Genomic DNA, 55,562 nt, shown 5'->3' on the forward strand with positions numbered 1-55,562 from the left:
CGAGGCGGGCTGAGTGGAACTGGAGCACAGGTGGCCGACGACGAACTTCACCCCGTCGTTGACGACCTTGTTGGCGACTGCCACGGCCTGCTTCGGATCGCAGGCATCATCGTAGACCACACCTTCGAGCTGCTTGCCGTCGACGCCACCCGCTTTGTTGATCTGCTCGATGGCCATCTTGGCACCGATGAATTCCATATCGCCGTACTGGGCAACGGGACCGGTGACCGGACCGGCCAGGCCGATCTTGATGGTATCGGCGGCTAGCGCCTGGCCGGCCAGGCCAGCCAGGGCCATGGCGGCGAACAGACGCGAAATCTTCATTGCGCTCATAGTGCTCCACTCTCGATTATTCGTTGTAGGTCCGTCTGGCGGCAGTGGTCGCCGAGCCATCGCGGTATGCGCGAAAATTCGTACGACAACTGTAACGGTACAGTTTAGAAGCGCTACCGGCAGGCTGGGAAGGCAACGCAGGCCAGGTGCCAGCCGAGTGTCGCCAAAACGCAACAAGTGTATAGAAAAACGCCACGCTCCCCCGGGGTCAGGCTGACGCAGGCGTTGCCCGGCCGCGGCGGGGCGCTATCATGACGCCCCTTTTTCACCCGCCGAGAGTTTTCCGATGAACGAGACCAGCCCGCTCTACGCCAAACTGCTCGGCGAAACCGCGCGCATCGACTGGAAGGAACTGGAGCCCTTCTTCGCCCGGGGCGCGCTGCTCTGGGTGGCCGAAGAAGAGGACCTGGTAGCGCTGGCCGAAGCGGTTGCCAGCGACGATCGCGCCGGGGTCGCTGTGGCGATGGAGCGCGGCGCATTGCAGCGCCTGGAGGTCGAACGTGCGCAGGATCTGCTGGCACGTGATCCGCAGTTGTGGGCGGTGGTGGTGGCCCCCTGGGTGCTGGTGCAGGAGCGGAGCTAGACCACCCAGCGCTGACGCATCCAGCCGGAGAGGGCGTCGACCAGCAGGACCAGCAGGAGCATCGCCAGGATCACCGTCGCCGCCTGTGCCTGCTGGAACAGCGAGAGAGTCTGGTAGAGCAACTGGCCGAGGCCGCCTGCGCCGACGAAGCCCAGGATGCTGGCCATGCGGATGTTGTTTTCCCAGCGGTACAGGCTGTACGCCAACAACTGCGGCCAGACGCCGGGCAGGGTGCCGTAGCAGAACGCGGCGATCCGTCCGCCGCCGCCCAGGCGAATCGCCTCGGCTGGCTCGGCGGGGGTGTTCTGCAGGGCCTCGGCGAACAGCCTGCCGAGCACGCCCGCGGTATGCAGCGCCAACGCCAGCGCTCCGGCGTTCGGCCCCAGGCCCGCGGCGAGCACCATCAATGCGGCCCACACCAGTTCCGGTACCGCGCGTAGTGCATTGAGCAGCAGGCGTGCGGCCTGCTCGGCGAGCAGCCCGAAGCGGCCGGACGCCGGCAGTGCCAGGAGCATGCCGAGTAGTGCGGCGAGCAAGGTGCCGAGCGCCGACATCGCGAGGGTTTCCAGGGTCGCCTGCCCGGTGCTGCGCAGGTGACCGGCGGAAAGGTCGGGGTGGGCGAAGCCGGCGGCGTAGCTGCCCATCTGCGCCAGTGCATCGTCCTGCAGCAGGCCGGGCAGGTCGACGTGCAGATAGGCGAATGAGCCGGCGACCGCCAGCACCAGCAGCAAGAGCAAGGTGTAGTTGCCCAGGCGCTTCATGCGAGCCTCCCGCGTAGCACGCGGCTGAGGCTGTCGGCGGCGAGCACCAGCAGCAGGAAGGTCAGCAGCATGCTCGCCACCTCACCGCCAGCGAACATGCGGATCGACAGGTCCAATTGCTGGCCCAGGCCGCCAGCGCCGACGAAGCCCATCACCACCGAGGCGCGTACCGCGCATTCCCAGCGATAGACGCTGTAGGACACCAGCTCGGCCGCCGCGTTGGGCAGCAGGCCGTAGACGAACGCGGCCATTCGCGAGCTGCCGGCCCCCATCAGCGCGCGTGCCGGGCGGCTGTCGACGGATTCGAGAATCTCCGCGTAGACCTTGCCGAGCATGCCGCCATAGGTGATGGCGATGGCCAGCACCCCGGCGGTCGGGCCCAGGCCGACGGCGCGCACGAAGAGCAATGCCCAGACGATCTCAGGCACGCTGCGCAGGAAGATCAGCAGGGCGCGCACCGGCCAGCGTAGTGCCGCGCTCCACCACAGCGGACGGCCACCACGGTGGACCGCCGAGAGCGACAGCGCGCGGCTGGCGAGCAAGGCGCTGGGGACCGCGATGAGCATCGCCAGCGCCATGCCTGCAGTGGCGATGGCCAGGGTTTCCAGGGTGGCGCGTGCGAGCAGGGCAAGGAACTCGCCCTCGTGCGCCGGCGGCCAGAAGCCCGAGAGGAAGTTGCCCATGCTGCGGGCATTTTCGCCATCGAACAGCACGCCCAGATCGAGTTCGGACAGGCGTACCCCGGGCCACAGCAGAAGCAGGGCGGCCAGCGTCAGCAATAGACGCGGTAGCGCGGCGGGGTCGTGGCGTCTCAGCATCGTGGGGCGTTGGCCAGGGGGGCTGGCGCGAGCGGTGCGTTGCGCTCGGCCAGTTGCTGGTTGGCGTAGAGCGCTTCCAGTTGCGCCGGGGTGACGGCGCTGGCTGGCGCGTCGAAGGCGATGCGTCCGTCGCGTACGCCGATCACCCGCGGGAAATGCTCCAGCGCCAGCTCGACCGCATGCAGGCTGGCGACCAGCGTCACGCTGCGCAGGCGCGCTTCGTCGTTGAGCAGTTTCAAGGTGTGGCTGGCGAGCACCGGGTCCATCGCCGAGACGGGCTCGTCGGCAAGGATCAGCTGAGGTTGCTGGTAGAGCACGCGGGCGATGCCGACACGTTGCAATTGGCCGCCGGAGAGGCGATCGCTGCGCTCGAACAGGCGTTCGCCGAGATCCAGTCGCTCCAGGGCCGAGCGGGCGCCCGGAATATCGCTGGGATAGAGCAGGCTGGCCAGCGCGCGGGGCAGCGACCATTGCCCGAGGCGCCCGGCGAGCACGGCGGTCACCACCCGTTGCCGTGGGGGGATGGGCGGTGCCTGGTGAACCAGCCCGAGTTTCGTGCGCAAGCGCTGGCGAGCGCTGGCGGAGAGCCTCCAGGGGGCCGTGCCGAGCAGCTCCAGCCGGCCTTCGCTGGGACGCAGGGCGGTGGCGAGCAGGCGCAACAGGGTGGTCTTGCCGGCGCCGGAGGGGCCGATGATGGCCACCCGTTCGCCGGCGTCGATCGCCAGGTTCACATCCTGCAGGGCACGCTGGCCGTTGGCGTGGACCAGGCCCACGCCAGCGAGGCGCAGCGTCACTTCAGCAGGCCGGCGGCGCGTGCGGCCTGCTCGATACCCTCGTAGTTTTCCGGCTTGGTTTCGATGAAGCGGCTGGCGGCCTGCAGGTCGAGGATCGCCTTGTCTTCCGGTTTGGCCGGATCGAGGTCGAGGAAGGCCTGCTTGATCTTCTCGGCCAGCGCCGGGTCCAGGGTGCCGCGCACCGTCCAGTTGTAGTCGTAGTAGGGCGGCGTGGTGGAGAGCACCCGGACCTTGTCGGTATCCACCTTGCCGGCGTCGACCAGCTTCTTCCAGACCGAGGCGTTGAGCACGCCACCGTCGGCCTTGCCTGCCGCGACCCAGGCCACGGTGGCGTCATGGGCACCGGAGTAGGCGACGCGGCTGAAGAACTCCTCGGGCTGGATGCCTTCCTTGAGCATGAAGTAGCGCGGCATCAGGCTGCCGGAGGTCGAGGAGATCGAGCCAAAGGCGAAGGTCTTGCCTTTGAGGTCCTGCAGGCTCTTCACGTCCGGGTCGGCGGTGATGAACTTGCTGGTGAATTGCTCGTCCTCGGCGCGCTGCACCAGGGGAATGGCGTTGCCGGTCTTCAGGCGCGCCTGTACGAAGGTGAAGCCGCCCAGCCAGGCCATGTCCAGGCGGTCGGCGGCGAGTGCTTCGACCACGCCGGCGTAGTCGGAAACCGGCACGAACTGCACCGGCATGCCCAGCTTCTGTTCCAGGTATTCGCCCAGCGGCTTGAATTTGCGTTGCAGCTCGGTCGGGGCTTCGTCGGGGATGGCCGAGACGCGCAGGGCATCGGCGGCGTGGCTGAGCAGGGAGGCGGCGCTCAGGGCGACGCCGGCGGCGAGCGCCAGAAAGCGTTTGGACATCGGGTTCTCCGGTTCAATGGCGGAAAAAGCGTGGAGAGTATAGGGTCGCGCGCCTGGCCTGGCCATGTGCTAGGGTCTCTTGCCGTTTCACGTGAGGCGCTCTGCTGGAAGCCTTGGCGGGGCCCAACCCTAAAATCAATCCAGACCACGTGCGGCATCGCCGCTACCGGAGCCCCGATGCAGATCGCTGCCAATCTTTCCTTGCTGTTCACCGAGCTGCCGCTCCCCGAGCGTATCGCTGCCGCCGCCGCGGCGGGTTTCGACGGCGTCGAGATCCAGTTTCCCTACGAGGTTCCAGCCCCGGTGCTGAGCGAGGCGCTGGCGGCGTCGAATCTTCCCTTGTTGTTGATCAACCTGCCGGCGGGCGATTTCCAACAGGGCGGCGCGGGGCTGGCCGCAGTGCCGCAGCGGCAGGCGCAGTTCGACGAGGCACTGGCCACCGCCTTGGCCTATGCCGAGCAGGTGCGCCCCTGCTGGGTCAACGTGCTGCCTGGGCGTCTTGCCGAGGGCGTCGAGCGCGAGGCGGCGCTGGAATGCCTGGCGGGGAACCTGCGACGCACTGCCGAGGCTTTCGCCGAACGAGGCATCGCGGTGCTGTGCGAGGCGCTCAACCCCCTGGATGTACCGGGTTGCCTGGTCTGCACTCCGGCTGAACTGCGTGAGGTGATCGAGCGCGTCGGGCATCCGGCGCTCGCCGCACAACTGGATCTGTACCACATGGCTCGCCAGGGCATCGAGCCCGCTGCGGCGGTGCTGGAGCTGGCAGGCCACATCGGCCATGTGCAATTCGCCGACTGCCCCGGACGCGGCGAGCCGGGTACCGGGACGGTGGATTTCGCTGCTGCGCTGACCGCGCTCGAAGCCGTGCGCTATCCCGGTTGGCTGGCGGCGGAATATCGTCCGCAGGGCGCCGGTTCGGCTTCGCTGAACTGGCTTGCGCGCTGGCGCGAGGGGCTCACTGGCTGAGCAGGCGTTCCAATGCCGCCGGTGCCAGGGGCGGGGAGAACAGGTAGCCCTGGGCGCGCTCACAGCCGTGGGCGACGAGGAAGCTCAATTGCTCCTCGCTCTCCACGCCTTCGGCGACCACCTGTAGATGCAGTGCGCGCGCCATGGCGAGGATCGCCTCGGCGATCTGCCGGTCGCTTTCGCTGCTGGCCAGTTCCTGTATGAAGGAGCGGTCGATCTTCAGGGTGTCCAGTGGCAGGCGCTTGAGATAGGCGAGCGAGGAATAGCCGGTGCCAAAGTCGTCCACGCCCACGGTGACGCCCAGTCCGCGGATTTCCTGAAGAATGCCCACGGCGCGGTTGATGTTGCCCATCAGGCTGTTCTCGGTGACTTCCAGTTGTAGCCAGCGCGCCTGCAGGTCGGTGGCGATGAGTGCCTGCTCGATGCGCTCGGGCAGGCGCTCGTCGGAGAGGCTCAGCGCCGAGCAATTCACCGTGACGCCGAGCATGTGGCCTTGACGATGCAGCTTGGCAAGCTGCCAGCACGCCATGTTCAGCACCCAGTCGTCGAGCTCGTTGATGAAGCCGTTGGCCTCGGCGATGCCGATGAAGCGATCCGGCGTCAGCAGGCCATGTTGCGGGTGATCCCAGCGCAGCAGTGCTTCGATTCGCACCATTTTACGGTTCGGTAGCTCGTAGATCGGCTGGTAATGAAGCTGCAGGCCTTCGCCGGAGCGCAGGGCCTTGCGCAGGCCTTCCTCGAGCTCCAGGTCCATGCTCGCCTTGCTGCGCAGATGGTCGCTGAAGAAGGCGAAGTGATTGCGGCCGCTGGCCTTGGATTGATACAGCGCCATGTCGGCGTGCTTGAGCAGCGTCTCGGTGTCCTCGCCATCGCGGGGAAACAGTGCGATGCCGATGCTGGTGGTGATCGCCAGGCTGCGACCGGCCAGGCCGATCGGTTTCTTCATCGTTTGCATGATGCGCAGGGCCAGCAGGCGCGCCTGGTCGACATTCTGTGCGTTGCTGATGATGCAGAACTCGTCGCCGCCGAAGCGGGCGATCACGTCGCCGTCGCGCAGCGCGCAGGCCAGGCGTTGCGAGGTGATCTTCAGCAGTTCGTCGCCGGCGTCATGACCGAGGGTGTCGTTGATCCGTTTGAAGTGGTCGATGTCGAGGAACATCACCGCCAGTGCCCGGCCGACGCTGGCATGCTCCTGCAGCCAGGTGGCGAACAGTTCGTTGAAGCCACGGCGGTTGAACAGTCCGGTGAGCGGGTCGCGCACGGCTGCCCTCTGCAGCGAGCTGCGCGCGCTATCCAACTGCTCGACCAGCGCGCTGACCCGGCGCAGGTCGCTTTCGCGTCGCTCGATCTGGCGGTTGGACCAGGCGGCACCCAGGCTCATCAGGGCGATCACTACATTGATCGTGCCGATGGCCGCACCCAGTTGGATGGCATTGCTGGGCGGTTGTGCGCTTACGGAGGTGTGGCCGGGGATGGACAGGGTCAGTGCGGCCATGCCGCTGAAATGCATCGAGACGATGCCGGTGGCCAGCAACAGGCTGGCGGCGATACGCCAGCTAAGGTTATGGCGGGGCCGGGGATGAATGCCGATCAGTAGCGCCGCCAGCGCCGCAACCATGGCAATCACCAGGGACAGCGCGAAGATCCAGGGATCGTAGTGCTGGCTGGCGTCGGAGCGGATCGACATCATCCCGCTGTAGTGCATCGCGGCGATGCCCAGGCCGACGCAGAAGCCGGCGGTCACGTAGCGGCGTAGGGGCAGTTCCTTCTGTGCCAGGGTGTACATGGCGAGGCCGGCGGCGATCAATGCAATGAGCAGTGAACCCAGGGTGCTGATCAGGTCGTAGCTGATCCTGATGGGAACTTGCATGGCGAGCATGGCGATGAAATGCATCGACCAGATTCCGCCGGAAAGGCACAGCGCCCCGACACTTCCCCATAGCCAGCGCTCCTTGCTCAGCGTGGCGTTGGACAGGCGCTCGGTCATCCCGAGTACGGTGACGCTGGCGATCAATGCCACCAGGAACGACAGCAGCACCAGCCAGTGATTATGGGCGAAAGGCAGGGCTTGATAGTCGCCTTGAGGCAGCGTGAAGAGGGTGCTGATGCTGGACCAATCCACGGTGCCGGCTCCTACATCGAGGTGGCTTGGAGGCGAATCGCTTCTTTGCCTGCAGCAGGTGCTTGCAGCAAACGGCCTGGCAATCCCGCCAGGCCGCTGATTTCCTTAGTAGTTAAGTCAATGCCGGGGCAGAATGCCAGTACCGCCCGGCTGCGTGGTACTAACCCGAAATCGCGGTTGCCATGGACGGGGCCGGGGCGCCCAGGGGGGCGTGCATGGCTTCTGCCGGTTGCGGATGTTCTGCGAGCCATTCATCACGCACCGCCGCGTCGCTCCACAGTCGCGCATGGGCACGGCTGAGCAGTTGCGGGTCGTCGAGCAGGGCCAAGCGCTCACTGGCCGGCAGTTTCGCTGCGCCCTTGTCGAGGTTCTCCAGGCGCCGTTGGCGAGCCCGCTCGAGCAATTCCGACGCGCCGTGCCGCGCAGGCGCCATGGCGCAGGCCAAGGCGTTGAGGAACGGATCGAACAGGGCGGCGAGAAAGCCGTCTTCCAGCTCGCGACGACGATGCATCCGCGTGTACGCGTACGTGTCGGTCAGCTCGCGGGGTGGATTGGACTCCTCGGGAATGAGGAACAGCCCGGCGTTGCGGCTGCGCTCGCCGAGCCTCGGACGGCTGGAGAGCACCGAGACGGGAATGGCTACCATCAAAGAGCCGACGATGGGCGTCAGCCACCAGAGGAACGCCGGGTCGAGCCAGGCTACCAATGCCGTCCAGGCTACCGCCAGCAGCGTATGCGGCAGGTGCTTGGCCACGGCGTCACGCCAGGGCGTGCTGCCATCGTCGCGTTGCGGCGAGTCCCACTTCACGGCCCAGCCGAGAAACGCCGAGGTCACGAACTGGGTATGGAAGAGCATGCGTACCGGCGCCAGCAGCACCGAGAACAGCATCTCCATGAGCATGCTCGCTGCGACCTTGAACTTGCCACCGAAGGAACCGGCGCCCTTGGCCCAGATGAGGATCACGCTGAGCAGCTTGGGCAGGAACAGCAGGGTCATGGTGGTGGAGAACAAGGTCACCGCCAGGTCCGGGTTCCAGCGCGGCCATACCGGGAACAACTGGCCGGGTGCGAGGAAGTAGCGCGGCTCGGTCAGGGTATGGATCGCCAGCAGTGCCGTGGACAGCACCAGGAAGAGGAACCACAGCGGTGCCGACAGGTAGGACATCACCCCGGTGAGGAACACCGCGCGGTGCACCGGGTGCATGCCCTTGACCAGAAACAGGCGGAAGTTCATCAGGTTGCCGTGGCACCAGCGACGGTCGCGCTTGAGCTCGTCGAGCAGGTTGGGCGGCAGCTCCTCGTAGCTGCCCGGCAGATCGTAGGCAATCCACACGCCCCAGCCGGCGCGGCGCATCAGTGCCGCCTCGACGAAGTCGTGGGAGAGAATCGCGCCAGCGAAGCTGCCCTTTCCGGGCAGGGGGGCGAGCGCGCAGTGGTCGACGAAGGGCTTGATGCGGATGATCGCGTTGTGCCCCCAGTAGTGCGATTCGCCCAACTGCCAGTAGTGCAGGCCCGCGGTGAACAACGGACCGTAGGCCGCCGTGGCGAACTGCTGCAGACGGGCGTAGAGCGTGCCCATGCCGGCGGCGCGGGGGGCGCTCTGGATGATGCCGGCATCCGGGTGCTTCTCCATCAGGCGCACCAGACTCGACAGGCAGTCACCGCTCATCACGCTGTCGGCATCCAGTACGACCATGTAGCGGTAGGCACCGCCCCAGCGACGGCAAAAGTCGTCGATGTTGCCGCTCTTGCGCTTCACCCGACGCCGACGGCGGCGGTAGAAGATGCGTCCGAAACCGCCGGTTGCCTGGCACAGTTCGAGCCAGGCGCGCTGCTCGGCGACGGCGATGTCGGGGTTGCCGGTGTCGCTGAGCACGAAGAAGTCGAAATGCTCCAGTTCGCCGGAGCGTTGCAGTGACTCGTAGGTCGCGCGCAGGCCGGCGAAGACGCGCGACACGTCCTCGTTGCAGATCGGCATCACCAGCGCGGTACGGGCGTCCTTGGCAATCGGCTCGCTACCGGCATGGCGGCCGCTGACGCTGTAACGATCATGCCCGCGCAGCAGCGCCCAGAAGCCCATCAGCGCCGTCCAGAAGCCCGCCGATACCCAGCAGAAGAGGATCGAGAAGAGCGCCAGGATGGCGGTTTGCACCAGGTAGGGCAGGACCTGCAGGAAGCTGTCCCAGGCGCTCTGCTGGCGCAATTGGGCGAGTTCGATCATTGACCAGCCCTGGTAGGGCAGGATGTTGGTCATGTACCAGGTCGCGACCACCGTCTGGAACAGCATCAAGAAGCTCATGACCATGCGGCGGCGCTGGCCGACCCGCTGCCAGGGCGCGATGGGGTTTTCCCGCTGCGGTGCGCGCGGCGGATTGCGGCGCCCGGTGAGGCGACGCCAGAGGCGTTTCACCGGATTGATGCGCCAGGGTTCGGGAATCATGCTGGCGCGTTGTAGCGGCGGGCCCGCGAGCAGCCTGGGTTGGCCGTCGCGGTCCTGTTGCAGCAGGCCGCGCTCCTGCAACGCTTCCCCGCTGGCCAACTGCAGGCGCGCCGCCGCGGAGCCACGCACCGCGTCGTCGAGGTCTGCGTCCGGGGCGTCGGCCAATTGCCGATGCAGGGCGAGCAAGTCCTCGCTGTGCATCAGCTGCTGGCGTTGCTCCGCAGGAAGCGGTAGTGCGTCCAGGTAGGCCTGGACGCCGGCATCAGCGGATTTCATCGGCGGGTACCTGATAATCCCAGGTTTCGCTCAGCGCCTGGCCGTCCTTGAGCAGGTAGGCGCTCATATTGGTCGGCTTGGTGTGGTCTTTCACCTTGAAGCGCAAGGTCAGACGCCAGCCCTTGGTCACCGAGTTGTAGCGCAGGTTGTTTTCCATCAGCTCTGTGTTCTCGTCGGTGCTCACCTGAGTGGTGACCGGTGCATCCGCCGGGAGTTCTCCAAGGGCGGGTCCGACGAAGTCGACGACCAGCGCGGTGCTGCCGTCCAGCTCGCGTATCAGGTTGGGCTGCTTGACCTCGCCTTCGGAACGGCGGGTCTGCATGACCCAGGCGTTGGCATCGTCATGCAGCGCCGGTTCATTGAGGGTCCAGTGCATGCGGTAGGCGAAGTCCAGGGGCTCGCCGGGCGCGGGCAGCTTCTCAGGCGTCCAGAAGGCGACGATGTTGTCGTTGGTTTCGTCCGGAGTGGGTATTTCAACCAGCTCGACATGCCCCTTGCCCCAGTCGCCCTTGGGCTCGATCCAGGCGGAGGGGCGCAGGTCGTAGCGGTCGTCCAGGTCCTCATAGCGCGCGAAGTCGCGGGTTCGCTGCAGCAGGCCGAAGCCTTTGGGGTTGTTCAGGTTCCAGGTGTTCACCGCCAGGCGGCGCGGGTTGACCAGCGGGCGCCAGGTCCAGTGGCCGTCGCCATCCTGCATCGAGATGCCGTTGGAGTCGTGGATCGCCGGCCGGTAGTTGTGCACCTTCGAGGGCTGGTTGGGGCCGTAGAGGTACATGCTGGTGAGCGGCGCGATGCCGAGCTTGGCCACGGCCTCGCGAAGGAACACGCGGCCCTGAACGTCGACCACCGCGTCACCGCGCAATTCGGGGCGCAGCACGAAACGGTAGGCGCCGGTGGCGCTGGGCGAGTCGAGCAGCGCGTAGATCACCAGGTGCTTGTCTTCGGGCTTGGGTCGTTCGATCCAGAACTCCTTGAAGTAGGGGAACTCTTCGCCACTGGGCAGCGCGGTGTCGATGGCCAGGCCGCGGGCCGACAGGCCCCACCATTGCCCTTTGCCCACTACGCGGAAGTAGCTGGCGCCGAGCATGCTCATGATCTCGTCCTGCTTGCCTTCCTCGTTGATCGGGTACATGACACGGAAGCCGGCGTAGCCGAGCTTGCTGGTAGCGTTCTTGTCGAACGTGAGGTCGCCGAAGTCGAAGCGCTCAGGGTCGTATTTGATCTCGTGCACGCTGGTCGAGGTGACTTCGTTGATCTTCACCGGCGTGTTGAAGTGCATGCCCTGGTGGTAGAAGCTCAGCTTGAAGCGCGAGTCCAGATCGTTCCACTCGAACTTGTCGCTCTTGTAGCGAATGCGCTGGTAGTCAGCGAACTGCATGTCGCGAAATTGCGAGGGCAGGTTGCTGGTGGGCGCGACGTAGCCGGTGTCGGCGAGTTCTTTCGCCTCCTTGGCGACATCGTCGATGGAGAACGCATGAGCTTGCAGAGCAAGCAGCGAAGCGGCCGCGAACAGTACAGCAGTAGTCCGTCGCAGCGGACGGCGCATCATCGGGTTGGAAAACACAGGTCCCCCAAAAGGTCTGTCAAAAACGTGCGCTCCCCGCGCACTAGCGAAGCATTCCGACCACTAGATTGCCGGATGATTCAGTCGCCGTCATCAGCGGCCTTTGCCGTTTCGCTCGCGGAGTGCATCGCGGCCGAAAATAGCCCGGTGGCAAAGGCCCTGACGCGTGCGAAATGACCAAGGTCGCTAGGGTCTGTTCCCGTTTCATTCACGGCCGCGCCGGTACCTGTTTTGCCGCAAGACAAGGCGCGAGTCGCAACCTTTACCGGGGTAAAGGTAAGAGGAACAACGCCGTATTGCGGCAAAACAGGCACCGGCCCTACGGGTTGTGCCAGAAATGGTCTGCGCTGTCGTTGCAGGACTTGCCAAGGGAGTGACCATTGGCGGCGTCCTGCGCCTAACCGCAGACCATTTCTGGCGACAACGCGGTTCGCGAATGAAACGGGAACAGACCCTAGCTGCTAGTGCGCGCGGGAAGGTGTCTAAGGAGCCGTTTTCGCAAAGGCACCACGGCATGCTCCTGGGTCCACACGCAGAACGCGCAGAGCACCACGAGGAACAGCGGGTAGAGCCAGAGCGATAGCGGTTGTCCACCCGCCGCGGCGATGCAGGCCGACCAGCCTGAGCTGCAACCTTCGAGCAGCGTCGCGGAGAGTTTTTCCAGTCGTGAAAACAGCACGAAGAGCGGTACGTGCAGGGCGAACAGCGGTAGCGAGGCGGCACCCAGGCGCCGCGCCCAGTGCTCGATGTCCTGTCGTTGTGGCTTGGACGGCAGCGCCGCGAGGTAGATCAGCGCCAGTTGGGACGGCAACAGCAGGCCATTGTGCAGCAGGTAGTACCAGTACTTTTCGCCCGCCACCAGGCGACAGGCGAGCAGGAAGCAGGCAGCGATGCCCAGCGCCATCAGTACGCGGCCGAACGCACCGGGCTCGCGACCGCCGTCGCGATGGCGGCGAAACAGTCCGTAGAGCGTCACGCCGGCGAGGAATTCGGGAAGGCGCAGGACCGGCATGCGATGCAGGATGCCGGTCCAGGGCATGTCGTAGAGCCCATTGGCGATGACCACCAGAGGGGGCACGAGGTAGAGCCCCATCAAGGCGGCGAGCCAGCACCATTTGTGCTTCACAGCGACCAGTCTTGGCGCCAGCAGCGGGAAGGCCAGATAGAAGAAGAACAGCGTGGACAGCGACCAAAGCGGCGCGTTGAACGTCAGGTAGTAGGGATTCCAGGCCTGCAGCATGAGCAGTTGCAGAACGATGTTCAGCGCCATCTCGCCGTTGCTCATCCAGTGTTCGAGCGAACCGCGGTCGTTGAGCAGGGATTCGGCGTTGGTGTCGTAGATGACGAAGCGCAGGCTGGCCTTGGTGTCGTCCGGAGGAATGCCCAGGTTGGCGATGCAGAAGATCACCAGACCTGTGAGCAGCAGGGAAAAGATGTGCAGAGGGTAAAGGTTGGCGAAGCGCTTGCTCCAGAAGCTGGGAGCCGGCTCGCGCAAGATGCCTTCACGGCAGTAGACGTGGGCCAGCAGAAACCCCGAAAGCACGAAGAAGCTGCTGGTGGCGAAGAAGCCGAGGCCGGCAAGGCTGCGTAGCCAGGCCAGGTGTTCCTCGCCAGTGTAGTTGTGCAGGGTGTGATAGATGACGACGTAGAGGCCGAGCAGGAAGCGCAGCCATTCCAAGCCGATGAAGTGTTCCTTTCCCGGTGCGGCGGGGGATATTCGATTCAAGCGGCCTTCCTCGTGCCCTTGTGATGCTGCCTGGGTTTGGGACCGCGTTACAGGACCGGGGTTCGCTGCCGGGCTATGAGGCGCGGTACATGCGTGATTCCCGTTGCGCTGATGCGTTCCCTGCTGCGGGCACGCGCAAGCTGCTGCCGCACCCCCGCGCCCAGCGAAGGGCGCGAGGATAGGGCTGGCTTGGGCGTGTCAGCCGGCGACCAGGATCCGGATGGCTTCGAGCCTCAGTGCCGCCTTGTGCAGGTGCGCCAAGCCATCGTCGCGCTGCTTGCGCAGGACTTCGATTTCCGACTCGCGGACGCTCGGATTGACTTGCCGCAGGGCCTGCAGGCGCGTCAGCTCCTCGTCGAGTTCGGCGACCAGGCGTTCCTTGGCCTGCTCGACGCGCGCCTGGTGACGGGGTGCGACCAGACCCTCGGCGAGCTTGAACTGGCGGGCCAGCAGGTCACGCTGGGCTTGCACGAACTTGTTAGCCGAGGCGCGCGGGACACTTTCGAGCTGTTCGTCGAGGGTGTTGAAGGCGACCTTGGGCGCCAGGTCCTTGCCATTGCCATCGAGCAGGCAGCGCAGCGTCGCGGGCGGCAGGTAGCGCCCCAACAGCAGGGCGCGCGGTGCCACGGCTTCGGAGACGAACAGCAGCTCGAGGAGCAGGGTGCCCGGCTTGAGCGCCTTGTTCTTGATCAGCGCCACGGCGGTGTTGCCCATCGAGCCGGACAGCACCAGGTCCATGCCGCCCTGCACCATGGGGTGTTCCCAACTGAGGAACTGCATGTCTTCGCGGACCAGCGCCTGGGCACGGTCGTAGGTGACGGTCACTGCCTCGTCGTCACCCAGGGGGAAGCTGGCGTCGAGCATTTTTTCCGAGGGACGCAGGATCAGTGCGTTCTCCGAGTGATCCTCGCTGTCGATGCCATAGGCGTTGAACAACTGCTCCATGTAGATCGGCAGGGCGAACCGGTCGTCCTGCTCGGCAATCGCCTCCACCAGCTTGCGACCTTCGCTGGCGCCGGAGGAGTTGAGTTCCAGCAGGCGGTCACGGCCGCCATGCAATTCGACCTCCAGGCGCTGGCGTTCACCGGCCGCCTCGTCGAGCAACTGGCGCCAATCGTCCTCGTCGCCCCCCTCGAGCTGCGCCAGCAGGCGCTCGCCGAAGCGTTGCTGCAGCGCCCCGCCGGCCGGGCAGGTGGCGAGGAAGGCGTTAAGTCCCTCGTGATACCACTGGAACAGGCGCTCCTGAGCACTGTCCTGCAGGTGCGGGATGTGCAACTGGATGGCGTGGCGCTGGCCGATACGGTCCAGGCGTCCAATGCGCTGTTCGAGCAGGTCCGGGTGAGCCGGCAGGTCGAACATCACCAGGTGATGGGCGAACTGGAAGTTACGGCCCTCGCTGCCGATCTCGGAGCAGATCAACACCTGGGCGCCGAACTCCTCATCGGCGAAGTAGGCCGCCGCGCGATCGCGCTCGAGGATGCTCATGCCTTCGTGGAACACCGTGGCGGGAATCCCCGAGCGCACGCGCAGGGCGTCCTCAAGGTCCAGGGCGGTCTCCGCATGGGCGCAGATCACCAGCACCTTGAACTTCTTCAGCATCTTCAGGGTGTCGATGAGCCACTCGACCCGCGGGTCCAGGCGCCACCAGCGGCCGGCTTCGTCATCCGGTGCCTGCTGCGCCTGGTAGCGCAGTTCGGGGTAGAGATCGGTATGCTCGCCGGGCGGCAGCTCCATGTACTCGACCGGGCTGGGCAGCGGGTAGGGGTGCAACTGGCGTTCGGGGAAGCCCTGCACCGCGGCGCGAGTGTTACGGAACAGCACGCGGCCGGTGCCGTGGCGGTCGAGCAGTTCACGGACCAGGCGCTGACTGGCCTGGGCATCGCCATCGGCGGCGGCGGCGAGCAGCGCTTCGCTGGAGTCGCCGAGGAACTGGGCGATGCTGGTACGCGCATCGGCGGACAGGCGGCCTTCGTCGAGCAACTGCTGTACCGCGTCGGCGACCGGCCGGTAGTGGGCGCTCTCGGCACGGAAGGCGGCGAGATCGTGGAAACGATCCGGGTCGAGCAGGCGCAGGCGCGCGAAGTGGCTATCCTGGCCCAACTGTTCGGGCGTTGCGGTGAGCAGCAGCACGCCGGGTACCACTTCGGCCAACTGTTCGACCAGGGCGTACTCGGCGCTGGCCTTTTCCGGATGCCAGACCAGGTGGTGGGCTTCGTCCACCACCATCAGGTCCCAGCCGGCGGCGAACAGCGCGTCCTGGGCGCGCTCGTCGTGGACCAGCCACTCCAGCGCCACCAGCGCCAGTTGCGTGTCCTCGAACGGGTTGCTGGCATCGCTCTCGGCGAAGCGCTCGGCGTCGTAAAGCGCGACCTGCAGGTTGAAGCGCCGGCGCATCTCGACCAGCCACTGGTGCTGGAGGTTTTCCGGTACCAGGATCAGCACTCGCGAGGCACGGCCACTGAGCAGTTGGCGATGGATGACCAACCCCGCCTCGATGGTCTTGCCCAGGCCCACTTCGTCGGCCAGCAAGACGCGGGGGGCGATACGGTCGGCGACTTCGCGGGCGATGTGCAACTGGTGCGGAATGGGTTGCGCGCGAGCGCCAGCCAGGCCCCAGAGCGGCGACTGCAATTGCTCGGTGCGGTATTGCAGGGTGTGGTAGCGCAGGCTGAACCAGGACAGCGGGTCGATCTGTCCGGCGAACAGGCGGTCGCTGGCCAGGCGGAACTGGATGAAGTTCGACAGCTCCGTCTCCGGCAGGGTGCGCGGCGCATTGCGCTCATCGAGACCGTGGTAGGTGAGCAGTCCGTCGCGGTCCTCGACCTCGCGCACCGTCAGCTTCCAGCCCTCGAAGTGGGTGATCTCGTCACCCGGTGCGAAGCGCACGCGCGTCAACGGAGCGTTGCGCAGCGCATATTGGCGGGTATCTCCCGTGGCCGGATAGAGTACGGTGAGCAACCGTCCATCCTGTGCCAGGATGGTGCCCAGGCCGAGTTCGGCCTCGCTGTCGCTGATCCAGCGTTGGCCCGGTTGATACTGCTGTTCCGCCATGCCCGTCTCCCGTCTTGAAAAAGCCGGCTATCTTAACATCCTGTGACGAGCCGGCACCCGCGCTAATGCCGAAGGTCTCATATAGTGAGCGCTGCTTCAGGAGTAGAGCGATGTTGCCACCGATTCCCCAGAGCCTGGTGCCCGTTACCGTCCAGCAGGACCCGGTCAAGCCGCGCCCGGAAATCGCCCCGGTGGCGCCACCTCCGCAGATAGACAAAGAGGCCTCGTTGAGCCTGGACCAGCAGGAAATCAGCGAGGAGGCGGTACTGCTCGCCCGGGAGGAGCAGCGCCGTCGCCATCGTCGTGAGCGGTCGGAGGAGGGCGCGGAGGAAGCGGAAGAAGAATCCGAGGAGCTCGTCGACGCCGAGTCGCCGCGACAGGGCCGCTGGGTCGATGTGCAGGTGTGAGATCGATGTTCGATAGCTTGCCCCTGCAGTTGCCGGACGCCACGCTCGACTATCACCGCGACTGGATCGCCCCCGAACTCGCCGATGACTGGCTACGAGGCTTGCTGGCCGAGGTCGCCTGGCAGCAGCCGCAGGTGCAGGTACATGGACGGCTGCACCCGGTGCCGCGCCTGCTCGCCTGGTATGGCGAGGCGGGCTACCGTTATTCCGCCCTGGAGCACCGACCGCAGCCGCCGGGCCCCGTCCTGGAAGCGATTCGCCAACGCGTGCAAGCGTTCACGGGCGCCCGGTTCAATGGCGTGCTGCTCAACCTCTATCGCGATGGTAGCGACTCGATGGGCTGGCACAGCGACGACGAGGCGGTCCTCGGGCCGCAGCCGCTAGTGGTTTCGCTGAGCCTGGGGCAGGTGCGACGCTTCGATCTGCGGCGCAAGGGCGGCAGTCGCATCGAGCATTCCCTGCCGCTCGAACACGGTTCGCTGCTGGTCATGTCCGGGCAGACCCAGCATCATTGGCAGCACCAGGTGGCGAAGACCCGCAAGCCTTGCGCCCCTCGCCTGAATCTGACTTTTCGCCGGCTGTATCCACGATGAGTGATGACAAGGTAATCGACTTTGCCGCCGAGCGCGGCAAGCGCATCCACGATCTGAACGACAAGCGCCTGGATGACATGCGCCAAGCCTTCGAGCAGGTTCTGCCGCTGGGCAAGAAGAAAAAGCCGCGCAAACCGAAGAAGCGCTGACCGTAGTCGGATCGTTCCCCGCACTCTTGCCAGCCTTGCAGGGCGCTCGCCCCCGTTTTCGTTGACTTGCGTCATTTCTCCGGACGCCGCGCCGGCACGGGCGTAGCGAACTTGATGCAAATCAATTTCCCCTTTTCTGTGTGTGGGTATCGTCTCTTCCATCAGATCACGAGCCCACCACAGCAGAGGCTTCCTATGTTCATCGACGAAGTCGTACTAGCCGGCATTCTAATCATCGGACTGACGCTCGCGTTTGGCGCTGGGGTCGGAATATTTATCTGGAAGGACGCCAAGAAAACCAAGCACAACTGATCCTTCCATCCAGAGCACGCAAGGCACTTAGGGCGACTTCGGTCGCCCATTTTTTTGTCCGCTGTTTCCCCCCCCTGCCGCTGTTCCTCCCTCATGCATTCCGCTGTTCCTTTGCGTTGCCAGCTACGCTGAGCCATGTGCGCTGCCAGGCGATCTACCGTCTCCCTGGTGGAACTGGAAAGGGGGTTGATTATATTAGTTAGCTAACTAATAATCTTGGCCTTCCCGAGCCCATTACCGCTCTTCATCCGAGGTCGAGATTCCCTGTGCGTGACACATTGACGGCTTTATTCATGCCGTCCCCCCTGGCGCTGCGCTTTGCCGTGAAGACCCTGCTCGGTGCCTTGCTGGCGCTGTGGGCGGCCCTGCGCTTCGACCTGGAACAGCCACAGTGGGCCATGATGACCGCCTTCATCGTTGCTCAGCCGCTGGCTGGCATGGTGGTGCAAAAAGGCCTGGCGCGCCTGCTCGGCACCCTTTGCGGCGGCATCGCCGCCGTGGCGCTGATGAGCGTTGCGGCGCAAGCGCCCTGGCTGTTTCTGCTGGTGCTGGCCGCCTGGCTGGCGCTGTGCATCGCCATCTCCACCCAATTGCGCAGCGCCTGGGCCTATTCCTTCGTTCTCGCCGGCTACACGGTGGTCATCATCGGCTTGCCGGCGATCTCGTCTCCCCTGGAAATCTTCGACCAGGCGGTGGCGCGCTGCACCGAGATCAGCCTCGGGATCGTTTGTGCCACCCTGTGCAGTGCTCTGCTGTGGCCGCAGCGGGTCGAGCAGCAATTGGCCGGGCAGGCCAGTGGCGCACTGCAGTCCGCATTGCAGGGAGCGGGCAGGGCGCTGTTGCAGACTCAGGTCTCCGCAGAGGGGCTGCTGGCCGGGTTGGGACGCATCGTCGCGGTGGATACGCAACGCGAACATGCCTGGTTCGAAGGCCATCGCGGGCGTCATCGTGCCCGCGCTCTGCAGGCGCTGACGCTGTCCATGCTGGGGCTGTCGCGGGTCTCGAGGAGTATCGCGCGCCTGTATCGCAGTCTTCCGGCCGAGCAGGCCTGGCATGTGGAACCCTGGCTGCGGGAGACCGCCGAACTCTTCGAAAGCGTGCCGAGCCGCGAGGGTCTGGAGCGTTTGCGCGAGCGTCTGGGGGGCTATCGCCAAGGTTTGCCGGCCGATGAGGAGCGGGATTGCCTGACTCGCCTGAGCGTCTTGCTGCTGCACGCCCAGGCCGCGTTGCGGGCGCTGCGGGGCGTCGAGTGTGGCGAGTGGTCTGCCGAGGGGAGCATGGCGCCGTTGGCCGGGCATCGCGATGGCTCCCTGGCGTTGCTCTACGGCATTCGTGGTGCGGCCGCGTTGCTGGCGGTAGCGTTGTTCTGGCTGGCGACCGGGTGGACCTATGCGGTCGGCGCGATGATTCTTGCCAGCGTGATCTGTGCGCTGTTCGCCAGCCGCGAGAATGCCGTGCAGATCGGCTTCAGCTTCCTGCGCGGGATTCTTGGCGCGATTCCCGTGGCATTCGTCGTCAGCCAGATGCTGCTGCCGCAGATTTCCACGTTCGAGATGCTCTGTCTGGCGTTGGGTGTGCCACTGTTCCTGGGGGCCCTGGGCATGGCCAAACCGTCCACGGCGGGCACCGCGACGTCCTTCTGCCTGCACTTCATCATCCTCGTGGCTCCGCCCAATCGTCCCAGTTACGACGCCGAATTCTTTCTCAACGAGGCCCTGGGGATGATCGTCGGCGTGGGTTGCGCCGTCCTGGCGTTTCGCCTGATCCACCTGCGTAGCCCGCGCTGGCACACGCGGCGCCTGTTGCGTGCCACGCTGGAGGACCTGGCGAGACTCACCGAGCGCGGTTTGGTGGGCGCAGAGGGTTGGTTCGGCGGGCGGATGAGCGATCGGCTGTTGCGCCTTGCCCGTCATCGTCCCCATCTGCCTGCGCACCTGCGCGACCGCTGGGACGATGGTCTGCTTGGCCTGGACCTGGGGGATGAGCTCCTGCACCTGCGGCTGTGTCTTGCACGTCTGGGCATGGATGGCGACCTGCAGGTGAAAGCGGCGTTGAAGCGTCTGGCGGATGCCTTGCGGCAAGGCCCCGGGCCGGGGCGCGAGGCCCCGTTGGAGCGTCCCTTGGCTGCACTGGACAGCCTGCTGGAAACCACGCCGTCCGGTGACGACCGTCAACTGGCGCACACCGCAGTACGGCAATTGAAACAGAGTTGGCGCCAGTGGTGCGCCGAACCGGAGGTGGCCCATGGGCCTGCGTGAATTGACCCTCGGCGGCGTTCTGGTCAGCCCGATGTTGTTGTTCGCGGTGCTGGCCCTGCCCTTGACGCTGTTGCTGCGCCTGGCGTTGCAGCGGACGCCCATGGCGGGATGGATTTGGCATGAGGCGCTGTTCGACTGCGCCCTTTACGTGTGTGTACTGGCGGCGCTGGTGGCGCTGCTGGGGAGAGTCTGAAAATGATGCGAAAGATCCTGCGTGTACTGACGACCCTGGTGCTCGTGGCGGTGGCCATGCTCGCCGGCTACTGGTTATGGCAGCACTACATGCTGTCGCCCTGGACCCGCGACGCGCGGGTGCGTGCCGACGTGGTGACGATGGCGCCTGACGTGTCGGGCTGGGTCGCCGACCTCGAGGTGCGCGACAACCAGCAAGTGAAGGCAGGCGACCTGCTCTTCGAAGTGGATCGCGCACGCTACGAAGCGGCGCTGGAGCAGGCCAAGGCGCTTGCCGATACCCGACGCCAGCAACTGCAATTGCGTGAGCACGAGGCCGAGCGCCGCCAGCGCCTAGGGACTCAGGCGATCAGCGAAGAGCTGCGCGACAACGCGCGAATCAATGCCGCCATTGCCAAGGCCGAACTGCGCCAGGCCGAGGCCGAGGTCCAGGTGGCGGAGCTCAACCTCGCACGTAGCGAAGTTCGCGCGCCTCGCGATGGGCAGATCACCAACCTGCGTCTGGCCCAGGGCAACTACGTGAATGCCGGCCAGCCGGTGATGGCGCTGGTCGCGAAAGGATCGTTCTACGTACAGGCGTATTTCGAGGAGACCAAGCTGCCGCGAGTCCAGGTCGGCGCGCCGGCGGACGTCTGGCTGATGAGTGGCGGCGAGCCATTGCACGGACATGTGGAGAGCCTGGCTACGGGGATCACCGACCGCAATGCGTCACCTGATGGACAACTGCTTGCCGATGTCGAGCCGACCTTCAACTGGGTGCGTCTGGCACAGCGCATTCCGGTGCGCATTCGCATCGATGCCTGGCCCACCGACCTGCATGTGGCGGCTGGCATGACGGCCAGCGTCCAGGTGCTCGAGACTGAACGCTAGCTGCACGGATGTGCTGCGACATAGCCGCGCGGAGGCTGTCTGGCTGGGGCCTGCAATCGCGTTGAAAGCCTTGCGTGGCGCGGTCTTTAGCCGTTTTTAGGCGCTCGGGAAGGGCGCCGGAGAAAATGTAAAGGGGGGAGACATCTGAAATAAAAAGAATTATTTGTCTACTTGAAAACGAGTCGCTTTAACGTTTCGGATCGATTCCAAGTAGGTTTCCATGCTCGTCCCATTCCTGATCATGTTGCGCGAAGGCGTCGAGGCTGCGCTGATCGTCGGCATCATCGCCAGCTATCTCAAACAGACCGCCCGTGGCGAATGGATGCCGTTAATCTGGATCGGCGTCATGCTGGCGGCCGCGTTGTCGCTGTTCGTCGGCGCCGCTCTCGAATTGCTCAGCGCCGAGTTCCCGCAGCGCCAGCAGGAGGCCTTCGAAGCGGTCGTCGGATTGGTCGCCGTGGGGGTGCTGACTTCCATGGTGTTCTGGATGCGCAAGGTGGCCGGCTCGCTGCGCCGCGAAGTGGCCAGCTCCATCGAAAATGCCTTGCGTACCCCGCGCAGCGCCGCCATCGCCTTGCTCGGCATGGTCTTCTTCGCCGTTGCCCGGGAAGGGCTGGAAACGGTGTTCTTCCTGCTCGCGGTGTTCCAGCAGAGCAGCAGCGCGCTGGCGCCCTTGGGCGCCTTGCTCGGCCTGCTCGCGGCGGTGGCGATCGGCTACGGCATCTACAGCGGCGGCATGCGCCTGAATCTCGGCCGCTTCTTCCGCTGGACCGGTGTGTTCATCCTGCTGGTCGCGGCCGGGGTACTGGCCAACGCGGTGCAGGCGCTGCACGAGGCCGGGGCGTGGAATCACCTGCAGCAGGTGCTCTTCGACCTGGCGCCGGTGCTGCCGCTGGACAGCCCGGCCGGCGCCATGCTCAACGGCATGTTCGGCTACCAGGAGGCGCCGACGCTGAGCGTGGCGCTGGTCTATCTCGGCTACCTGCTGGTGGCGCTGTTCTTCTTCTTCCGGCCGCACGCGGGCAGCGCCACGCTGCCTGTGGCCAGCCAGGCCAACGGCTAAGGCGCCCGCACGATGTCGTCCGCTACTCCCTCCCGTGGCTGGGTTCGCCTGGCCCTGATCCTCTCCGCCGCCTTGCTGCTTTGCGCCCTGGGCACCTTCTACTACGCCTCGCGCTCGATGCAGGTGCGCAACCACGCTGAGGCCGGGCAGGTCAGCGTGACCATCCAGGCCCACGCCTGCGAGCCCAACGCGCTGAGCTTGCCGGCCGGCCAGGCCAGCTTCCGGATCGTCAATGCCTCCCGCCGCGCGGTGGAGTGGGAAATTCTCGATGGCGTGATGGTGGTCGCCGAGCGCGAGAACATCGCCCCCGGTCTGAGCGAGGTGATCAACGTCCAGCTCGATCCGGGCGACTACGTGATCACCTGTGGCCTGCTGAGCAATCCCCGCGGCAGCCTCACGGTGACGCCCACCGCCGCGTCCGAGCGTGCCGCTGCGGCACCGCCACAACTGCGTGAGTTTCTCGGCCCGCTGTCCGAGGTGCGCGTGGACCTCAGCCGCCAGTTGCGCAGCCTCGATCAGCAGTTGGATGCGCTACGCCAAGCGCTGGCGGCCCATGACCTGCCGCGTGCCCAGGCCGCCTACCGCGAGGCCCACGCCAGCTACCACCGCCTGCTGCCGCTGGCGCAATACGTGGCCGAGCTGGACAACCGCCTGAACGCGCCGGCCGCCTACTACGAGCAACGTGAGCAGGACCCCGCGTTCACCGGCTTTCATCGCATCGAGTACGGCCTCTTCGAGCAGCACAGCAGCGACGGTCTGGGGGCGGTGCTCGATGGGCTACAAGCCGATGCCAAGCGCCTGCGCCAGCAACTGCTGGCACTCAAGGTCTCTCCCGAGCAGTTGCTGAACGGCGCTGGGCGCCTGCTGCGGCAATTGGCCGAGCGTGCCGACGGCAGCACCGCACCCTATGCCCATGACGAGCTGCGCAGCTTCGACGCCGATCAGGCCGCGGTGGCACGCATCCTCGATCTGCTGCGTCCGGTGCTGGAGCACTCCTACGCGGCGGCCGTGCAGGCGGTGGACGGCGCGCGCAGCGTCTTCACCCAGGCGTTGCAGGCCGCGAGCGGCGGCGACCCCCAACGCAGCTACGCGCAGGTCTCGACCGAGCAGCGCGCGGCGCTGGCCCAGGCAGCACGGCGCTACGGCGCGGCGCTCACGGCGCTGGCCCAGGCGCTGCCCGGCGGCACGTCTCAGTAAACCCTCGACAGGGAAGGTATCCAATGAAACCAACCGACAGTGAACCCGCTTTCTCCGGCGACCGCCGACGCCTGCTCCTCGGCCTGGGCGCCGCTGGCGCAGCGGCGGCAGGGAGTGCCCTGTTCCCCGCGACGGCGTCCGCGCATAGCGCCAGCGGCGTCACCCAGGCGCCGCGCAGCGAACATACTGGCGAGTCGCATCCGTTCTACGGCCCGCACCAGCAGGGTATCGTCACCCCGCGACCGGCCGCCGGCATGCTGGTCGCTTTCGACGTGCTGGCCACTGACCAGGCCGGTCTGGAGCGTTTGTTCCGCACCCTAACGCAGCGCATCGCCTTTCTCACCCAGGGCGGCGCCATCGAACAGATCGATCCCAAGTTTCCGCCGCCGGATTCGGGCATTCTCGGCCCGCAGGTGACGCCGGACAACCTCACCGTGACCCTCGCCCTGGGCGATTCGCTGTTCGACGAGCGCTTCGGCCTCGCCACGCTCAAGCCCAGGCATTTGCAACGCATGGTGGGGTTTCCCAATGACGGCCTGAAGGCGGACTACTGCCATGGCGACCTGACCCTGCAGTTCTGCGCCAATACCCCGGACACCAATATCCACGCCCTGCGCGACATCGTGAAGAACCTGCCGGACCTGCTGCTGGTGCGCTGGAAGCAGGAAGGCTCGGTGCCGGTGATGCCGGTGCGCCCTGGCGAGCCGCCGGAGAGCGCGCGCAATTTCCTCGGCTTTCGCGACGGCTCGGGCAATCCGGATTCGGCCGATGCCGCCGAGATGCAGCGGGTGGTGTGGGTCAAACCGAGCGACGACGAGCCGCAATGGGCGCTCGGCGGCTCCTATCAGGCGGTACGCCTGATCCGCAACTACGTCGAGCGCTGGGACCGCACGCCGATGCAGGAGCAGGAGCGCACCTTCGGCCGCCGCAAGTACAGCGGCGCGCCCATGGATGGCACGCAGGAGGCCGACGTACCCGACTACGGCCGCGATCCCCACGGCAAGGTGACCCGCCTGGACTCGCACATCCGCCTGGCCAATCCGCGCACCGCCGAAGCACGCGAGCACCTGATCCTGCGGCGGCCGTTCAACTACTCCAATGGCGTGGCCAGTAACGGCCAACTGGACATGGGGCTGTTGTTCATCGCCTACCAGGCGAATCTGCAGAAGGGCTTCATCCACGTGCAGAACCAGCTCAACGGCGAGCCGCTGGAGGAGTACCTCAAGCCTTTCGGCGGTGGTTATTTCTTCGTTCTACCGGGTGCCAAGGGGCCCGAGGACTACCTGGGCCGCTCGTTGCTGGACGCGGCGCGCGCCGTCTGATCCCTCCCATTTCAAAGGAACCAACGCATGCAAAAGCTCCCCCTCGCCGTTGCCTTTGGGCTCCTCCTGGGTAACCAGGCCGCCCATGCCGCCAGTGCCTCCCTGGACCTGGTGACGCCGATCTCCGACTACAAGATCTACGTGCTCGACCACCTCGACCAGTTGAGCCGCGAGACCCGCGAATTCACCGAGGCGGTGAAGCAGGGCGACGTGGCTCGTGCCAAGGCACTCTACGCCCCGACCCGCGTGAACTACGAGTCGATCGAGCCGATCGCCGAGCTGTTCAGTGATCTGGACGCGTCCATCGACTCCCGCGAGGACGACCACGAGAAGGGCGTGAAATCCGAGGACTTCACCGGTTTCCACCGCATCGAGTACGGCCTCTTCGAGAAGAACTCCACCGTCGGCCTGGGCGACCTGGCGGACAAGCTGATGAGTGACGTCGAGGACCTACAGAGCCGCGTGGACGGCCTGACCTTCCCGCCGGAGACCGTCGTCGGCGGCGCCGCGGCGCTGATGGAAGAGGTGGCCGCGACCAAGGTCAGCGGCGAGGAGGATCGCTACAGCCACACCGACCTGTATGACTTCCAGGGCAACGTGGACGGCGCCAAGGAAATCGTCGAGCTGTTCCGTCCGCAGTTGCAGAAGAGCAACGCGGCCTTCGTCGCCAAGGTGGAGAAGAACTTCGCCACCGTCGACGGCATCCTGGCCAAGTACAAGACCCAGGACGGCGGCTTCGTCACCTACGACAAGGTCAGCGAGAATGACCGCAAGGCGCTGGTCGGCCCGGTCAATACCCTGGCCGAGGATCTGTCCGACATGCGCGGTATGCTCGGCCTGAACTAGTTCCAGCCGTACGGGAAGCGGGGCGCCTTGGCGCCCCGTTGTCGTTTTCCGCTCAGAAGCGCTCGATGCGTGCCGGCGTGCGGCGCATCAGCAGCTTGCCATGGCGGATCGAGGCGGTCGCGTGGCCCTGGCTGCGCAGCATCTCGTAGTCGCTGTCGGCGGAGAGGATCAGCAGATTCGCCGGGCGGCCGGCCTCGATGCCGTAGTTCTCACCCAGGCTCAACGTGCGCGCGCTGTTGTCGGTGATGAAGTCCAGGCAACGGCGCAGGTCCTCGTAGCCGAGCATGTGGCAGATGTGCAGACCAGCATCGAGGATGCGCAGGATGTTGCCGTTGCCCAGCGGATACCAGGGATCGACGATGGAATCCTGCGCCAGGCAGACGTTCATCCCGGCACGATCCAGCTCCGCCACGCGGGTCAGGCCGCGGCGTTTGGGGAAGGTATCGAAGCGACCCTGCAGATGGATGCTCTCGGTGGGGCAGGAGATGAAGTTGATCTTCGACGCCTTGAGCAGGCGGAACAGCTTGGAGCAGTAGGCATTGTCGTATGAGCCCATCGCCGTGGTGTGGCTGGCGGTGACGCGCTCGCCCATGCCGCGCACGCGGGCTTCCTCGGCGAGCACTTCGAGAAAGCGCGAGTGCGGGTCGTCGGTCTCGTCGCAATGCACGTCGACCAGCAGCTCGCGGCGTTCGGCCAGGTCCATGAGGAACTTGATCGAGGACACGCCCTGGTCACGGGTGTTTTCGAAGTGAGGAATGCCCCCGATCACGTCGGCGCCCAGCGCCGCGGCTTCCTCCATCAGTTGGCGGCCCTTGGGATAGGACTCGATGCCCTCCTGGGGAAAGGCGACGATCTGCAGGTCGATCAGATGGCGGGATTCCTCGCGCACCTCGACCATCGCCTTGAGCGCGGCCAGGGTCGGGTCGGTGACGTCGACGTGGGTGCGCACATGCTGCACGCCGTGGGCGACGAGCATGTCGATGGTCTTCTTCGCCCGCGTCTTGCTGTCCTCGTGGGTGACCAGCGCCTTGCGCTCGGCCCAGCGCTCGATGCCCTCGAACAGCGTGCCGCTCATGTTCCAGGCCGGCTCGCCGGCGGTCAGCGTGGCGTCCAGGTGGATGTGCGGCTCGATGAAAGGCGGCACCACCAGATTGCCGGCGGCGTTCAGGTCGCTGGCCTCGGCGACGACCTCGCCGGGTTGCTCCTGCACGGCGGCGATGCGCTCGCCGTCCAGTTCGATGCGGTAGAGGCCATCCTTCTTGCGCAGGCGGGCGTTGACGATGTTCATGGCAGATTCCTCGTGTTGCGCGGCGGCGAAAGCCGCCAGATCTGCAGCGCCACGGCGATGTTCAGGCGCTGATGCGGGTCGTCGAAGGCGCAACCGGTGAGCGCCTCGATACGTTGCAGTCGGTAACTCAGGGTATTTCTATGCACGCCCAGGCGCTGTGCGGCCAGGGCGAGGTTGGCGTTCTCGTGGAACCAGGCTTCCAGGGTCGGCATCAGCACCGGTTCATGGCGCGAGTCGTCGCCGATCAGTGGGCCGAGCACCTTGTCGACGAAGCGGTCGAGCAGGGTGCGGTCGCGGATCGCGCCGAGCAGTTCCAGCACGCCCAGTTCGTTGAAGCAGCACAGCCCCAGGCGCTCCGGGAAGGACTGCGCGGCGACCAATGCCTGGCGCGCCTCGCCCAGGCCCTGGGCATAGTGCGCCGGGGTGTGCCCGGCGGCGCTCAGACCCAGGTACAGGCGCAGTGGGCCGAGCGCGCCGTTGAGCTCGTCGAGCAAGGTGGCCATCAATTGACGGTTGGCCTGTTCGCCGGCGCTGGCCGGCAGCAGGGCGATCCAGTGCTCGCCCTGGCAGACCGGCGGCAGCGCGTCGCCGAGTTCGCCGAGCAACTGCTCCAGGCGCCGTTGCAGCAGCGTGCGGCAGGCCTGCAGGCGTTGTTCGGCGTCCTCGGCGGCACTGGCGAACAATTGCTCGCTGTCCTCCAGCTTGAACAGCGCCACCTGGCGCGGCACGGCCAGTGGCAGGCGCAGGCCCTGGGCGCGCTGCAGCAGCAGGTCCAGCGACTGGTAGTCACCGTCGAGCAACTGTTCCAGCACGTGCTGGCGCGAGCGGCCGAGCATCTGCTCCTGCACCAGCGCCGTACCGATGGCCTGGGTCACCACCACCATCTTCAATTGGTAGGGCTGCTCCAGCAGCGGCACGCCGAGGCGCTCGGCCTCGTCGACCACCGCCGGGGGGATGCGCTGGATGAATTCCTCGCCGGTGAGGATGACCATGCCGGCCACCACCCGCTCGTGACCTTCGCGCACCAGGCGCAGCAGGTTGGCCTCGTTGCGGGGGTGGTTGATGCCGGTGACGAAGATCAGCTCGCCGCCCATCACCCAATCGGCGATGCCCTCGTTCTCGGCGACATAGGGCCAGCGCACCGGGTTCTCCAGGCCCTGGGCGCCTGCGCGCAGAGCCATGCTCTGCAGGCCGGGTAGGGCGAGGACGTCGGCGACCGTGAGGCTCATCAGCGGCGATCCTGGCGCAGGTAGGCGATGCCGAGGGCGGCGGGCTCCGCGGCGCGGCGACTCGGCGAGCAGCTACAGGCGATCAGCACGCCGATGGTCAGCGCGTAGGGCAGCATGCCGACCAGGTAGACCGGAGCGTCCAGGCCGATGGCCTGCAGGCGCGGCAGCAGGGCGTCGATGGCGCCGAAGAGGAAGGCGCCGAGCAGTGCCCGCAGCGGGTCCCAGCGGGCGAAGATCACCAGGGCGAGGGCGATCCAGCCGCGTCCGGCCACCATGTTCTCCACCCAGACATTGCTCGCCACCAGCGACAGATAGGCGCCGCCCAGTCCCGCCAGGGCGCCGCAGAGCGTCACCCCGAGCATCTGCTGCCATTGCACGTGGATGCCGGCGACGTCGGCGGTGGCCGGGTCCTCGCCGACCGCACGCAGGCGCAGCCCGAAGCGACTGCGCGCCAACAGCCAGGCGCTGGCCAGCACCAGCAGCAGCGACAGGTAGCTCAGCGGGTCCTGGGTGAAGAGCATCTCGCCCAGCAGCGGCAGCTTCGCCAGGGCGCCCGCCGGTAGCGCATCGATGCCCTCGAAGGTGCGATGCACGTAGCCGCGCCCGACCACCCCGGCGATGCCGACGCCGATGGCCATGGTCGCAAGCCCGGCGAGTATCTGCTCGCTGCGCAGCAGCACCACCGCCACGCCGAAGCCCAGCGCGAGCAGCGCACCCGCCGCGATGCCGGCCAGTGCGCCCAACCAGGGCTCGCCGCTGACGAGGGTGACCGCCGCGGCAGACATCGCGCCCATCGCCAGGTAGCCCTCGACACCGAGGCTGACGACCCCGGCACGCTCACTGAAGATCAGTCCGACGCAGGCCAGCAGCAGCGGGATGGCGGAACTCGGTACGCTGCCCAGCCAATGGCCGAGGAAGTCGAGGCTCATGCGTGGGCCTCCCGGGCGCCGAGGTTGCGTACCTCGAGGCGGTATTCGGCGAAGAAGCGGGTAATCAGCAAGCTCATCAGCAGTACGCCCTGGAGCAGGACCACCACGGCATCGGACAGTCCATAGAAGAGTTTGAGGGTGCCGCCGGCGTTGTAGAGGCCGCCCAGGGCGATTGCCACCGGAATGCACCAGAGCGCGGAAAAACGCGCGATGAAGGCGACCACGATGGCGCTGAAGGTCATGTTCCAGCCGATATTCTGCGTCAGCCGGTACTCGGTGCCGCTGACGATCAGACCGCCGGCGAGTCCGGCCACCGCGCCGGAGAGCAGCACCATCGCGGCCAGCGTGGCGCCCACCGGAATCCCCAATGCACGCGCCGCCGTCGGGTTGGCGCCGATGGCGGCGGCGTTGAATCCCAGGCGGCTGCGCTCGCAGCCGATGGCGCCGAGCAGTGCGACCGCCAGCGCGATGAACAGGCCGCTGTGCAGATTGCCGAAGCCCAGCAGCGCCAGGCGGTCGCCCTGGGGGAATTGCACGGACACCGGGAAGCTGTTCGCCGGGTCTCGCCAGGCGCCGAACAGCAGGTGCTGCAGGAGCAGGTAGGCGATGTTCGACAGCAGCAGCGTGAGCACCAGCTCGCTGACCTGCAGGCGCAGACGCACCAGCAGTGGCAAGGCGATCCAGAGGGCGCCGAACAGTGCCGCGACCAGCAACATCAGCGGCAGGCGCAAGCCGTCCGGGCCGATGCCGTTGATGGAAATAAAGCCGGCACCGATCGCGCCGAGCCAGATCTGGCCCTCGATGCCGATGTTCCAGAAACGCACGCGCATCGCCAGGGCCGAGGCCAGTCCGGCGAGGATCAGCGGCACGCTCAGGGTCAGCGTCTGCGCCAAACCCATCTCGCGCAGGAACACCTGCACCACCAGGTCGTCGAGCAGGGCGCCGGTGGGCACGCCGCAGGCCATCAGCAGCAGGGTGCCGACGGCGATGCCCAGCACCAGGCCGCCGGCGAAGGTGAGGGCGCTGCGCGCCAGCGAAGGCTGCAGGCGCCGCTGCAGGGAAAACTGGTAATCGGGAAGACGCATGGATTCTCCGTGTCAGGCGTGGCCGAGCATCAGCGCACCGACGTGCTGGGCCGAGGCGTCGCCGGCGCATTCGCCGACGATGCGTCCGGCGCTCATCACCGCGATGCGGTCGGCCAGGGCGAGGATTTCTTCGAGGTCCTCGCTGATCAGCAGGCAGGCGGCGCCCTGCGCGGTCGCCTCGCGTATCGCCTGATGCACCATGGCGCAGGCGCGCACGTCGAGGCCACGGGTCGGCGAGTGGGCGACCAGCAGGCGCACACCCGTGTCCAGTTCGCGGGCCAGCAGGACCTTCTGCGCATTGCCGCCGGAGAGCAGGCTGGTGCGCAGGTTCGGGCTGGCGCCGGCGATCTCGTGGCGGGCGATGGCGGCTTGCGCCTCGCTGCGCATGCGCGTGCGGTTCAGCCACAGGCGTCGATAGGCGCCCTGGCGCACGCGGCTCATGGCGAGGTTGTCGGCGACCGACAGGGTGCCGATCAGGCCGCTGGCCATGCGGTCGGCGGGGATGATGCGCAAGCCCAGGTCACGGCGTTGGGCGATGCTCAGGTGCGCCGCCTCCGCGCCATCGATGGCCAGGCTGCCGGCACGGATCGGCGCCAGGCCGAGCAGGCCGTCGGCGAGTTGCTGCTGGCCGTTGCCGCCCACGCCGGCGATGCCGAGGACTTCCCCGGCGCGGACTCGCAGGCTGAGCTGGTCGATGCCGATGCCGCCATCCGGACGGTCCACGCACAGGCCGCTGACCACCAGCAGGTCGCTGCCCTGGGGGCGCAGGTGGGAGGTCTGGCGCTGGCTGGCTACCGGCTGCTCGCCGACCATCAGGCGGGCGATGGCGTCCTGGGTGAGGTCCGTGGTCGGTAGGTCGCGGGCGACCGTGCGGCCCTGGCGCATCACCGTCACCCGATGGCTGTGGCCGATGACTTCACGCAGCTTGTGGGTGATCAGGATGACGCTCAGGCCGTTGTCGGCCATGCGCCGGATCGCCGCCAGCATCGCCTCGGCCTCGCGGTCGGTGAGCACCGCGGTGGGTTCGTCGAGCACCAGCAGGCGGGTGCCCAGTGCCAGCACCTTGCAGATCTCCGCACGTTGGCGTTCAGCGACCGACAGGTCGCTGATGCGCGCCAGCGGGTCGAGCGTCAGACCGATGCTGGACGCGGCGCGTTGCAACGCCTCGGTCGCCTGGGCGAGGTGGCGCAGCCCCGTTCGCTTGTCGGCGGCGAGCAGCAGGTTCTCCGCCACGCTGAAGCGCTCCACCAGGCGAAAGTGCTGGTGCACCATGCCGATGCCCAGCGCGCTGGCATCGGCCGGGGCACGAATCCGCCGCGTCTCGCCGGCGAAACGCAGGGTGCCGGCATCGGCGCTGTAGACGCCGGTGAGGATGTTCATCAGGGTGGACTTTCCGGCGCCGTTCTCGCCCAGCAGTGCGTGAATTTCCCCCTCGGCAACCTGCAGGCCGGCACCTTCGAGCACCAGGCGGTCGCCGAAGCGCTTGGCGATGCCGTCCAGTTCGAGCAGAGGGGGGCGCATCACTTGGCGTTCCCCGTTACCCCTTGCACCAGGTATTCCATGTTCCACAGGGCGCTGTCGTCCAGTTGCGCGCCAGCGGCCAGCAGCGGCTCGCCGTCCTGATCGGCGAGCGGCCCGGTGAAGGGCGAGAACTGGCCATCGATCATCGCCTGGCGGGCCTTGGCAATCTGCTCGCGGGCGGCTTCAGGCACCTTGTCGGAGAGCGGCGTGATATCCACCACACCTTCGGCGAGGCCGGGGAAGGCGCCATATTCCGAGGGTTTCCAGGAGCCGTCGACGATGCTGCGGATGGTCGGTACGAGGTACTTGTCCCAGTGGAATACGACGGAGGTGAGGTGGCCGTTGGGCGCCAGCTTGCTCATGTCCAGCTGAAAGCCCACCGAGGCCTTGCCGGCCTTTTCCGCGGCGCTGAAGGGCGCGGCGGAGGACAGGTTGTTGGCGATCACGTCGGCGTTCTGTTCGAGGATCGATTTCGCCGCCTGACCTTCCTTGGCCGGGTCCCACCAGGAGTTGGTGTACAGCGCGATGGTCTTGATCGACGGGTCGACGCTCTGCGCGCCAAGGGCGAAGCCGTTGATGTCCCAGTTCACCACGGAGACCGGGAAGCCGCCGAGGATGCCCACCACCTTGTGCGGCGCCACCGAGCCGGCGGCGATGCCGGCCAGGTACCAGGCTTGGTAGGTGCGCGCGTAGAAGCTCTCCAGGTTGGCCGCGTTGGTGGTGCCGGAGGCGGCCAGGAAGGCGACGTTGGGGTATTTCTTCGCGGCCTCCAATACCCCGTCGGAGTAGCCGTAGGAGGTGGTGACGATGATGTTGACGCCGCGCTGCACGTAGAGGTCGATGGCGTTCTTCAGCGCGCTGGCTTCCTCGGGGATGCTTTCCGCGCTGACCACCGGATAGCCCAGTTCGTCGGCGACGATCTGGCGGGCGTTGTCGATGGATTCGTTCCAGCCGCCGTCACGGGCACTGGCGGCGTAGATGAAGGCGATTTTCGGCGAGCCCTGCAGCTCGAAGGCTGCGGCGACGCTCGCCTGCATCAGCAGGGCGAGGCCGCCGAGGGTGGCGAGGGGAAGACTCAGGCGACGCAAGGTTGACGAGATCATGGCGATTCCTGGAAGACTCAGCCGGCTTCTTGCTGGCGATGGACGTAGGTGTGGTCGAAACGCGAGCGGATGTATTCGCCGGCTTCGATGGCGGGATAGCGAGGCGGCCAGGCGGGGTTCTGGCAACTGGGCAGGACCTCTATCAGGCTGCGCGAATCCGGCCCGAAGAAGAACGGGATGGAATAGCGCTGACGCCCGGAGGTGTTGATCGCGCGGTGCAGCGTCGAGGCGAAGTAGTCATTGGTCCAGCGCGCCATCAGGTCGCCGACGTTGACGATGAAGCAGCCGGGCAGCGGCGGCGCCTGGATCCATTCTCCGGCACTGTTGAGCACCTGTAGCGCGGCGACGTCGTCGGTGCAGAGCATGGTGAAGCACTCGTAGTCCGAGTGCGGGCCGATGCCGATCTGCGCTTCGTCGATCACGCCTTCCTGGCTGGGATAGGCGAGCACCCGCATGTGCGCCATGGGTTTGTGCAGGTAATCCTCGAAGAAGTCCTCGCGCAGCTCCAGAGCCAATGCGAAGGCGCGGAAGATGTGCCGGCCGAAGTCGAGCAGGGCCTGCTGGTAGGCCAGCAGCGCGTCCTGGAAGCCGGGCAGGTCCTGCGGCCACTGGTTGGGGCCGTAGCCGAACACGCCGGCGCGCACGTCCGGGTCGTCCACGCCGAGCTCCAGCGCCAGGTCGAAGCCCTCGTGCAGGTCGCCGGCGTTGTCCTCGTGGGTGTTCTCACCCAGCATCGGCGTGTAGCCGCGCATGTTCGGGGATTTGGCGATGTCCACCGCCTTCTTGCGTTCCAGCGGCAGATCGAAAAAGCGCTTGGCCGCCGCGAAAGTGGCATCGATCGTCGCCTGCGGCACGGCATGCCCTTTGGCGTAGAAAAAGCCCACTTCGGTACAGGCCTTGCGTACCGCCTCGCCGACCTGGCGCCGCGCCTCGGCGTCGTCGCCGTACATCGCCGAGAAGTCGATCAGCGGAATCTCGTCGAAGGGCGCCTGACGCGCCTGCAAGCCGCTGGGCTTGAAGTTGCGCGGGCCATTGCCGGTCTTGATGGTGTCTTGCATCGTCTTCTCCCGCCTCAGGCCTGGGGCGCCGTCGCGCCACGGGAAACGCGCAGCAGGCTGTGCAGCACCACGTAGGCCGCGGCGGCAACGAGGATGCCGACGATGGGGGCGACCCAGGGCGAGTTGTAGGCGCACACGGCACCGATGAAGTAGGCGCCCAGCCCTACGGCGTTGAACTTGGGCAACTGCGTCTGGGCCAGTTTCGGGTAGCGGCCGCGGTGGCCCCACACGAAGTCGGCGATGATCACGCCGCCGATCGGCGGGATGATCGAGCCCAGCAGGATCAGGAAGGGGATCAGTGCGTCGTACATGCCGCCGATGGCCAGAACCGTGCCGATGGCGGCGCCGACCAGGGTGACGGTCTTGCGCTTGTCGGTGCGCAGCAGGTTGCAGCCGGCGGCGGCGAAGTTGTAGATGGTGTTGTCCTGGGTGGTCCACAGGTTGAGGAAGAGCATCACCACCGCGGCCATCGACAGGCCTTGCAGCACCAGCACCTCGACCACGTCGGGTTGCTGGTAGACGATCGCGCCGTAGGCGCCGGTGATGATCATCAAACCGTTGCCGAGGAAGAAGCCGAACAGGCTGGAGAGCACAGCGACCTTGCCGCTCTTGGCGAAGCGCGTCCAGTTGGTGGCCTGGGTGGCGCCACTGACGAAGGTGCCGAAGATCATGGTGATGGCCATGTTCAGGCCCATGCTCTCCTTGGGCTCGACGGCGAACAGCGCGTCCAGGCCGCCGACGTCACGGGTGGCGATCCACAGCGAGGCGATCAGCAGCAGGCACATCGCCGGCACGGCCACGCGGGAGAGCAGGTCCAGGCCGCGGTAGCCGACGAACGCGGTGAGGCAGAAACCGAAGCCGAACAACACCATCAGTGGCAGGGTCAGCGATTCGCTCAGGCCGAGCAGCTTGACCAGCACCAGGGCCATGGTCGCGGTGCCCCAGGCGTACCAGCCGATCTGGGTGAAGCCCAGCAGCACGTCGGAGAGCTTGCTGCCCACCTCGCCGAAGCAGAAGCGCCCCATCAGCACCGAGTTCAGCCCGCTGCGGCAGGCGATCAGGCCGAGTGCCGCGGCGTAGAGGCCCAGCAGCAGGTTGCCGAGGATCGCCGCCCAGAGCAGCGTCTTGAAGTCGAAGGCCATGCCGATCTTGCCGCCGGCGAACATGGTGGCGGTGAAGAAGGTAAAGCCGAACAGCAGGATCGAAGTGGACAATAGCCCCTTGCGCGCGCCGGCAGGCACCTCGCTCAGGGGAAAGTCGCTATCGGGTTGTTGGCTCATGTCGGAAGGCTCCCCGTGCCGGTTTGGATTGAGGTTCTGCGCATAGCAGCAGGCGTGCCAGCGGACGGTGTCCGGACACTTTGGTGAGCGGTGTCAGGGGGTGTTGTGCAGTTTGCACAATTAAAGGGGCGTCGGGCGGAGATTATGCGGGAAGGCTTTGTGAGAAGTGAATGAAACTGGTGCGAGGATAGGGTGCCCGCACCAGTTTCGTGCCGATCAGCCGACCTGGATCGGCGGCAGCTCCGGCAGCGTCAGGGTTTGCGCCTCGCTCGGCGCCATGACTTCGGCTTCGCCGTCGACCACCAGCTTGTTGGCCTGGTTGTAGACGCGGGTGGCGATTCGTACGCGGTTCTTCGGCAGTTTCTCCAGCACCTCGAGCTCCACGCGCAACTGGTCGCCGAGCTTCACCGGGCGGGTGAATTTCAGGCTCTGCCCCAGGTAGATGCTGCCCGGTCCCGGCAGGTGGCAGGCGATGGCGGCGCTGATCAGCGCGCCGGTGAGCATGCCGTGGGCGATGCATGCCTTGAACTGGGTAGTGGCGGCGTACTCGGCATCCAGGTGCACCGGGTTGCGGTCGCCGGAAAGTGCGGCGAACAGCTGAACGTCGCGCGTCTCCACGGTCTTTTCGTAATGGGCCTGCTGGCCTACCTGCAACTGTTCGTAGGCAATGCTGCTGACCTGGGTCATGCGGTCTCCTTGTCTTGCGAGGGGCTGGCCGACAGGCGTGCCTGCAGCCAGTCGAGGATGTCCTGGGTGACCTCGTCGCGATGCAGCTCGTTGAGCAGTTCGTGGCGCGCACCGGGATAGACGATTAGCTGGACGTCGCGGCCGCCAGCGCGGCGCAGCGCGGTGGCCAGATCCTGAAGACGCCGGCCAGCGCTCACCGGGTCACGCTCTCCGCCGATCACCAACAGCGGCAGGCAGGGGTCGATTTGCCGCAACTGCGCGACCGGGGTGATCTGCTGCAGCCCGCGCATCAGGTCCAGCCACAGGCCGTTGGTGCAGCGAAAGCCGCACAACGGGTCGGCGATATAGGCATCCACCTCGGCGTCGTCCCGGCTGAGCCAGTCGAAGCGCGTGCGGTTGGGGCGGAAGTCCTTGTTGAAGCTGCCGAAGGACAGCCACTCGATCAACGCGCTGCGCCCCGTCGGACCCTGGCGCCAGCTCTCGAACCGCGCGACCCATTCGGCGGCTCGGTACAACCCGGTCGGCTGGTAGTTGGAGCCGGAAAGAATGGCGCCGGCCAGCGCCGGGCGACGCATCAGCCAGGCGCTGACGATGTAGCTGCCGAGGCTGTGGCCAAGGACGATCACCGGCGTCTCCGGGTGCTGGCGCTGCAGATGGGCGAGCAACCCATCCAGGTCGTCCTGCACCCGCCGCCAACCATCGTGCTCGGCGAATTGGCCGCGAATGCCGTGCTGGGCGCTTTGGCCGTGGCCGCGCAGGTCTGGCGCGTAGACGCCGATCTCGCGTTGCGTGGCCGCCTCGGCGAAGCGCGCGTAGCGGCCACTGTGCTCGGCCATGCCATGCACGATCAGCAGCAGCGCGCGCGGCGGTCCGTCGGGCAGCCACTGGTTGAGGTGCAGGGGTGTGGAGTCGGGACTGGTGAACCAGTTGCTGGCATGACGCATCGGGCGCTCCCCGGGGTGGATGCGCGCATTCTAGCCCAGGGTGGCAGTGGCAGGGTCTTGTGACCGCTTCCTGTTCGTTGGTCATTTTTACGACTGGTGAGGCAGTTTCGGCTCTGTCGCTGTACTGGCAAAGCTGCTAATCTCGACGCGTTCGATTGCCCTCCAAAGGGCCCAACAGTCCGTGCCAGACAGGGTCTGTTGCATACAACAACTAGCCGCCATGTCGCGGCCCGACAGCTGTCGCTTAGGAGTGGGTTTTCCATGAACGATAACTTCTGGACGGGTAAGTACCCGGCGGACGTGCCCGCCGAAATCGATGCCGATCTGTACCCGAGCATCCAAGCAGTATTGAAAGAATCCTGCCAGCGCTTCGCCGACCGACCAGCCTTCAGCAACCTCGGCAAGACCATCACCTACGGCGAGCTCTATGAGCTGTCCGGGTATTTCGCTGCCTACCTGCAAAACCACACGGACCTGCAGCCGGGCGACCGCATCGCGGTGCAGATGCCCAACGTGCTGCAGTACCCTGTGGCCGTGTTCGGTGCCATGCGCGCCGGGCTGATCGTGGTGAACACCAACCCGCTGTACACCGCACGCGAGCTCGAACACCAGTTCAAGGATTCCGGCGCCAAGGCGCTGGTATGCCTGGCGAACATGGCGCACCTGGCCGAACAGGTGTTGCCGCGTACCGGCGTACGCGAAGTCATCGTCACCGAAGTCGGCGACATGCTGCCGACCTTCAAGCGCCTGCTGGTCAATGCCGTGGTACGCCACGTGAAGAAGATGGTACCGCCCTACAAACTCCCGCAGGCGGTGCGCTTCAATGACGCCTTGGCCAAAGGCAAGAGCCGCGCCCTGCGCGAGAGCCAGCCACAGGGTGGCGATGTCGCGGTGTTGCAGTACACCGGCGGCACCACGGGGGTGGCCAAGGGTGCGATGCTTACCCACCGCAATATCATCGCCAACATGTTGCAGTGCAAGGCGCTGATGGGCGTGAAGTTCGATCCGGGTCGGGAAACCGTGATCGCCCCGCTGCCGCTGTACCACATCTACGCCTTCACCTTTCATTGCATGGTGATGATGCTGGTGGGTGGCCATAACGTGCTGATCACCAACCCGCGCGACCTGCCGTCGATGATCAAGGACCTGGGCAAGTATCGCTTCAGCGCCTTCGTCGGTCTCAACACGCTGTTCGTCGCCCTGTGCAACAACGACGAGTTCCGCAAGCTGGACTTTTCCGCGCTCAAGGCCACGTTCTCGGGAGGCATGGCGCTGCAACTGGCCGCCGCCGAACGCTGGAAGGAAGTCACCGGCTGCGGCATCTGCGAAGGCTACGGCATGACCGAGACCTCGCCGGTGGCGACGGTCAACCCGATCGAGAACATCCAGGTCGGCACCATCGGCATCCCGGTGCCCTCGACCCTGTGCAAGATCATCGACGAAGAGGGCCGCGAGCTGGCCCTGGGTGAGATTGGCGAGCTGTGCGTCAAAGGCCCGCAGGTGATGAAGGGCTACTGGGAGCGCGCCGACGCCACCGCCGAGATCCTCGACGACGAGGGCTGGCTGAAAACCGGTGACATTGCGCTGATCCAGGAAGATGGCTACCTGCGCATCGTCGACCGTAAGAAGGACATGATCCTGGTCTCCGGCTTCAACGTGTACCCCAACGAGCTGGAAGACGTCCTGGCGACCCTGCCCGGAGTGCTGCAGTGCGCCGCCATCGGTGTACCGGACGAGAAGTCCGGTGAGGCGATCAAGCTCTTCGTGGTGGTCAAGCCCGGCGCCAGCGTCACCAAGGAGCAGGTGATGCAGCACATGCACGACAACGTCACCGGCTACAAGCGGCCCAAGTCCGTCGAGTTCCGCGACAGCCTGCCGACCACCAACGTCGGCAAGATCCTGCGTCGCGAACTGCGTGACGAAGAGCTGAAGAAGCTCGGCAAGAAGTAACCCTCCCGGCGCCCCGCTCCTGGGGCGCCGTTGCTCCGCCTGTTGAAACTCCCGTGATGGGGACGAGTCGACTTTTCTGAGTCGGCGGCATAGCCCGTCTTGTGGAGATTTCCGGTGTCCGCTGATCCTCTTTCCTTGCAACAGACCTTGCAGGCCTGGTCCTGGCCTGCATCCCCTGATGAACTCGCGCAGCGCCTTCGGCTATTGGTCGAAGAGTCGCTGGCGGAACTGCCATTACCGGGAGGCGGCGATACCCTCGGACGCTGGCGCTCTCTGGCAACGGTGGCCGGACACGATCTCAGTCTGCTGAAGCTGTTCGAGGCGCACGCGGATGCCCAGGCCATCAACCAGGAGTTGACCGGCGAGCCGCTGGGGCCGGGGTGCTGGGGCGTGTGGGCTGCGGAACCGCCGCAGGCCCGCCTGGAGCTGCGCCGCGAGGGCTCGGAATGGCGCCTGTTCGGCCGCAAGGCCTGGTGCTCGGGCGCAGCGCTGCTGGACGGCGCGCTGGTTAGCGGTTGGGACGAGCAGGGCGCGGCCCGCATGGTGGCGGTGTACTTGGATCAGCCTGGCGTCGAGGTCACGGGACAGGGTTGGTGTGCGGTCGGTATGGCCGCCAGTGCCAGTGTCGAAGTGCTGTTCGATGGCGCCAGGGCCCACAGCGTCGGTGAGGCCGGCGCTTATCTCGATCGCCCGGGCTTCTGGCAGGGCGCCATCGGCATCGCCGCTGCCTGGTACGGCGCCGCCGTTGCCCTGGCCGAGGCGCTGCGTGCGCACTGCCATTCGCGCAGCGAGTCCCACGCGCTGGCTCACCTGGGCCGCGTGGATGCCGCATTGGCCGCCGCCGCCGCGCAGTTGCGCGAGGCTGCGGCCTGGATCGACGCCCACCCGCAGGCTGATGCGCGCCTGCTCGCCCTGCGCAGTCGGGCGCTGGTCGAGTCGAGCGTCGATACCGTACAGCGTCATGTCGGTCGCGCGCTGGGCGCGGCGCCATTCTGCCGGGATGCGCGATTCGCTCGCCTGGCCGCCGACCTGCCGGTATTCCTGCGGCAGAGCCATGCCGAGCGCGATCTGCAGCACCTGGGGGAGACCCTGCTGGGGGAGGACGCGGAATGGCATCTGTAGGCGACCGGGTCATCCACGGGGAGGGCACCTCAGTGGAGGCATGGCGGGGTTGGCCAGGGCTTGCGCAACTGCCCACCTTTTCGCTGGATGCCTTGCCGCCTGGCGTGCGGGTGGTCGTCGTGGCACCGCACCCGGACGACGAAATCATCGGCTGTGGCGGGTTGATGCGCCGGCTGGCGCAGCGTGCGGTGCCGGTATCGCTGGTGGCGTTGACCGATGGCGATGGCAGTCATCCTGATTCCAGCCAGTGGCCGGTCGCTCGGTTGTTGCAGACGCGCCCTCTGGAAAGCCTGGCCGCTGCGGCGCGGCTCGAGGTGAGCTACGCGCAAGTGAACCGCCTGGGCTTTGCCGATGGCGGCTTGAGCGATGCCGAGGAGTCCGTCGCCGGTGCCCTGGGGGCGCTGTTGCGGCCGGGGGACTGGGTGTTCTGCACCTGGGAATGCGACGGCCACCCCGATCACGAAGCCGCGGGCCGCGCCTGCCGTCGCGCCTGCGAAGGTAGCGGCGCTCGTTTCCATGGCGTGCCGGTTTGGACCTGGCACTGGGCCTCCCCGGCGGATACGCGGGTCCCGTGGACCCGCGTCCGTCGCCTGGACTTGGACGCGCAGACGCTCGCCGCCAAGCGTGCAGCGCTGCAGTGTTTCCACAGCCAGTTGCAAACCGATCCCTCCACTGGCGCGGCGCCAATCCTGCCCGCCCAGGCCCTCGAACGTGTCCTGCAACCCTGGGAGCTTTACCTGGTATGAGCCTGCCGATGAGCTATTTCGACACCCTCTACGCCGCTGCCGAAGACCCTTGGGACTACCGTCGCCGTTGGTACGAGGCCCGCAAGCGCGCACTGACCCTGGCCGCCCTGCCGCATCCGCGCTATGCCCGCGCTTTCGAGCCCGGCTGCGCCATTGGCGAATTGAGCGCGGGGTTGGCCGAGCGATGCGATCGGCTGTTGATCAGTGACGGCTGCGCTGCCGCCGTCGCTCAGGCGCGCCAGCGTTTCTCCGGGAATTCCCGTGTCCAGGTGGAGCAGCGGGTGCTGCCTGAGCAATGGCCCGAATCCCGCTTCGACCTCTTGGTGTTCAGCGAATGGGGGTACTACCTCGACGGGGACGGCCTTGCACGCTTGGTGGCGCGCATGCGCGAGTCGCTGGAGGAGGGTGGCGTCCTGCTTGCCTGTCACTGGCGCCATCCCATCGACGGTTGCATGCTCGACGGTGACGCGGTGCATCGTCTGCTCGATGCGCATCTGGAGCTTCCGCGCCTGTCCAGCCATCGCGAGGATGATTTCCTGCTGGAAGTCTGGGGCGCGGGCGGTGAGTCGGTGGCCCAGCGCGAGGGCCTCCTATGATCGGCGTGGTGATTCCGGCGCATAACGAAGAGGCGTTGCTGTCGGCCTGTCTGGCTTCGGTGTTCGAGGCTTCCAGGCATGCCGGATTACGGGGCGAGGCGGTCAGCGTGGCGGTGGTTCTGGACGCCTGCGAGGACGCCAGCCGCCGCGTGGCGGAAACCTACCCGGTGACGATCCTGGAGAGCGATGCACGCAACGTCGGCATTGCCCGCGCCCTGGGGGCCGACTGGCTGATCGCCCAGGGCGCCCGCTGGCTGGCGAGTACCGACGCCGATACCCGGGTGGCCGGCGACTGGCTGTCGCGGCAATTGGCCTACGGCAGCGATGCGGTCTGCGGGGTGGTCGAGGTCGAGGACTGGAGCGAGCACGGCAGCGCGGTACGCAGCCGTTACTGCAGTCTCTACCAGGACCGCGAAGGCCACGCCCACATACACGGCGCCAATCTCGGCGTTGCCGTCCCGGCCTACCTCGCTGCGGGCGGCTTCCCGCCGTTGGCCTGCGACGAGGACGTGCAACTGGTGCAACGTCTGCAGGCCCAGAGCGCTCGCATCGTATGGAGCCGGGAGGTTCGCGTGTGTACCAGTGCCCGCCTGGAGTGTCGCGCGCGGGGCGGCTTCGGGGATTTCTTGCGGGGGTTGGCGGGGCTCACGGCATAAGGGGCGAACCCCGAAGGGTGGCCGAAGCGAAGCCTGTCCGTCGTAGCCCGGCTCGTTAGGTGCGAGCGAGCCATTTTCCCGTCGCTACCGACGATAGACAACGGCATTAGTCGGCCTCCATCCCCCGAAACGTCTGCCGGTAGGCGCTCGGTGAAACGCCCAAAGCCTTGGCGAAGTGCTGGCGCAGGGAGACGACCGAGCCGAAGCCGGACAGGTCGGCGACCGTTTCCACGGGCTGTCGCGTGGTCTCCAGCAGGCGCTGGCTCAGGGCCAGGCGCTGCGTTAGGAGCCAGTGGCTGACCGTGGTGCCGGTGAGCTGGCGGAAGCGGCGGGTGAAGGTGCGGCGGCTCATCAGGGCTTTTTCCGCCAGCCCGTCCAGATCGTGGGGGCGCTGCAGGTTGGCCCTGACCCAATCGAGCAATTCGGCCAGGCGATCTCCACCGGGGTTGGCCGGCAGCGGTTGTTCGATGAACTGTGCCTGGCCCCCCTGGCGATGGGGCGCCACCACCAGCCTCCGGGCGACCCGATTGGCTACCTCGGCGCCCCAGTCCTGGCGCAGCAGATGCAGGCAGCAGTCCAGTGCGGCGGCGGTTCCGGCCGAGGTGAGCAGCCTTCCATCATCCAGATAGAGCGCGTCGGCGTTGACCTTCACCGCAGGATAACGGCGGCTGAAGTCGTCGACCCAGGCCCAGTGGGTGGTGGCCTGGCGGCCGTCGAGCAGACCGGCCTCAGCCAGCACGTAGGCGCCCAGGCACAGGCCGATCACGCGTGCGCCGCGGGCGTGGGCCGCCACCAGCGCATCGAGCAGTGCCTGGGGCGGGCGTTCCAGGGTGTCGCGCCAACTCGGCACGATCACGCTGTCCGCGTGTTCCAGCGCTTCCAGACCCGCGTTCACGGCAATTTCAAAACCCGCCGTGGTCCTTAGCGGAGCGGAATCCGCCGCGCAGACGCACACCTCGTACGCGTGTTCAGTCGGGGCGAGATCGCCGAAGACCAGGCAGGGCACGGAGAGATGGAACGGACTGATCTGGTCGAAGGCGACCACGGCGATGCGGCGGGTGGGCATGAAGAGCGCTCGTCAGAATTTGGCCCGATTCTATCGTCATATGTCATTCGGGCCGCTCACTTCTCGTCGGCCAGGTCATGGAAAATCACCTCACCCCCTACAGCGAGGTCATCCCGATGAGCCAATCCCCCCGTCGCGCCCTGATCGTCATCGACGTGCAGAACGAATACATCAACGGCAACCTGCGGATCGAATATCCGCCGGTCAGCGAGTCCCTGCCAAACATCCTGCGCGCCATGGATGCCGCCCACGCCCAGGCGATTCCGGTCGTCGTCATCCAGCATTTCGCCGCAGCCGATTCGCCGCTGTTCGCCCGGGGCGGAGCGATGGCCGAGCTGCATCCGGAAGTCGCTCGTCGAGCACGAGACCTGCACGTGGGCAAAAACCTGGCGAGCGCACTGGCCGGCACGGAACTGGGCGCCTGGCTGCGTGAGCGGCAGGTCGACACGCTCAGCGTGGTCGGCTACATGACGCACAACTGCGACGTGTCCACCGTGCTGCAGGCCCATCACGAGGGCTGGCGCGTCGAGCTGTTGCACGATGCCAGTGGTTCCGTGCCCTACGAGAATGCCCTAGGCAGCGCCAGCGCCGAGGAGATCCACCGGGTGATGACGGTGGTCATGCACAGCAGTTTCGCCGCCGTGGCATCCACGGCGCAGTGGCTGACGGCGATCGAGCGTGGCGAGCCACTGGCGGGGGACAATATCTACCTATCCAATCAGCGGGCGATCGGCAAACGCTGATCTAGCGGGCGCTTGCCGTCCCCAGGCGCCTTGTCGCAACGGCAAGGCGCTGCTATCCAAGACCCGCCGATCAATGCTCAAGCATGGTTTCGCGTAGTTGCGCGGCGAAGGCCTCCGCCAGTTTCAGTCGCTCGCCGGGGTAGGGGAATATCACCGCGCAGCGCGACAGCAGCGACTCCTGGATCGGTACCACTGCCAGATCGGCTCCCTGGAACGGCGCGGCGGCCAGTTGGGAGATCAGGCTGATGCCCGCACCGGCCTCCACCAGCCCGCAGGCCACCAGCGAGTTGGGGGTTTCCAGGATCACATTGGGCGATATGTGCAGTTTGGAGAACGCGTCCTCAATCTGGTAGCGAATGTAGCTGTGTTGCGAGAGCAGGATCATGCGTTCGCCATCGAGCTCTTTCAGCGAAATGCGTTTTTTCTGCGCCAATGGGTGACTGCGTGGGATTACCGTGCAAATTGGCACCGGCTCCAGCGGCTCGATGGAAATCGAGGACTTCGACAAGGGTAGTTCGACCACCGCGACGTCGAACTGGCGCGTGGCAATCTGATCGGCGATCTGCCGGGTCGGCAGCGTCTGGATGTACACCGTCACTTTCGGTCGGGTCGCCAGGAACTGCGCTACGGCGCGCGGTACGACGCCCAGAGACAGCGCCGGAAGGGTCGCGATGCGCAGTTGCCCCGCCCGCTGCTGACCGATGTCTTGTGCGGCCTGGGCGATGCGGTCGAGGCTCCCGTAGATGGGCTCGATTTCCCGGAAGAACGCTTCCCCTTCGGGCGTCGCTACCAGCTTGCGACCACGCCGCTCGAACAGCTTGTAGCCGATCTTGAGCTCTAGCAGGGCGATGGCTCGGCTGATCGCTGGCTGCGTCACGCTCATCATTTGCGCCGCACCGACCACGGTGCCGGAGCGCATCACTGAATAGAACGCTTCGATCTGACGCAGGTTGACGGCGGGCTTCATGGGTAGGCGCTCATGCTGGGCTGGAAACGAGGCAACGTGTGGTGCCGCCGGCTCAAGGTACGGGTCGATCCATCCGCTCACTGCGCCGACAAACCGAAGCGGCTTGCTAGAGCGTTCGTGAACGAAACATAACATTCATGCATTAGTAGGGGGCGAAATTTACCTATTCAGCACTTCTTTTCGCTGCCTAAGATGGCCGCAAGCCTGCCGTGCTGGCGGCCCAACTCTAATAATCATTCGTTCGTGCCAACCCTGTAGGAGCCACCCATGTATAAGACGCTTGCCGTGATGAGCACCTTGGCTTTTGCCGTGTCAGTCAACGCCCATGCCGAAGAAACGCTCTATGTCGGTGGCTATGGAGGCTCGACGGAGAACATCTTCAAAGACAAGATCATTCCGTCATTCGAAGCGAAAACCGGCGCGAAGGTGGTTTACGTAGCGGGCAACTCGACCGACACGCTGGCCAAGCTGCAGGCGCAGAAGGGCAACCAGGAACTCTCCGTCGCGTTGATCGATGACGGTCCCATGTTCCAGGCCATCGACCAGGGCTTGTGCGCCAAGGTCGAGGCCAACCCCGCGTTGGATGACCTCTATCCGAGTGCACGGATGCCGGGGGGCAAGTCGCTGGGTATCGGTTTCATCGCTGTGGGCCTGACCTACAACAAAGCGTTTTTCGCCAAGAAAGGCTGGCCCGCGCCGACCTCCTGGCACGATCTGGAAAACCCGAAGTACGAACAGACCGTGGTCATTCCGCCCATCGCCAATGGCTACGGGCTGTTGACCCTGTTGATGATGGCCAAGATCAACGGCGGCGGTGAAAACAACATGGAGCCCGGCTTCTCGGCGATGATCGATAAGGTCGCTCCGAACGTACTGGCTTGGGAGCCGTCGCCGGGCAAGATGGCGCAGATGCTGCAGACCGGCGAGTCGGTGCTGGCCGTATGGGGCAATGGCCGCGTGCAGACCGCGATCGCTCAGGGTGCGCCGCTGGAGTTCGTCTATCCGAAGGAAGGTGCGGTGGCGTTGCTCAGCGCGGGTTGCGCCGTCGAAGGCGCGCCGCAGCCGGAGCTGGCCCAGCAGTTCCTGCGCCATGTGACCTCTCCCGAATCCCAGGCCATTCTCGCCGACGTCAACGGCTGGGGGCCGGTCAACGAGAAAACCGAGCTGACGCCTGAAGTCGCTGCCCGCGTGGTGTACGGACCGGAAAAGGTCAACGCCCTGGTCTCTCCGAACTACGACGTGATCAACGCCAAGCGCAGCGAGTGGACCACCCGCTGGAACCGCTCCGTCGAGCAGTGAGCCACTGTATCGCGCAATGACCAGAAGGTGGCTGTGATGAGGCAAGAACCATGAGCTTCTTGACGTTAGAGGGTATCTCCAAGCACTACGGCGATTTCGTCGCCGTGGCCGATACCACCCTGCACATCGAAAAGGGCGAATTCGTCAGCTTGCTCGGCCCGTCCGGCTGCGGCAAGACCACCACTTTGCAAATGGTGGCCGGGTTCGTCCAACCGTCCCGAGGGCGGATCGTCCTCGACGGGCGCGATATCACCCAGGTCAAGCCCAGCCAGCGCGGCCTGGGCATCGTATTCCAGAGCTACGCGCTGTTCCCGCACATGAGCGTTGCCGACAACGTCGCCTTCGGCCTGGAAATGCAGGGGCTGCGCGCCGCCGAGCGCCGTCAGCGGGTCAAGGAGACCCTGCAACTGGTGCACCTGGAACCGATGGCCGAGCGTTACCCGCGCGAGCTGTCCGGCGGCCAGCGCCAGCGTGTGGCGCTGGCGCGTGCGCTGGCCATCCAGCCGCCGGTATTGTTGCTGGACGAGCCGATGGGTGCGCTGGATGCCAAGCTGCGCGAGGAGATGCAGATCGAGCTGCGTGCCCTGCAGCATCGCGTCGGTGTGACCACCATCATGGTCACCCACGATCAGGCCGAGGCAATGACTCTGTCCGATCGCGTGGTGCTGATGAACAAGGGTGGTATCGAGCAGGTCGATCGGCCGCTGGATATGTACGAGCGGCCCAACGGCCGCTTCGCCTCGACCTTCCTGGGCAAGGCCAACGTGTTCGACGGAAGCCGCGCGCACGCGGGCGGCGAGTTCGAGGTGCAGGGCCATCGCCTGCCCTCCAACGATGAGGGCGTTGGCGAGCTGGCCTACATCGTGCGTCCTGAGAAGATCCAGTTCACCGAGCAGAATGTGCTGCTGCGTGGCCGCGTCGGCGCCCGGGTGTTCCTCGGCAACCATTGGTTGTACCAGGTGGAGACGTCACTGGGCGCACTGCAGGTGACGCAACCCAACGACGGTCTGCCGCAGGTCGCCGAGGGCGATGAAGTGGGCCTGAGCTGGCTCGCCGAACATGCGCGTCTGGCGCCGCGTTCCGGGAGCCCGGCATGAGTCGCCCGAGCGCTGCGCTGCCGTACTGGCTGGCCAGCCCCGGCATGCTGATGGTGCTGGCCTTCGTCGCCTGCCCGTTGCTGATCCTGCTGTCGCTGAGCTTCTACAGCTACCTCCCCGGCGGCGCCGTGGGCGACCAGGCGAGCCTGGGCAACTACGCCAGTGTACTCAGTGACAGCTACTACTACGGCATCTTCGCCCGCACCTTCGGCATGGGGCTGATGGTGACCGCACTGTGCATCCTCATCGGTGTACCGGAAGCCTACGTGCTGAGCCGGCTTTCGCCGCGCTGGCGGGCGGTTTCCATCGTCATCGTGCTGGGACCACTGCTGGTGTCGGTGGTGGTGCGCACCCTGGGCTGGGCGATCCTGCTCGGCAACGCCGGGGTGATCAACAAGGTGCTGCTGGCCTGGGGGCTGATCGACACGCCGATCAAGATGATGTTCACCTTCGGCGGGGTGGTGGTGGCCATGGTGCATGTGCTGGTGCCGTTCATGGTGCTGGCGGTGTGGGCGTCGATGCAGAAGCTCGACCCGGCCACCGAGCAGGCCGCCGAATCCCTCGGCGCGGGGTTGTTCACCGTGTTGCGGCGTATCGTCTTTCCCCAGGTCATCCCCGGGGTGCTGTCCGGCAGTCTGATCGTCTTCGCCCTGGCCACCAGCGCCTTCGCCACCCCGGCGATCATCGGCGGGCGGCGCCTGAAGGTGGTGCCCACGACGATCTATGACGAATTCCTCGCCAACCTCAACTGGCCGCTCGGCGCGACCCTGGCGGTGGTGCTGCTGGTGTTGGTGATGGCGCTGTCGATGGGCCTCAACCGCCTGATCGAGCGTCGCTACAAGCAGGTATTCCAATGAACAGAACTCCTCGCGTGCTGCTGGTTTTCCACGGCCTGTTCATCGCCTTCATGCTCGCGCCGCTGGTGGTGGTGGTGCTGGTGTCGTTCACCGACAAGGGCTACATCTCCATGCCGTTCGACGGCGCCTCCTGGCGCTGGTACACAGCGATGCTCAGCGACGACAGCTTCACCACGCCGTTCTACCGCAGCCTCGGGCTGGGCGCGCTGGCCGCGACCCTGGCCACGCTGCTGGCGGTGCCGGCGGGCATGGCCATCGCCTGGCACCGCTTCCCCGGTCGCGAGGTGGTGCTGGGCGCGCTGATGTCGCCGCTGATGGTGCCGCATGTGGTGTTGGGTATCGCCTTGCTGCGCTTCCTCACGCTGATCGGTGGCTCCAGCACCTTCTGGGGACTGACGGCCGCACACACCGTGGTGGTGCTGCCCTATGTACTGCGCCTGGTAGTCGCCGCCGCTACGGGGTTCGACCGCACCACCGCGCAGGCCGCGCAATCACTGGGCGCCTCAGCCTGGACGGTGTTCTGGCGCATCGAATTGCCGCTCATCGTGCCCGGTGTGGCGGGTGGCTGGCTGATCGCTTTCATCAACAGTTTTGACGAGCTGACCATGTCCGTATTCGTGGCCTCTGCCAGTACCGAGACCTTGCCGGTGAAGATGTACAACTACATCGCCAACAGCATCGATCCGCTGCTGGCCTCCGTGTCGACGGTGCTGATCGTGTTGACCCTGGCGCTGATGATCCTGCTCGACCGTTTCTACGGTCTGGATCGGGTCCTCGCGGGGAAAACCTCATGAGCCGCACGAGCATCGATACCCTGGTGATTGGCGGCGGCGTGGTGGGCATGTCCATCGCCTACGGCCTGGCGCGTGCCGGTGAGCGCGTGCGGGTGCTGGATGAGGGCGACGACGCCTTCCGTGCCGCGCGTGGCAACTTCGGCCTGGTGTGGGTGCAGGGCAAGGGCCTGTCCACGCCCGACTATTCGCGTTGGACCATGAGCTCGGCCAAGGGCTGGCAGGCATTTGCCGAGGAATTGAACGAGCGTACCGGTGTCGCCCTGGAGCTGCAGCAGAACGGTGGGCTGCACTTCTGCCTGAGCGATCAGGAACTGGAGAAGCGCGAGGCGAGCCTGGCCTCGCTGCAGCGGATGCTGGGCGAACCCTATCCCTACCAGATGCTCGACAACGCGGCGCTGCGTGAGCTGTCGCCACATATCGGCCCGAACGTGGCGGGTGCCAGCTTCGGCAAGCTGGACGGGCATGTCAGCCCGTTGCGCCTGTTGCGCGCGCTGTTCCAGGCGGTCACTGCGCTGGGTGGCGAGCTGGTCAACCGAGTGCGCGTCGAGCGCATCGAAAAACGTAGCGATGGCTTCCATGTCTGGTCCTCGGGTGTCGAGCACGTGGCCGGGCGCGTGGTGCTCGCCGCCGGCCTGGGCAACCGCCAGTTGGGGCCGATGGTGGGCATCGATGCGCCCGTCGAGCCGAACCGCGGGCAGATTCTCGTCACCGAGCGGATGCAGCCGTTCCTCAACTATCCCACCGGCGTCGTGCGCCAGACCGGCGAAGGCGTGGTGCAGATTGGCGACTCCAAGGAAGACGTCGGTCTCGATGATGGCACCACCCTCGAGCAACTGGCACGCATCGCTGCCCGTGCGCAGAGGATCTTCCCGCTGCTGGAGAACGCCAACATCGTGCGCACCTGGGGCGCGCTGCGGGTGATGACGCCCGATGGCCTGCCGATCTACCAGGAATCCAGCCAATGCCCCGGGGCGTTCCTGGTGACCTGCCACAGCGGCATTACCCTGGCTTCGGCCCACGCCACAGCGCTGGTGCGCTGGCTGCGGGGCGGCGAGGAGCCGGCTTCGATCAAGACGTTCAAGGCGGAGCGCTTCCATGTTTAAGCCGATCGCGCTTCCTCAAGCGCAACAACCGGCCCAGGTGCAGATCTGGGTCGACGGCCAGCCGTTGACCGCGCGCGCCGGGGAAACCCTCGCGACCGCGTTGCTCAACCAGGGCATCGAGCCGCTGCGCCACACCCCGGTGTCCGGCGCGCCGCGCATGCCGTTCTGCCTGATGGGCGCGTGCTTCGAGTGCCTGGTCGAGGTCGATGGCCAGCCGAACGAGCAGGCCTGCATGCTGCAGGTGCGCGAGGGTATGCAGGTTCGGCGGATGCACGGCGCACGCCAGGCGGAGGCCCACGCATGAGCGACTTCACCCATGACGTGATCGTGATCGGCGCCGGGCCTGCGGGGCTGTCGGCGGCGACCACCGCGCAGGCCCTGGGTCTGCGGACCCTGTTGCTCGACGAGCAGGCCGGTCCCGGCGGGCAGATCTATCGCAACATCCGAGGGGTGGCCCCCGCGGTGGCCGAAGTGCTCGGCAAGGACTACCGCCATGGCGAAGGTCTGGCCGTGCGTGCCGAACAGGTACTGAGCGATGTGCGCTACGGCGCGCTGGTGTGGGACGTGGCGCGTGACCTGACGCTGACCGTGCAGCAGAACGGCCAGTCGTTCCAGGTGCGTGCGCCGCAACTGATCGCCGCCAGCGGTGCGATGGAGCGTCCTTCGCCGATTCCCGGCTGGACGCTGCCTGGCGTGATGAGCGCAGGTGCTGCGCAGATCGCTCTGAAAACGGGTGCCAGTGTGCCGGCAGGCCCTGTGGTGCTGGCCGGCGCCGGTCCGCTGTTGCTGCTGGTCGCCTGCCAGTTGCTCGATGCGGGTGCCGAGGTGCGCGCCATCGTGCAGACTGCGCCGCGCAGCAACCTGGGGCGCGCCATGCGTTACCTGCCGGCGGCCCTTGGCGCACCGGCCTACCTGAGCAAGGGCCTGGGCATGCTGTGGAAGCTGCGCAAGGCCGGCGTGCCGGTGTTCAGTGCCGCGAGCGAGTTGCGCATCGAAGGCGAGGAGAAAGCCGAGGCCCTGGTGTTCCGTGCCAATGGCCGCGAGCAGCGCTATGCGGCCGATACCGTGCTGTTGCACCACGGTGTAGTGCCGAACACTCAGCTCAGCCGCCTGATGCGCGTCGAGCACGACTGGGACGCCGAGCAATTGGCCTGGCGTCCACACCTGGATGCGTGGGGCCAGACGTCGCTCGCAGGCCTGCGTATCGCCGGCGACGGTGCCGCGATCGGCGGTGCCCTGGCTGCCGAGCCCGCGGGTGCGCTGGCCGCCATCGGCGCAGCATTGGCACTCGGTAAACTCGAGCACAGCGCTGCCGAAGCGAAGGCCGCGCCGCTGCGTGCGCAATGGGCGCGGCACCTGCGTATCCGTCCGTTCCTGGATGCGCTGTACCGCCCGCCGCAGTGGCTGGCCGAGCCCGCCGACGAGACGGTGGTATGCCGCTGCGAGGAAGTCACCGCCGGGCAGATCCGCGACATGGCGCGCCTGGGTTGCCAGGGGCCGAACCAGACCAAGTTCTTCAGTCGCTGCGGCATGGGGCCCTGCCAGGGGCGCATGTGCGGGCTGACGGTGACGCAACTGTTGGCCAGCAGCACGGGTGCGACACCGGAGCAAGTTGGGGCCTATCACATTCGCTCACCGCTCAAACCCGTGCCTCTGGGCTCGCTGGCGATGCTTGCGGAAACCGAGCCGGCGGAATCGTCGCGCAGACCCTAGGGTCTGTTGCCGCAAATCCGAATCCCTCTCTCGCCACCTGAGTGGTGGCGTTCTTTTTTCAGGAGTACGCATGAGCTCGATCCAACGAATCCAGTCCGGTCCGCGCATGAGCAAGATCGTGATCCACTCCGGCGTGGTCTACCTGTGCGGCCAGACCGCCTCCGGGGGTGATGCCGCCAAGGCAGATATCGCGGCGCAGACCCAGGCGGTGTTGGCCAAGATCGACGGACTGTTGGCCGAAGCGGGCAGCGACAAGACGCGTATCCTCTCCACCACCATCTATCTCAAGACCATGGATGACTTCGCCGGCATGAATGCCGTGTGGGAAAACTGGATCGATGCCGAACACACCCCGGCCCGGGCTACCGTACAGGCGCTGATGGCCAGCCCCGATCTGCGCGTTGAAATGAGCGTGGTCGCCGCAGTCTGCGACTGATTGAGTCCAGAGATAGCCCATGCACCTGCATGGGCCGCATCCTTCGGTGCGGTGCCTGACCGGCACCTCGTGTGTCACTCCTCGTGCTTGTCCCGATGGCGCCCCACCAGCGAGTCCACCGCCGGTACGCGGGTGTCGCTCTCCATCTGCGCATCGTGTTCCAGCTGGTGATCGAAGCGCTCCAGGGACTGTTTGCCGTTCTGCGCGTCGCTGGAGAATACCGGCGGGCTCAGGACGTAGGCGCTGATCAGGCGGGCGAGGGCGGCCAGGCTGTCGATGTGGGTGCGTTCGTAGCCATGGGTGGCGTCGCAACCGAAGGCGATTAGTGCGGTGCGGATGTCGTGGCCGGCGGTCACTGCGGATTGGGCGTCGCTGTGGTAGTAGCGGAACAGGTCACGGCGTAGCGGGATGTCGTGTTCCTCGCCCAGGCGCAACAGGTGGCGTGACAGGTGATAGTCGTAGGGACCACCGGAGTCCTGCATGGCGACGGTGACTTTCTGTTCGTTGGACTGCTGCCCCGGCGCCACCGGAGCGATGTCGATACCGACGAATTCGGACACGTCCCAGGGCAGTGCGGCGGCGGCCCCGGAGCCGACTTCTTCGGTGATGGTGAACAGCGGGTGCACGTCGATCGGCGGTTCGCGACCACTGTCGACCACCGCCTTGAGTCCCGCGAGCAGGGCGGCGACGCCGGCCTTGTCGTCCAGATGGCGGGCGCTGATGTGGCCGCTGTCGGTGAATTCGGGGAGCGGGTCGAAGGCCACGAAATCGCCTACGCCAACCCCCAGCGCCTCGGTTTGCGCGCGGTTCTCGGTGACCGCATCCAGGCGCAGTTCGACGTGGTCCCAACTCACCGGCATCTGGTCGACGGCGGTGTTGAAGGCATGTCCGGATGCCATCAGGGGCAGCACGCTGCCGCGCAGCACGCCCAGGTCGGTGAACACGCTGACGCGGCTGCCTTCGGCGAAGCGGCTCGACCAGCAACCCACCGGCGCCAGGGCCAGACGGCCGTTGTCATGGACTTCGCGGACGATGGCGCCAATGGTGTCCAGGTGCGCGGAGATCGCCCGGTCCGGGCTGTAGCGGCGCCCCTTGAGCGTGGCGCGGATGGTGCCGCGGCGGGTCAGTTCGAAGGGGATTCCCAGTTCTTCCAGGCGCTCGGCGACGTAGCGCACCAGGGTATCGGTGAAGCCGGTGGGGCTGGGGATGGCCAGCATCTCCAGCAAGACCCGACGCAGGTAGTCCAGGTCGGGTTCGGGAAGTCGGCTGCTCATGGCATCTCCTGTACGACGGCGCCGCGACGCGGCGCGCTATCAGGGGTGGCTTTGACTGAGCGGGAACAACAGGTCGATGAACCGCTCGGCCGTTGGTTGTGGCTGGTGATTGGCCAGGCCGACGCGCTCGTTGGCCTCGATGAACACATGTTCGGGCTGGTCCGCAGCCGGTACCAGCAGGTCCAGGCCGACCACCGGAATGTCCAGTGCCCGGGAGGCGCGTACGGCGGCCTCGCGCAGGGTCGGGTGGAGGATCGCGGTGACGTCCTCCAGGGTGCCGCCGGTATGCAGGTTGGCGGTCTTGCGCACCGCCAGGCGGGTGCCGGCGGGTAGCACGTGGTCGTAGTCGTAACCGGCGCTACGCAGGGTGCGTAGTGTCTCGTCGTCCAGTGGAATGCTGCTCTCGCCGCTGGTCGCGGCCTGGCGCCGGCGACTCTGTTTTTCGATCAGTTGGCGGATTGCCAGGCGTCCGTCACCCAGGATTTCCGCAGGGCGGCGGATGGCCGCGGCGACCACCTGGTGGCCGATCACCACGATGCGCAGATCCAGGCCCTCGTGGTAGCTCTCCAGCAGGACCCTCGAATCGAAGCGGCGCGCCTGCTCGATGGCTTCGCGCAGTTCCTCTTCGTTGCGCAGGTCCACGGCCACGCCCTGACCCTGTTCGCCGTCCACCGGCTTGGCGACCACCGCGCCGTGCTCGGCGAGGAAGGCTGCGTTGTCCTCATCGCTACCGGCCAGGCGTTGTGCGGGCAACGACAGCCCGGCGCGCTGCAGGCAGCGGTGGGTCAGGCGTTTGTCCTGGCAGAGGGTCATGGCCACGGCGCTGGTGAGGTCCGAGAGCGATTCGCGGCAGCGGATGCGCCGACCGCCGTGGGTGAGGGTGAACAGGCCACCCTCGGCGTCGTCCACTTGCACGTCGATGCCGCGGCGCAGGGCCTCGTCGACGATGATGCGCGCGTAAGGGTTGAGTTCTGCTTGGGGGCCGGGACCGATGAACAGCGGCTGGTTGATGCTGTTTCGGCACTTCAGGGTGAAGGTCGGCAGGTTGCGGAAACCGAGCTTCTCGTACAGGGCGATGGCCTGACGGTTGTCATGCATCACCGACAGGTCGAGGTAGGCCTGGCCGCGCGAGAGGTAGTGCTCGACCAGATGCCGTACCAGCGCTTCGCCCACGCCGGGGCGCTTGCAGGTCGGGCTGACCGCCAGGCACCAGAGGCTGCTGCCACCCTCGGGATCACCGAAGGCCTCGCTGTGGTTGAGCCCCATGACACCGCCGACGATCTCGCCGCTGCCCTCGTCCTCGGCGACCCAGTAGGTCGGCCCGCCGTCCTCCAGGGGCGTCAACTGGGCGGGTTTCACGCTGAGCATGCCGCGCGTCTGGTAGAGGCAGTTGAGCCCCTGCCAGTCCGCCTCGCTCTGCGCGCGGCGAATCTGGAAGCCGCGGAACGGCCGGCGCGCAGGTCGGTAGTCGGTGAACCACAGGCGCAGGGTGTCCGACGGGTCGAGGAAGAGCTGCTGCGGCGCCTGTGCCAGGACCTGGTGCGGTGCCTCCACGTAGAGCGCGAGATCGCGTTCGCCGGGGGATTCGCGCAGCAGTTCGGCAGCCAGCTCAGTAGGGTCTGAAAAGGTATGCCCGATGAGGATACGGCCCCAGCCGCAGGCGATGGCTACCGGCGCTTCGCTGCGCGCCTGGCCATCGGCGGCCAGGCGCGCCTGCAGGCGTTGGTAGGTGGGCGGCTGTCCGCGCCGCAGGCGCTGTCCATAGGGGTTTTTCATGGTCTTGGGCTCAGAGTCCGTGTTCGCTCAGCCACAGGTTGAGTGCCGCGAGCTGCCAAAGTTTCGAACCGCGCAGCGGTGTGAGCTGGCCGTCCGGGTCGGCCAGCAGGCGATCGATGTAATCGCGCTGGAACAGCCCGCGGTCCTGGCTGGGGTCGAGCAGCAGCTCGCGCACCCAGCCCAGGGTGTCGCCCTGCAGGTGCTTGAGGCCGGGCACTGGGAAGTAGCCCTTCTTGCGGTCGATGACTTCGGCGGGAATCACCTGACGGGCGGCTTCCTTGAGTACGTGCTTACCGCCGTCGGGCAGCTTGAAGCGCGCCGGGATGCGTGCCGAAAGCTCGGCCACGCGGTAGTCGAGGAACGGCGTGCGTGCCTCCAGGCCCCAGGCCATGGTCATGTTGTCCACGCGCTTGACCGGGTCGTCGACCAGCATCACGGTGCTGTCGATGCGCAACGCCTTGTCCACCGCGGCCTCGGCGCCGGGACTGGCGAAGTGCTCGGCGACGAAGCGCGCCGAATGGTCGTCATCGACCCATTTGGCCTGCATCAGCTTGGCGTATTCGCCGAAGTCGCGGTCGCGGAACGCGGCCAGATAGGCCTCCACCGGGTCGGCGGCGCCGTCCACCTGCGGATACCAGTGGTAGCCGGCGAACAGCTCGTCCGCGCCCTGGCCGCTCTGCACCACCTTGCAGTGCTTGGCGACTTCTCGCGAGAGCAGGTAGAAGGCGATGCAGTCGTGGCTGACCATCGGCTCG

General features: G+C 66.3%; 52 protein-coding genes (2 of these 52 cut by a window edge). 27 read left to right on the forward strand and 25 right to left on the reverse strand.

Annotated features, from left to right (window positions below):
* Nucleotides 1-333: the start of a branched-chain amino acid ABC transporter substrate-binding protein gene (locus ACYRGX_RS10625; protein WP_473056525.1), read on the reverse strand. 783 nt of this gene lie to the left of the window's left edge; 333 of the gene's 1,116 nt are visible here — the first part of the coding sequence; the start codon lies at nt 331-333; the stop codon falls past the left edge of the window.
* Between the two features lie 286 nt (nt 334-619).
* On the opposite strand from ACYRGX_RS10625, the gene ACYRGX_RS10630 reads away from it, so the two are divergent.
* Nucleotides 620-916 carry a DUF2288 domain-containing protein gene (locus ACYRGX_RS10630; RefSeq protein ID WP_473056526.1) on the forward strand — a complete coding sequence of 99 codons (297 nt, stop codon included), beginning with the start codon at nt 620-622 and terminating at the stop codon, nt 914-916.
* On the opposite strand, the gene phnE is transcribed toward ACYRGX_RS10630, so the two are convergent.
* From phnE to ACYRGX_RS10650, 4 genes are read right to left on the reverse strand one after another with little or no spacing between them, the layout of a single operon-like run.
* The gene (gene phnE, locus ACYRGX_RS10635) at nt 913-1,677 is read right to left on the reverse strand and encodes a phosphonate ABC transporter, permease protein PhnE (protein WP_473056527.1); all 765 of its coding nucleotides are present in this window, start codon (nt 1,675-1,677) and stop codon (nt 913-915) included. The genes ACYRGX_RS10630 and phnE overlap by 4 nt on opposite strands.
* Nucleotides 1,674-2,495, reverse strand: coding sequence for a PhnE/PtxC family ABC transporter permease (locus tag ACYRGX_RS10640; protein ID WP_473056528.1), 822 nt, complete (start codon nt 2,493-2,495; stop codon nt 1,674-1,676). The genes phnE and ACYRGX_RS10640 overlap by 4 nt, the downstream gene beginning before the upstream one ends.
* On the reverse strand, nt 2,489-3,289 hold the full coding sequence (locus tag ACYRGX_RS10645; RefSeq protein WP_473056529.1) for a phosphonate ABC transporter ATP-binding protein: 801 nt from the start codon (nt 3,287-3,289) through the stop codon (nt 2,489-2,491). Before ACYRGX_RS10645 ends, ACYRGX_RS10640 begins: the two co-directional genes overlap by 7 nt.
* Nucleotides 3,286-4,137: a putative selenate ABC transporter substrate-binding protein gene (locus ACYRGX_RS10650; protein WP_473056530.1), complete on the reverse strand. Its 852-nt coding sequence runs from the start codon at nt 4,135-4,137 to the stop codon at nt 3,286-3,288. The genes ACYRGX_RS10645 and ACYRGX_RS10650 overlap by 4 nt, the downstream gene beginning before the upstream one ends.
* A gap of 177 nt (nt 4,138-4,314) precedes the next feature.
* On the opposite strand from ACYRGX_RS10650, the gene ACYRGX_RS10655 reads away from it, so the two are divergent.
* On the forward strand, nt 4,315-5,103 hold the full coding sequence (locus ACYRGX_RS10655) for a hydroxypyruvate isomerase family protein (protein WP_473056531.1): 789 nt from the start codon (nt 4,315-4,317) through the stop codon (nt 5,101-5,103).
* On the opposite strand, the gene ACYRGX_RS10660 is transcribed toward ACYRGX_RS10655, so the two are convergent.
* The 5 genes from ACYRGX_RS10660 to rapA all read right to left on the reverse strand — a co-directional run bounded on the left by ACYRGX_RS10660 (nt 5,093) and on the right by rapA (nt 16,279).
* The gene (locus ACYRGX_RS10660) at nt 5,093-7,225 is read right to left on the reverse strand and encodes a putative bifunctional diguanylate cyclase/phosphodiesterase (RefSeq protein ID WP_473056532.1); all 2,133 of its coding nucleotides are present in this window, start codon (nt 7,223-7,225) and stop codon (nt 5,093-5,095) included. The two genes, ACYRGX_RS10655 and ACYRGX_RS10660, sit on opposite strands and share 11 nt — an antisense overlap.
* Nucleotides 7,226-7,385: 160 nt before the next feature.
* Nucleotides 7,386-9,941, reverse strand: a complete 2,556-nt coding sequence (mdoH, locus tag ACYRGX_RS10665; RefSeq protein ID WP_473056533.1) for a glucans biosynthesis glucosyltransferase MdoH — start codon at nt 9,939-9,941, stop codon at nt 7,386-7,388.
* Nucleotides 9,928-11,484, reverse strand: a complete 1,557-nt coding sequence (locus tag ACYRGX_RS10670; RefSeq protein ID WP_473056534.1) for a glucan biosynthesis protein G — start codon at nt 11,482-11,484, stop codon at nt 9,928-9,930. The genes mdoH and ACYRGX_RS10670 overlap by 14 nt, the downstream gene beginning before the upstream one ends.
* A 472-nt stretch (nt 11,485-11,956) precedes the next feature.
* Nucleotides 11,957-13,228, reverse strand: a complete 1,272-nt coding sequence (locus ACYRGX_RS10675; RefSeq protein ID WP_473056535.1) for an acyltransferase family protein — start codon at nt 13,226-13,228, stop codon at nt 11,957-11,959.
* Nucleotides 13,229-13,426: 198 nt separating this feature from the next.
* Entirely contained in the window at nt 13,427-16,279 is a 2,853-nt protein-coding gene (gene rapA, locus ACYRGX_RS10680; RefSeq protein WP_473056536.1) for an RNA polymerase-associated protein RapA, read from the reverse strand.
* 110 nt (nt 16,280-16,389) lie between these two features.
* Between rapA and ACYRGX_RS10685 the strand changes: the two genes are divergently transcribed.
* The 11 genes from ACYRGX_RS10685 to efeO (ACYRGX_RS10735) all read left to right on the forward strand — a co-directional run bounded on the left by ACYRGX_RS10685 (nt 16,390) and on the right by efeO (ACYRGX_RS10735) (nt 25,488).
* Nucleotides 16,390-16,686 (forward strand): aspartate-semialdehyde dehydrogenase, encoded by a 297-nt coding sequence (locus tag ACYRGX_RS10685; protein WP_473056537.1) that lies wholly within the window; start codon nt 16,390-16,392, stop codon nt 16,684-16,686.
* Nucleotides 16,687-16,691: 5 nt separating this feature from the next.
* The gene (locus ACYRGX_RS10690) at nt 16,692-17,279 is read left to right on the forward strand and encodes an alpha-ketoglutarate-dependent dioxygenase AlkB family protein (RefSeq protein WP_473056538.1); all 588 of its coding nucleotides are present in this window, start codon (nt 16,692-16,694) and stop codon (nt 17,277-17,279) included.
* Nucleotides 17,276-17,428 carry a hypothetical protein gene (locus ACYRGX_RS10695; protein WP_473056539.1) on the forward strand — a complete coding sequence of 51 codons (153 nt, stop codon included), beginning with the start codon at nt 17,276-17,278 and terminating at the stop codon, nt 17,426-17,428. The genes ACYRGX_RS10690 and ACYRGX_RS10695 overlap by 4 nt, the downstream gene beginning before the upstream one ends.
* A gap of 195 nt (nt 17,429-17,623) precedes the next feature.
* A complete protein-coding gene (ccoM, locus tag ACYRGX_RS10700; RefSeq protein WP_473056540.1) occupies nt 17,624-17,740 on the forward strand; it encodes a cytochrome c oxidase subunit CcoM in 117 nt (38 codons plus the stop codon).
* 266 nt (nt 17,741-18,006) lie between these two features.
* Nucleotides 18,007-19,998 (forward strand): FUSC family protein, encoded by a 1,992-nt coding sequence (locus ACYRGX_RS10705; RefSeq protein WP_473056541.1) that lies wholly within the window; start codon nt 18,007-18,009, stop codon nt 19,996-19,998.
* Nucleotides 19,985-20,191, forward strand: a complete 207-nt coding sequence (locus tag ACYRGX_RS10710; protein WP_473056542.1) for a DUF1656 domain-containing protein — start codon at nt 19,985-19,987, stop codon at nt 20,189-20,191. The genes ACYRGX_RS10705 and ACYRGX_RS10710 overlap by 14 nt, the downstream gene beginning before the upstream one ends.
* A gap of 5 nt (nt 20,192-20,196) precedes the next feature.
* Nucleotides 20,197-21,060 carry an efflux RND transporter periplasmic adaptor subunit gene (locus ACYRGX_RS10715; protein ID WP_473056670.1) on the forward strand — a complete coding sequence of 288 codons (864 nt, stop codon included), beginning with the start codon at nt 20,197-20,199 and terminating at the stop codon, nt 21,058-21,060.
* Nucleotides 21,061-21,280: 220 nt separating this feature from the next.
* Entirely contained in the window at nt 21,281-22,123 is an 843-nt protein-coding gene (gene efeU / locus ACYRGX_RS10720) for an iron uptake transporter permease EfeU (protein WP_473056543.1), read from the forward strand.
* Between the two features lie 12 nt (nt 22,124-22,135).
* Nucleotides 22,136-23,320: an iron uptake system protein EfeO gene (gene efeO / locus ACYRGX_RS10725; protein WP_473056544.1), complete on the forward strand. Its 1,185-nt coding sequence runs from the start codon at nt 22,136-22,138 to the stop codon at nt 23,318-23,320.
* Between the two features lie 23 nt (nt 23,321-23,343).
* Nucleotides 23,344-24,642: an iron uptake transporter deferrochelatase/peroxidase subunit gene (gene efeB, locus ACYRGX_RS10730; RefSeq protein ID WP_473056545.1), complete on the forward strand. Its 1,299-nt coding sequence runs from the start codon at nt 23,344-23,346 to the stop codon at nt 24,640-24,642.
* Nucleotides 24,643-24,669: 27 nt separating this feature from the next.
* Nucleotides 24,670-25,488 (forward strand): iron uptake system protein EfeO, encoded by an 819-nt coding sequence (efeO, locus tag ACYRGX_RS10735; RefSeq protein WP_473056546.1) that lies wholly within the window; start codon nt 24,670-24,672, stop codon nt 25,486-25,488.
* Between the two features lie 52 nt (nt 25,489-25,540).
* Here the strand turns inward: efeO (ACYRGX_RS10735) and codA are convergent, their stop codons facing one another.
* The 10 genes from codA to ACYRGX_RS10785 all read right to left on the reverse strand — a co-directional run bounded on the left by codA (nt 25,541) and on the right by ACYRGX_RS10785 (nt 36,612).
* On the reverse strand, nt 25,541-26,776 hold the full coding sequence (gene codA / locus ACYRGX_RS10740) for a cytosine deaminase (protein WP_473056547.1): 1,236 nt from the start codon (nt 26,774-26,776) through the stop codon (nt 25,541-25,543).
* Entirely contained in the window at nt 26,773-28,005 is a 1,233-nt protein-coding gene (locus ACYRGX_RS10745) for a PucR family transcriptional regulator (RefSeq protein WP_473056548.1), read from the reverse strand. Before ACYRGX_RS10745 ends, codA begins: the two co-directional genes overlap by 4 nt.
* Nucleotides 28,005-28,934, reverse strand: coding sequence for an ABC transporter permease (locus ACYRGX_RS10750; RefSeq protein ID WP_473056549.1), 930 nt, complete (start codon nt 28,932-28,934; stop codon nt 28,005-28,007). Before ACYRGX_RS10750 ends, ACYRGX_RS10745 begins: the two co-directional genes overlap by 1 nt.
* A complete protein-coding gene (locus tag ACYRGX_RS10755) occupies nt 28,931-30,019 on the reverse strand; it encodes an ABC transporter permease (RefSeq protein ID WP_473056550.1) in 1,089 nt (362 codons plus the stop codon). The genes ACYRGX_RS10750 and ACYRGX_RS10755 overlap by 4 nt, the downstream gene beginning before the upstream one ends.
* Before the next feature lie 12 nt (nt 30,020-30,031).
* A complete protein-coding gene (locus ACYRGX_RS10760; RefSeq protein ID WP_473056671.1) occupies nt 30,032-31,540 on the reverse strand; it encodes an ABC transporter ATP-binding protein in 1,509 nt (502 codons plus the stop codon).
* The gene (locus tag ACYRGX_RS10765; protein ID WP_473056551.1) at nt 31,540-32,643 is read right to left on the reverse strand and encodes a BMP family ABC transporter substrate-binding protein; all 1,104 of its coding nucleotides are present in this window, start codon (nt 32,641-32,643) and stop codon (nt 31,540-31,542) included. Before ACYRGX_RS10765 ends, ACYRGX_RS10760 begins: the two co-directional genes overlap by 1 nt.
* A gap of 17 nt (nt 32,644-32,660) precedes the next feature.
* The gene (locus ACYRGX_RS10770; RefSeq protein ID WP_473056552.1) at nt 32,661-33,701 is read right to left on the reverse strand and encodes an isopenicillin N synthase family dioxygenase; all 1,041 of its coding nucleotides are present in this window, start codon (nt 33,699-33,701) and stop codon (nt 32,661-32,663) included.
* A 14-nt stretch (nt 33,702-33,715) separates the two neighbouring features.
* Entirely contained in the window at nt 33,716-34,981 is a 1,266-nt protein-coding gene (gene codB, locus ACYRGX_RS10775) for a cytosine permease (RefSeq protein ID WP_473056553.1), read from the reverse strand.
* A gap of 216 nt (nt 34,982-35,197) precedes the next feature.
* Complete coding sequence (locus ACYRGX_RS10780; RefSeq protein WP_473056554.1) at nt 35,198-35,668, reverse strand: MaoC family dehydratase; 471 nt, start codon at nt 35,666-35,668, stop codon at nt 35,198-35,200.
* Nucleotides 35,665-36,612, reverse strand: coding sequence for a lysophospholipase (locus tag ACYRGX_RS10785; RefSeq protein ID WP_473056555.1), 948 nt, complete (start codon nt 36,610-36,612; stop codon nt 35,665-35,667). The genes ACYRGX_RS10780 and ACYRGX_RS10785 overlap by 4 nt, the downstream gene beginning before the upstream one ends.
* 261 nt (nt 36,613-36,873) lie before the next feature.
* Here ACYRGX_RS10785 and fadD1 point away from each other — a divergent pair, with 261 nt between their 5' ends.
* From fadD1 to ACYRGX_RS10810, 5 genes are all read left to right on the forward strand, one after another.
* On the forward strand, nt 36,874-38,562 hold the full coding sequence (fadD1, locus tag ACYRGX_RS10790) for a long-chain-fatty-acid--CoA ligase FadD1 (RefSeq protein ID WP_473056556.1): 1,689 nt from the start codon (nt 36,874-36,876) through the stop codon (nt 38,560-38,562).
* A 114-nt stretch (nt 38,563-38,676) separates the two neighbouring features.
* Nucleotides 38,677-39,684: an acyl-CoA dehydrogenase gene (locus tag ACYRGX_RS10795; RefSeq protein WP_473056557.1), complete on the forward strand. Its 1,008-nt coding sequence runs from the start codon at nt 38,677-38,679 to the stop codon at nt 39,682-39,684.
* Nucleotides 39,672-40,430: a PIG-L deacetylase family protein gene (locus tag ACYRGX_RS10800; protein ID WP_473056558.1), complete on the forward strand. Its 759-nt coding sequence runs from the start codon at nt 39,672-39,674 to the stop codon at nt 40,428-40,430. Before ACYRGX_RS10795 ends, ACYRGX_RS10800 begins: the two co-directional genes overlap by 13 nt.
* Nucleotides 40,427-41,026, forward strand: a complete 600-nt coding sequence (locus ACYRGX_RS10805; RefSeq protein WP_473056559.1) for an SAM-dependent methyltransferase — start codon at nt 40,427-40,429, stop codon at nt 41,024-41,026. The genes ACYRGX_RS10800 and ACYRGX_RS10805 overlap by 4 nt, the downstream gene beginning before the upstream one ends.
* Complete coding sequence (locus tag ACYRGX_RS10810) at nt 41,023-41,682, forward strand: glycosyltransferase family 2 protein (protein WP_473056560.1); 660 nt, start codon at nt 41,023-41,025, stop codon at nt 41,680-41,682. Before ACYRGX_RS10805 ends, ACYRGX_RS10810 begins: the two co-directional genes overlap by 4 nt.
* Nucleotides 41,683-41,788: 106 nt before the next feature.
* On the opposite strand, the gene ACYRGX_RS10815 is transcribed toward ACYRGX_RS10810, so the two are convergent.
* Nucleotides 41,789-42,748, reverse strand: a complete 960-nt coding sequence (locus ACYRGX_RS10815; protein ID WP_473056561.1) for a helix-turn-helix domain-containing protein — start codon at nt 42,746-42,748, stop codon at nt 41,789-41,791.
* A 116-nt stretch (nt 42,749-42,864) separates the two neighbouring features.
* On the opposite strand from ACYRGX_RS10815, the gene ACYRGX_RS10820 reads away from it, so the two are divergent.
* On the forward strand, nt 42,865-43,491 hold the full coding sequence (locus ACYRGX_RS10820; protein ID WP_473056562.1) for a cysteine hydrolase family protein: 627 nt from the start codon (nt 42,865-42,867) through the stop codon (nt 43,489-43,491).
* A 70-nt stretch (nt 43,492-43,561) separates the two neighbouring features.
* Here the strand turns inward: ACYRGX_RS10820 and ACYRGX_RS10825 are convergent, their stop codons facing one another.
* The gene (locus tag ACYRGX_RS10825) at nt 43,562-44,458 is read right to left on the reverse strand and encodes a LysR family transcriptional regulator (protein WP_473056563.1); all 897 of its coding nucleotides are present in this window, start codon (nt 44,456-44,458) and stop codon (nt 43,562-43,564) included.
* Nucleotides 44,459-44,725: 267 nt separating this feature from the next.
* On the opposite strand from ACYRGX_RS10825, the gene ACYRGX_RS10830 reads away from it, so the two are divergent.
* From ACYRGX_RS10830 to ACYRGX_RS10865, 8 genes are all read left to right on the forward strand, one after another.
* Nucleotides 44,726-45,757 carry an ABC transporter substrate-binding protein gene (locus ACYRGX_RS10830; RefSeq protein ID WP_473056564.1) on the forward strand — a complete coding sequence of 344 codons (1,032 nt, stop codon included), beginning with the start codon at nt 44,726-44,728 and terminating at the stop codon, nt 45,755-45,757.
* 50 nt (nt 45,758-45,807) lie between these two features.
* A complete protein-coding gene (locus ACYRGX_RS10835; RefSeq protein WP_473056565.1) occupies nt 45,808-46,854 on the forward strand; it encodes an ABC transporter ATP-binding protein in 1,047 nt (348 codons plus the stop codon).
* Nucleotides 46,851-47,711, forward strand: a complete 861-nt coding sequence (locus ACYRGX_RS10840) for an ABC transporter permease (RefSeq protein ID WP_473056566.1) — start codon at nt 46,851-46,853, stop codon at nt 47,709-47,711. Before ACYRGX_RS10835 ends, ACYRGX_RS10840 begins: the two co-directional genes overlap by 4 nt.
* Nucleotides 47,708-48,505 (forward strand): ABC transporter permease, encoded by a 798-nt coding sequence (locus ACYRGX_RS10845; protein WP_473056567.1) that lies wholly within the window; start codon nt 47,708-47,710, stop codon nt 48,503-48,505. Before ACYRGX_RS10840 ends, ACYRGX_RS10845 begins: the two co-directional genes overlap by 4 nt.
* Nucleotides 48,502-49,608 carry an NAD(P)/FAD-dependent oxidoreductase gene (locus tag ACYRGX_RS10850; RefSeq protein ID WP_473056568.1) on the forward strand — a complete coding sequence of 369 codons (1,107 nt, stop codon included), beginning with the start codon at nt 48,502-48,504 and terminating at the stop codon, nt 49,606-49,608. Before ACYRGX_RS10845 ends, ACYRGX_RS10850 begins: the two co-directional genes overlap by 4 nt.
* The gene (locus ACYRGX_RS10855) at nt 49,601-49,912 is read left to right on the forward strand and encodes a (2Fe-2S)-binding protein (protein ID WP_473056569.1); all 312 of its coding nucleotides are present in this window, start codon (nt 49,601-49,603) and stop codon (nt 49,910-49,912) included. Before ACYRGX_RS10850 ends, ACYRGX_RS10855 begins: the two co-directional genes overlap by 8 nt.
* A complete protein-coding gene (locus tag ACYRGX_RS10860) occupies nt 49,909-51,321 on the forward strand; it encodes an FAD-dependent oxidoreductase (protein ID WP_473056570.1) in 1,413 nt (470 codons plus the stop codon). The genes ACYRGX_RS10855 and ACYRGX_RS10860 overlap by 4 nt, the downstream gene beginning before the upstream one ends.
* A 70-nt stretch (nt 51,322-51,391) precedes the next feature.
* Entirely contained in the window at nt 51,392-51,757 is a 366-nt protein-coding gene (locus ACYRGX_RS10865; RefSeq protein WP_473056571.1) for a RidA family protein, read from the forward strand.
* Nucleotides 51,758-51,831: 74 nt separating this feature from the next.
* Here ACYRGX_RS10865 and ACYRGX_RS10870 read toward each other — a convergent pair whose 3' ends face one another.
* The 3 genes in view from ACYRGX_RS10870 to ACYRGX_RS10880 are tightly spaced (at most 39 nt apart) and all read right to left on the reverse strand, a layout consistent with a single transcriptional unit that may run on beyond the window.
* Nucleotides 51,832-53,031, reverse strand: coding sequence for an osmoprotectant NAGGN system M42 family peptidase (locus ACYRGX_RS10870; RefSeq protein WP_473056572.1), 1,200 nt, complete (start codon nt 53,029-53,031; stop codon nt 51,832-51,834).
* A gap of 39 nt (nt 53,032-53,070) precedes the next feature.
* Nucleotides 53,071-54,807, reverse strand: coding sequence for an N-acetylglutaminylglutamine synthetase (gene ngg, locus ACYRGX_RS10875; RefSeq protein WP_473056573.1), 1,737 nt, complete (start codon nt 54,805-54,807; stop codon nt 53,071-53,073).
* Between the two features lie 10 nt (nt 54,808-54,817).
* On the reverse strand, nt 54,818-55,562 hold the 3' portion of the coding sequence (locus ACYRGX_RS10880; RefSeq protein ID WP_473056574.1) for an N-acetylglutaminylglutamine amidotransferase. It continues 1,028 nt past the right edge of the window; 745 of the gene's 1,773 nt are visible here — the last part of the coding sequence; the start codon falls outside the window, past its right edge — the gene reads right to left on this strand; it ends in the stop codon at nt 54,818-54,820.

This window comes from Pseudomonas sp. R4-15, from assembly GCF_055768815.1.

Coding starts and splice junctions, on each gene's coding strand:
- ACYRGX_RS10630 (WP_473056526.1), top strand. CDS start 620: ATGAACGAGACCAGCCCGCTCTACGCCAAACTGCTCGGCGAAACCGCG.
- phnE (WP_473056527.1), bottom strand. CDS start 1,677: ATGAAGCGCCTGGGCAACTACACCTTGCTCTTGCTGCTGGTGCTGGCG.
- ACYRGX_RS10640 (WP_473056528.1), bottom strand. CDS start 2,495: ATGCTGAGACGCCACGACCCCGCCGCGCTACCGCGTCTATTGCTGACG.
- ACYRGX_RS10650 (WP_473056530.1), bottom strand. CDS start 4,137: ATGTCCAAACGCTTTCTGGCGCTCGCCGCCGGCGTCGCCCTGAGCGCC.
- ACYRGX_RS10655 (WP_473056531.1), top strand. CDS start 4,315: ATGCAGATCGCTGCCAATCTTTCCTTGCTGTTCACCGAGCTGCCGCTC.
- mdoH (WP_473056533.1), bottom strand. CDS start 9,941: ATGAAATCCGCTGATGCCGGCGTCCAGGCCTACCTGGACGCACTACCG.
- ACYRGX_RS10670 (WP_473056534.1), bottom strand. CDS start 11,484: ATGCGCCGTCCGCTGCGACGGACTACTGCTGTACTGTTCGCGGCCGCT.
- rapA (WP_473056536.1), bottom strand. CDS start 16,279: ATGGCGGAACAGCAGTATCAACCGGGCCAACGCTGGATCAGCGACAGC.
- ACYRGX_RS10685 (WP_473056537.1), top strand. CDS start 16,390: ATGTTGCCACCGATTCCCCAGAGCCTGGTGCCCGTTACCGTCCAGCAG.
- ACYRGX_RS10690 (WP_473056538.1), top strand. CDS start 16,692: ATGTTCGATAGCTTGCCCCTGCAGTTGCCGGACGCCACGCTCGACTAT.
- ACYRGX_RS10695 (WP_473056539.1), top strand. CDS start 17,276: ATGAGTGATGACAAGGTAATCGACTTTGCCGCCGAGCGCGGCAAGCGC.
- ccoM (WP_473056540.1), top strand. CDS start 17,624: ATGTTCATCGACGAAGTCGTACTAGCCGGCATTCTAATCATCGGACTG.
- ACYRGX_RS10710 (WP_473056542.1), top strand. CDS start 19,985: ATGGGCCTGCGTGAATTGACCCTCGGCGGCGTTCTGGTCAGCCCGATG.
- ACYRGX_RS10715 (WP_473056670.1), top strand. CDS start 20,197: ATGCGAAAGATCCTGCGTGTACTGACGACCCTGGTGCTCGTGGCGGTG.
- efeU (WP_473056543.1), top strand. CDS start 21,281: ATGCTCGTCCCATTCCTGATCATGTTGCGCGAAGGCGTCGAGGCTGCG.
- efeO (WP_473056544.1), top strand. CDS start 22,136: ATGTCGTCCGCTACTCCCTCCCGTGGCTGGGTTCGCCTGGCCCTGATC.
- efeB (WP_473056545.1), top strand. CDS start 23,344: ATGAAACCAACCGACAGTGAACCCGCTTTCTCCGGCGACCGCCGACGC.
- efeO (WP_473056546.1), top strand. CDS start 24,670: ATGCAAAAGCTCCCCCTCGCCGTTGCCTTTGGGCTCCTCCTGGGTAAC.
- codA (WP_473056547.1), bottom strand. CDS start 26,776: ATGAACATCGTCAACGCCCGCCTGCGCAAGAAGGATGGCCTCTACCGC.
- ACYRGX_RS10745 (WP_473056548.1), bottom strand. CDS start 28,005: ATGAGCCTCACGGTCGCCGACGTCCTCGCCCTACCCGGCCTGCAGAGC.
- ACYRGX_RS10750 (WP_473056549.1), bottom strand. CDS start 28,934: ATGAGCCTCGACTTCCTCGGCCATTGGCTGGGCAGCGTACCGAGTTCC.
- ACYRGX_RS10755 (WP_473056550.1), bottom strand. CDS start 30,019: ATGCGTCTTCCCGATTACCAGTTTTCCCTGCAGCGGCGCCTGCAGCCT.
- ACYRGX_RS10760 (WP_473056671.1), bottom strand. CDS start 31,540: ATGCGCCCCCCTCTGCTCGAACTGGACGGCATCGCCAAGCGCTTCGGC.
- ACYRGX_RS10765 (WP_473056551.1), bottom strand. CDS start 32,643: ATGATCTCGTCAACCTTGCGTCGCCTGAGTCTTCCCCTCGCCACCCTC.
- ACYRGX_RS10770 (WP_473056552.1), bottom strand. CDS start 33,701: ATGCAAGACACCATCAAGACCGGCAATGGCCCGCGCAACTTCAAGCCC.
- codB (WP_473056553.1), bottom strand. CDS start 34,981: ATGAGCCAACAACCCGATAGCGACTTTCCCCTGAGCGAGGTGCCTGCC.
- ACYRGX_RS10780 (WP_473056554.1), bottom strand. CDS start 35,668: ATGACCCAGGTCAGCAGCATTGCCTACGAACAGTTGCAGGTAGGCCAG.
- ACYRGX_RS10785 (WP_473056555.1), bottom strand. CDS start 36,612: ATGCGTCATGCCAGCAACTGGTTCACCAGTCCCGACTCCACACCCCTG.
- fadD1 (WP_473056556.1), top strand. CDS start 36,874: ATGAACGATAACTTCTGGACGGGTAAGTACCCGGCGGACGTGCCCGCC.
- ACYRGX_RS10800 (WP_473056558.1), top strand. CDS start 39,672: ATGGCATCTGTAGGCGACCGGGTCATCCACGGGGAGGGCACCTCAGTG.
- ACYRGX_RS10805 (WP_473056559.1), top strand. CDS start 40,427: ATGAGCCTGCCGATGAGCTATTTCGACACCCTCTACGCCGCTGCCGAA.
- ACYRGX_RS10810 (WP_473056560.1), top strand. CDS start 41,023: ATGATCGGCGTGGTGATTCCGGCGCATAACGAAGAGGCGTTGCTGTCG.
- ACYRGX_RS10815 (WP_473056561.1), bottom strand. CDS start 42,748: ATGCCCACCCGCCGCATCGCCGTGGTCGCCTTCGACCAGATCAGTCCG.
- ACYRGX_RS10820 (WP_473056562.1), top strand. CDS start 42,865: ATGAGCCAATCCCCCCGTCGCGCCCTGATCGTCATCGACGTGCAGAAC.
- ACYRGX_RS10825 (WP_473056563.1), bottom strand. CDS start 44,458: ATGAAGCCCGCCGTCAACCTGCGTCAGATCGAAGCGTTCTATTCAGTG.
- ACYRGX_RS10830 (WP_473056564.1), top strand. CDS start 44,726: ATGTATAAGACGCTTGCCGTGATGAGCACCTTGGCTTTTGCCGTGTCA.
- ACYRGX_RS10835 (WP_473056565.1), top strand. CDS start 45,808: ATGAGCTTCTTGACGTTAGAGGGTATCTCCAAGCACTACGGCGATTTC.
- ACYRGX_RS10840 (WP_473056566.1), top strand. CDS start 46,851: ATGAGTCGCCCGAGCGCTGCGCTGCCGTACTGGCTGGCCAGCCCCGGC.
- ACYRGX_RS10845 (WP_473056567.1), top strand. CDS start 47,708: ATGAACAGAACTCCTCGCGTGCTGCTGGTTTTCCACGGCCTGTTCATC.
- ACYRGX_RS10850 (WP_473056568.1), top strand. CDS start 48,502: ATGAGCCGCACGAGCATCGATACCCTGGTGATTGGCGGCGGCGTGGTG.
- ACYRGX_RS10855 (WP_473056569.1), top strand. CDS start 49,601: ATGTTTAAGCCGATCGCGCTTCCTCAAGCGCAACAACCGGCCCAGGTG.
- ACYRGX_RS10860 (WP_473056570.1), top strand. CDS start 49,909: ATGAGCGACTTCACCCATGACGTGATCGTGATCGGCGCCGGGCCTGCG.
- ACYRGX_RS10865 (WP_473056571.1), top strand. CDS start 51,392: ATGAGCTCGATCCAACGAATCCAGTCCGGTCCGCGCATGAGCAAGATC.
- ACYRGX_RS10870 (WP_473056572.1), bottom strand. CDS start 53,031: ATGAGCAGCCGACTTCCCGAACCCGACCTGGACTACCTGCGTCGGGTC.
- ngg (WP_473056573.1), bottom strand. CDS start 54,807: ATGAAAAACCCCTATGGACAGCGCCTGCGGCGCGGACAGCCGCCCACC.